Here is a 57671-nt window from a genome sequence, read left to right as displayed (position 1 = left end):
GGGCCGCCGATGCCTCGAAATTCGAGCGCGCGCCTTAAGAGGAAATTGACTCTGCTGAAAAGCATCACGCCACGATCGAGTTTCCGTGATCAGGTTAACCGTACCGCAACGGCTGGGCTCTCATCCTCACAACGCTTGAGAATTGCGCCGAACGAGGCCACCCCACACCCACATGGAGTTTTGCTCATGAAGAACCTGATTGCGCGTTTCGTGAAGGATGAATCCGGCGCCACCGCCATCGAGTACGGCCTGATCGCCGCCGGCATCGCGCTCGCGATCATCACCGTCGTCAACAACCTCGGCACCTCGCTGAACGCCAAGTTCGGCTCGATCAGCAGCTCGCTGAAATAAGCGTCCGACCTGCAGCAGAAGCCCCGGATACGTCCGGGGCTTTGTCTTTCCGAAAAGTCTCGAGTTCCAGTGGCGTTGCGTAAGACCAGAACCGAAGCCGTGTTGGAGACGGCAGCTTCCGCGCACAGCGAGGCGCCGACCTATTGGGTCTGCCTTGCGCTGTTGCTCGCTCTGGTTACGCTCGCGGCCCGGATCGCCAGCATCTGGTGATCTCCGCCGCACGCGCGGCGCCGCATCCCGTTTCAGGTTTGTTTAACACTGGCGGCTAGAATCCCGCGAGCTCCGATCCCGCGCCGGCCAGCGCTCCCTCAAGAAGCAGATCATGATCCTCGACCTCGCGCGCCTTCTGCTCTTCCCGGCCCTGATGGCCTTCGCCGCCGCGAGCGACCTGCTCACGATGACCATCTCGAACCGGGTGTCGCTGGCGCTGGTCGCCGGCTTCTTCATTCTTGCCCTCGCGGGGGGCATGGCGCCTTACGAGATGCTGACCCATGTCGGCGCCGGTGCCCTGATGCTGGTCGTCGCATTCGCCTGCTTTGCCATGGGCTGGATCGGCGGTGGCGACGCGAAAGTCGCAGCCTCCGTCGCACTGTGGTTCGGCTTTACCCACCTGATGAACTTCCTGCTCTACGCCTCGCTGTTCGGCGGCGCGCTGACCTTGCTGCTGCTCCAATTCCGGCAATGGCCGTTGCCTTACGGACTTGCCGGACACGCCTGGCTCGCGCGACTGCACGCCAAGGAGGGCGCCATCCCATACGGCATCGCGCTCGCGATCGGCGCGCTGATGGTCTATCCGGAGACGGAATGGGTGAAAGCGATTGATCTCGCTCACCTCGCGCTGCGCTGAACACACCGGATAAACCCGGCGTTAAGGCGATTTAGATACGCCTCATTAACCATGCTTTGACGTTTAGCTGGTCAACTTGCCATCACGGCGGCGGCAGCGTCGCGGCGTTTTGTGGAAAGTGAAGCGTAATGAATACCGCACGCATTGTCGTCCTGACGGTCGCTATCGGTGCCGGCGGCATCGCCGCGTACCTGGCGAGCGGGTCCGACAGCCCGGCTCCGATCGCGCCGGTCGCTCAGCTTCCGAGCGTCGGCGGCTTCATCCTACCCAATGACCGCGTCGACGTGCTGCTCACCCGGCACGGCAAGAGTGCGCGGCGCAGCGTCGCCGACGTCAATGCCCTGAACGACAATAAAGACGAACCGGCGCGCAGGCGCGGCGAGACTGTTTCGGTCATTCGCTTCGGCATTCCGAGCTAAGTGACGATGGGGACTTTCGATATGAAATGCAGGGGCAATCGGGCGGCGTTGCGGACCAGCATGGTCCGCGCCCTGTCGTTTTCAGCCGCGCTCGCACTGACGCTCAATCCGGCGCTCACCCCGGTCATCGCCGCCGACTCTCGCAACGCGGCGCCGATCGCGGCCGACGGCCAGATGAACGCGCGCTTCCTGTCGCTCGGCGTCGGCAAGTCGATCGTGATCGACCTGCCGCGCGAGATCAAGGACGTGCTGGTGGCCGATCCCAAGATCGCCAACGCGGTGGTCCGCTCGGCGCAGCGCGCCTATATCATCGGCGCCGCCGTCGGCCAGACCAACATCGTGTTCTTCGATGCCGCCGGCCAGCAGATCGCGGCCTATGACATCGCGGTCAAGCGCGACCTCAACGGCATCCGCGCCGCGCTGAAGCAGGTCTCGCCCAATTCCGACCTCCAGATCGACGGCCTCGGCGAGGGTGTCATCCTGACCGGCACCGCGGCCAATCCGATCGAGGCCCAGCAGGCCAACGACCTCGCCGCGCGTCTTGCCGGCGGCGCCGACAAGGTTGTGAACTCCATCGTGGTCCGCGGCCGCGACCAGGTCATGCTGAAGGTGACGGTCGCCGAAGTCGCGCGCAACATCATCAAGCAGCTTGGCATCGACCTCTCCGCCAATCTCGCTTACGGCACCGCGGTGGTGAACTTCACCAACTCCAACCCGTTCACGGCCCTGGGCCGCAACCTGGTGTCCGGCAACAACCTGACCTCGACGTTCGGCTCGACCCCCTCCGTGCAGGCGACGCTGCGCGCGATGGAAACCGCGGGCGTGATCCGCACGCTCGCCGAGCCGAACCTGACCGCGATCTCGGGCGAGTCGGCGACCTTCATCGCCGGTGGCGAATTCCCGGTGCCGGCGGGCTATGCCTGCGATCCGACCACGCATGTCTGTACCACCCAGATCAGCTTCAAGAAGTTCGGCATCTCGCTCAACTTCACGCCGGTCGTTCTGACCGAAGGCAAGATCAGCCTGCGCGTCATGACCGAAGTCTCGGAGCTGTCCAACGACAATTCGATCACGCTGTCGCAGGCCGTCACCTCGACCTCGGTGAACTCGCTGACGGTCCCCTCGATCAAGACCCGGCGCGCGGAAACCACGCTGGAAATTCCCTCCGGCGGCGCGATGGCAATGGCGGGGCTGATCCAGGAGCAGACCAAGCAGGCGGTCAGCGGCTTGCCCGGGCTGATGCAGCTTCCGGTGCTCGGCACGCTGTTCCGCAGCCGCGACTACGTCAATAACCAGACCGAGCTGATGGTTCTGGTGACGCCCTATATCGTGCGCGCCGTCGCGCAGAAGGACCTGTCGCGTCCGGATGACGGCTTTGCCGCGCCTGCCGATCCGCAGGCCGAGCTGCTCGGTAACATCAACCGCATCTATGGCGTGCCGGGCCGGGTCGATCCCGCGCGGAATTACCGCGGCACCTACGGCTTCATCACGGACTGAAGCGAAACGGGGACTTTAGGAATGACCACCAGATCACCCCAGAATCGCAACAGCGCCCTTCGCGTCGGCGGCGTGCTCATCGGCATTGCGATCGCGCTCGGCGCCTGCACTCACACCGATGAGGCCGTCACCGCCTCCATTCCCGAGGATTACAAGCAGCGCCACCCGATCGCGATCGAGGAGCAGAACCGCTCCATCGTCGTCTTCGTCGGTCATGCGCGCGGTGGCCTGACCGCAGCCCAGCGCGCCGACGTCGCGGGTCTGGCGTCGACCTGGATGCACGAGGGCACCGGCGCGATCCATATCGACGTACCGACCGACACGCCCAATGCACGCGCGGCTGCAGAATCGCTGCGCGAAATCCAGGCGCTGCTGGCTGCGGCCGGCCTGCCGCCGCGCGGCGTCATCGTGCGCCGCTACCGCCCCGAGGACCAGCGCTTCCTGCCGCCGATCCGCCTGACCTATTCCAGGATCGCCGCCGTCGCGGGGCCCTGCGGGCTCTGGCCGGAAGATCTCGGTCCCTCGATGAAGAACCCGCGATGGTTCGAGAACAAGTCCTATTACAATTTCGGCTGCAGCTATCAGCGCAATATGGCTGCAATGATCGACAATCCGTCGGACCTCGAGCAGCCGCGGCCCGAAACGCCGGCCTACACGATGCGCCGCAATGTCGCCTTCGAGAAATACCGCAAGGGTCAGCCGACTTCGACCATCTATCCCGAGGCCGACAAGGCCAAACTCAGCGACACCGGCAAATGATCAGCTACGCTCGCCAGACTCAAGAAGAGCAGCCGCAGGGCGCGCCGCCGGCAGAGGAGCATATTGCACCTGCCCCGCGCGTCTCGGTCCAGGCGTTCTGCGAGACCGTGGAGACTGCCGCCGCCGTGCAGTCGGCCGGCGAGGACCGCCGCCTCGGCAAGGCTCATCTGAAGATCCAGATGGGCGGCATCGCGGCTGCGGCCGAAGCCTATCGCTCCGCACCCACACCGAACGTGATCGTCCTGGAGAGCGACGGGCGGGCTGACCTGCTCGGCGGGCTCGACCAGCTCGCGACCGTCTGCGATGCCGGCACCCGCGTCGTCGTGATCGGCCGCATCAACGACGTCATGCTCTATCGCGAACTCGTGCGCCGCGGCGTCAGCGACTACGTGCTGGCACCGGTTGGCCCGATCGACGTGGTGCGATCGATCTGCAATCTGTTCTCTGCGCCGGAAGCCAAGGCGGTCGGCCGCATCATTGCAGTCGTCGGCGCCAAGGGCGGCGTCGGCGCCTCCACCATCAGCCACAACGTCGCCTGGGCGATCGCGCGCGACCTGGCCATGGACGCGGTGGTCGCCGATCTCGACCTCGCCTTCGGCACCGCCGGGCTCGACTACAACCAGGATCCGCCGCAAGGCATCGCCGACGCCGTGTTCTCGCCGGATCGCGTCGATACGGCCTTCGTCGACCGTCTTCTATCCAAATGCACCGACCATCTGAGCCTGTTGGCCGCGCCGGCCACGCTCGACCGGGTCTATGATTTCGGCACCGACGCCTTTGACGCCGTGTTCGACACGCTGCGCTCGACCATGCCCTGCATCGTGCTCGACATCCCGCACCAATGGACGGGCTGGACCAAGCGCGCCCTGATCGGGGCGGATGACATCCTGATCGTGGCCGCGCCCGACCTTGCCAACCTGCGCAACACCAAGAACCTGTTCGACCTCTTGAAAGCGGCCCGGCCGAACGACCGGCCGCCGCTGTACTGCCTGAACCAGGTCGGCGTCCCCAAACGGCCCGAAATCGCCGCCACCGAGTTCGCCAAGGCGATCGAGAGTCAGCCGATCGCCTCGATCCCGTTCGAGCCCCAGACTTTCGGCTCCGCCGCCAATAATGGCCAGATGATCGCGGAAATCTCGGCCAACCATAAGTCGATCGACATGTTCCTCCAGATCGCCCAGCGCCTGACCGGCCGCAGCGAGACAAAGAAGCAAAAGTCGTCGTTCCTTTCACCCCTGATTGAGAAGTTGCGCGGAAAATAGCCGCCGCATGGAGTTGTTAAGTGTTCGGTAAGCGTAGCGGAACAGACACCGACCTTCGGGCCCCCAAGCCCGGCGCCGTGTCGCCAGAGCCTGCCCAGGCTCCGGCGCCGAGTGTCTCGCGCGCGCCGGCGCCCCCGGCCGTCGTCTCGCCCCCGCTGGCACCGATCAAGGCCCCACCGCCTCCGCCGATGGAGAGCCGCCGCTCGGACAATTACTACGAGGTCAAGGCGACGATCTTCGGCGCCCTGATCGAGGCAATCGACCTCGCCCAGCTCGCCAAGCTCGACTCGGAGTCCGCGCGCGAGGAAATCCGCGACATCGTCAACGAGATCATCGCGATCAAGAACATCGTGATGTCGATCGCCGAGCAGGAAGAGCTGCTCGACGACATCTGCAATGACGTGCTCGGCTATGGCCCGCTCGAGCCGTTGCTGTCGCGCGATGACATCGCCGACATCATGGTCAACGGCGCCAACACGGTGTTCATCGAAGTGGGCGGCAAGATCCAGCGCACCGGCATCCGCTTCCGCGACAACCAGCAGCTCCTCAATATCTGCCAGCGCATCGTCAGCCAGGTCGGCCGGCGCGTCGACGAATCCTCGCCGATCTGCGACGCCCGTCTCGCCGACGGCTCCCGCGTCAACGCCATCGTGCCGCCGCTGTCGATCGACGGCCCCGCGCTCACCATCCGAAAGTTCAGGAAGGACAAGCTGACGCTGGATCAGCTCGTCAAGTTCGGCGCGATCACCCCTGAAGGCGCCGAGATCCTCCAGATCATCGGCCGCTGCCGCTGCAACGTGCTGATCTCTGGCGGTACCGGTTCGGGCAAGACCACGCTGCTCAACTGCATGACCAACTACATCGAGCACGACGAGCGCGTCATCACCTGCGAGGACGCGGCCGAATTGCAGCTCCAGCAGCCTCACGTGGTGCGGCTGGAAACCCGCCCGCCCAACATCGAGGGTGAAGGCCAGGTCACGATGCGCGAATTGGTGCGCAACTGCCTGCGTATGCGCCCCGAACGCATCATCGTCGGCGAGGTCCGCGGACCCGAAGCCTTCGACCTGTTGCAGGCCATGAACACCGGCCATGACGGCTCGATGGGCACGCTGCACGCTAACAATCCGCGCGAGGCGCTGTCGCGCTGCGAATCCATGATTACGATGGGCGGCTTCTCCCTGCCCTCGCGGACGATCCGCGAAATGATCTGCGCCTCCATCGACGTCATCATCCAGGCCGCCCGCCTGCGCGACGGTTCGCGCCGCATCACCCACATCACCGAGGTGATGGGCATGGAAGGCGACACCATCATCACCCAGGACATCTTCCTCTATGACCTCGTGGGCGAAGACGCCAACGGCAAGATCATCGGACGGCATCGCTCGACCGGCATCGGCCGCCCCCGCTTCTGGGAGCGCGCCCGCTATTACGGCGAGGAGAAGCGCCTTGCCGCCGCGCTCGATGCGGCGGAAGTGGCGGCGACGACGTGAGCGGTAACGCACCATGAAGATACAGGTTCTCGCCCTCGCCTTTCTCGCCACCGCTGCCGTCGGCGGCGTCGCCTGGGTTTTCCTCTATCCGCTGTTGTCCGGCGAGCGAAAGGCGGAGAACCGCCGTGCCTCCGTCGCGCGCACCGAGCCGGTCGCGGCACGGCAGGCCGAGAAAAGCCAGCGCTCGCGCCGCGAGCAGGTCGAAAGCACGCTCAAGGATCTCGAGCAGCGTCGCCTCAAGGAAAAGAGCGTTCCGCTCCACGTGCGGCTGTCGCAGGCCGGGCTCGACTGGACGCCGCAGAAATTCTGGATCGTCTCCGCCGCGCTCGGAGGCGCGTTCTTCTTCCTCGCGATGTTCGTCGGCGGCGGACTGGTGGGGGCCGCGGGCCTTGCCTTCGCCGGCGGCTTCGGCCTGCCGCGCTGGATGCTGAGCTTCCTGAAGAAGCGCCGCGAGAACAAGTTCCTGGCAGCGCTCCCGGACGCCGTCGACGTCATCGTCCGCGGCATCAAGGCCGGCCTGCCGCTGTTCGAATCGATCAAGGTCGTCGCCGCCGATTCGCCGGAGCCGCTGCGCAGCGAATTTCTGGCGATTATCGAGACCCAGGCGATCGGCATGCCGCTGGGTGAGGCCTGCTCGCGGCTCTATGAGCGCATGCCGCTGCCGGAAGCGAACTTCTTCGGCATCGTGGTCTCGATCCAGCAGAAGTCCGGCGGCAACCTCTCCGAAGCACTCGGCAACCTCTCAAAGGTGCTGCGCGATCGCAAGAAGATGAAGGAAAAGATCCAGGCGATGTCGATGGAGGCCAAGGCCTCCGCCGGCATCATCGGCTCGCTACCGCCGATCGTGATGTTCCTGGTCTATCTCACGACCCCGCAATACATCTCGCTGTTGTGGACCCACCCCACCGGCCAGCTCATGCTGGTCGGCTGCGTCGTCTGGATGTCGATGGGCATCCTGGTGATGAAGAAAATGATCAACTTCGACTTCTGACGGTGCGCGTATGGTCGATCTCCTCGTCACGAAACTGCACGACGTTCATTTCATGACGATGCTGCTGGCGGCAATTGCCGCCAGCGCGACCGTCTACACGCTGGTGATGCCGCTGTTCGCCGGCGAGGGCCTTGCCAAGCGCATGAAGGCGGTGGCAAGCGAGCGCGAGCGGATCCGGCAGCGCGAGCGCGACCGGCTCGCCAAGACCGAGAAGGTTTCGCTGCGACAGACGCCGAAGCAGCTCGTCTCCAAGGTGGTCGAGGACTTCAACCTCACCAAATGGCTGGCGCAGGAGGCCGCGCGCGAGAAGCTCGTGATGGCTGGCTATCGCGGCCAGGCGCCCTACATCACCTTCCTGTTCGCCCGCATGGTGACGCCGCTCGTGCTGTTCGTCGGCGCCGCGCTCTACGTCTTCCTGATCGCGCGTATGCAGCAGTCGCTGCCGATCAAGATCGGCATTTGCGTCGGCGCCGCCTATCTCGGCCTCCAGGCGCCGATGCTGTTCCTGAAGAACGCGATCTCCAAGCGCCAGCTCTCGATCAAGCGCGCTTTCCCCGACGCGCTCGACCTGCTGCTGATCTGCATCGAATCCGGCATGTCGGTCGAGATGGCGTTCCGGAAAGTCGCGACCGAGATCGTCGGCCAGTCGATTGCGTTGTCGGAGGAATTCACGCTGACCACGGCCGAGCTGTCCTATTTGCAGGACCGCAAGGTGGCCTACGAGAACCTTGCGCGCCGCACCGGTCTCGAAGGCGTCAAATCGGTCTGTCTCGCGCTCCAGCAGGCGGAGCGCTACGGCACCCCGCTCGGCCACTCCTTGCGCGTGATGGCGCAGGAAAACCGCGACATGCGCATGAACGAGGCCGAGAAGAAGGCCGCCGCGCTGCCGCCGAAGCTGACCGTGCCGATGATCCTGTTCTTCCTGCCGGTGCTGTTCGTCGTCATTCTCGGACCGACGGGCATCAAGGTCTCGGAGCTGCATTGACGGCTCGCGCGGGCCGCGCGGCGGCCCGCGACCGTCGAACAGGGCCAGCTGATTACTCGGATTGACTGAGGGAAGCGACCGGCACCGACATGCGCTTGGCCGGGCTGCGCGGCGCATCGTTGCGGTTCAGCATTTCCTTGAGGTAGGCGACGTTGGCCGCGGCTTCGTCCGGCGGCAGGTCCGCCTTGACGATGGTCTCGGCCTCCGTGAAGCGTCCCTGCAAGCCGACCACTAGCGCGAGATTCTGCCGCACCCGCGCGCCGGCGCGCGGCGAGGCATAGGCCTGCCGGAGCGTCTCTTCCGCCCGCGGCAGCTCCTTGGTGAGCATGTAGGAAAGGCCGAGATTGGACAGGACGCCGGGATCGCCAGGCGCGATCTTCAGCGCGCTGACATAGTAGCGGCGCGCCTCCTCGTGCTTGCCCATCTGATCGAGGCAGGTGCCCTGCACGGAGAGCAGGCGCCAGTCCGGATTGTCGGGCGAGTGCGCCTTCGACAGCACGTCGAAGGCCTGCTGGAAATTACCGTTGTCGGCGAGCGCGCGGCCATAGAGCGCCAGGAGCGGCTTGTTGCCGGGATGGGCGATGGTTGCCTGCTCCAGCACGGCGGCGGCCTGCGCTCGCTGGCCGTTGGCGCGCAGCGCCTGGCCATAGGCGAGCGCGGCGTCGGGATCCTTGGGATTGGCGCGGTAGCGCTCGCCATAGACGTCGGCGGCGCGGGCAGGATCTGCGGGCGCTGCGGCTTCCGCCCGGGGGCCGATCGAGCCGGTGACATCGGAGAGCTTCGACATGGCCGTGCAACCGCCAAGGCCGGCCGCCAGTACCGCGAGCAGCGAGCTGGACGCAAGAAGCCGGGCAACACAGGACCGCTGACGCATGACGCTTTGACTCTCGAGCCGATTGATCGAGCTGAACGGGCCAGCAATAGACTGTTAACCCTAACGGCCGGTTAACGCGCCTAACGCGGGCCACGCGATCAGATCGCCGAGGGCGTCACGAGGCGCGGCTCAATATTCCATGGCCAGCCGCTTCCGGACCTCGTCGATGCGTTTGTCGAGCGCGTCGAAGCGTGCATGGACCGCGCGATCGTGGAGATAGAAAACGTAGCCGCCGGCGAGGAACGCGAAGATCCAGTGATGATGCTCGACATAGGCGAAGACCGCCTCGATGGCATGGCCGAGAAACGCGACCACGCTCCACAGAAATTCCATTGCATTCCCTCCCGGCACGGCTTGTCTTGGATCCGCCCTTGGACCCGCGGCACTGACGCCGCGGACGCGTTTTGGCGGAACCTAGCATGGTGAGGCCAAGGCGAGTAGCGGCTCGCGGGCGCGCCGGGTGGCGGCGAAGCCGATTGCAGGTGCCGCGAAACTCTGCGAAGTCTCATGTCATCATGTGAACCAGCCTGGGCCGGCCCCGCCAATGCCTTCCGTATTCGAGACGTCGTCTGCCGCCATCCCCATCACCTTCGTGACCAAATCGAGCTGGGACCAGATCGCCGAGACGCTGGCGCCTCCGCAACGACAGTTCGCAAAGGCCAACGGCTTTGCGGGAAAGCCGGGCGCATATCTCGCACTGCCGGCGCCGGACGGAGCGGTCGCGGGGGTGCTGTTCGGCCTCGAGGACGAGGCCGCAAGATCACGCGACCTGTTCCGGGCGGGCAGCCTGCCCGGGCTGCTGCCGCCGGGCACCTATCGCTTCGCCAATGCACCGCACGATGCGCGCCTCGCCGCCCTCGCCTTCGCGCTCGGCAGCTATCGCTTTGCCCGCTACCGCAAGGCGGACGCGCCCGAGGTCAGGCTGGTGCCACCCGAAGGGGTCGACGCCGCTGAAGTTGCGCGGATCGCGGATGCCGCGTGTCTGGCGCGTGATCTCGTCAACACGCCCGCCAACGACATGGGGCCGGAGGAACTCGCCGCGGCCGCGCAGGCGCTCGCCACCGAATTCGGCGCGACCTTCGGCTGCATCGTCGGCGACGACTTGAAGGCGCAGAACTTTCCGCTGATCCACGCCGTCGGCATGGCCTCGACCCGCGTGCCGCGCCTGATCGACATCACCTGGGGCAACCCTGCGCATCCCAAGGTCACGCTGGTCGGCAAGGGCGTCTGCTTCGACACCGGCGGGCTCGACCTGAAGCCGTCGAGCGGCATGCTGATCATGAAGAAGGACATGGGCGGTGCAGCCAACGTGCTGGCGCTCGCGCGCATGGTGATGGGCGCCAGGCTCAAGGTGCGGCTGCGCGTGCTGATCCCCGCCGTCGAGAACGCGGTCGCCGGTAACGCCTTCCGGCCGCTCGACATCTTCCCCTCGCGCAAGGGGATCACGGTCGAGATCGGCAACACCGACGCCGAAGGCCGGCTGGTGCTGGCCGATGCGCTGGCGCTGGCGGACGAGGAAAAGCCCGATCTGCTGATCGATCTGGGCACGCTGACGGGTGCCGCGCGCGTCGCGCTGGGCCCGGATTTACCGCCCTTTTACACCAATGATGAGACGCTGGCCGCCGACGTCGCGCGCTGCGCCGTCAGGGAGAACGATCCGTTGTGGCGCATGCCGCTATGGCCGGCTTACGATTCCTGGCTGGACTCCAAGACGGCCAATATCACCAACGCGCCATCAGGCACCTTTGCCGGATCGATCACCTGCGCGCTGTTTTTGCAGCGTTTCGTCGAGCATGCCAAGAGCTGGCTGCATGTCGACATCTACGCCTGGACGCCATCGGCGAAACCGGCCCGACCCGAGGGCGGCGAATGCCAGGCCGCACGCGCACTCTACCTACTGCTGAGCGAACGCTATGCATGACAAGCGGCTGACGCCGTCGCGCGGCGACATCGCCGCGAAATATCTCGAAGGCAAGGTGCAGGCCGACCGCTTCGTCACCGGCGAAGAGTTCGAGGTGATCGAGGCGATCGCGCCGCTGCGTGAACAGCCGTCGTCGAACGCAATGCTGATGACCGAAGCGATGCGCGGCGAACGCGTCACGATCTACGATCGCAACGGCGAAGGCTGGGCCTGGGGCCAGCTCGTGAGCGACGGCTATGTCGGCTGGCTGCCTGATGCAGCGCTAGCAAAGTCCTCTGCCGCACCGACGCACAAGGTCAGCGCGCTCCGGACCCTTGCCTTTCCGGGCCCGTCGATCAAGCTGCCGCCATCCGACGCGCTCGTGATGGGATCGAAGGTTGCCGTGACGCGCGACGATGGCCCCTTCGCGGTCACCCGCGAGGGACAATATCTGCCGAAGACGCACCTCGTCGCCCTCGATCATCGCGAGCCGGACTTCGTGGGGGTCGCCGAGCGCTTCGTCGGCACGCCCTATCTCTGGGGCGGCAAGAGCTCACTCGGCATCGATTGCTCCGGGCTGGTCCAGGTTTCACTGACTGCCGCCGGCATCGGCTGCCCGCGCGACAGCGACATGCAACTGGCGGGTCTCGGGCGAACCTTGGAGCCGCATGAGAGGACCGAGCTGCAACGCGGCGATCTGATCTTCTGGAAGGGCCATGTCGCGATCGTGCGCGACGGTGGCACCATGGTCCACGCCAATGCGCATCACATGGCGACGGTGATCGAGCCGATCGCGCCGGCGATTGCGCGGATCAAGACGGCTGGCAGCGGCGTCGTCGCGATCAAGCGGCTGTAGAACGCGTCGTCTCAAAGATGAACGCGCCGGTAGAGATGGTCAGATGATTGCCACACCGAGTACTGCTCATAAACTCATTGCGAGTTTTGTTACAGCGCTCATGCTTCTCGCGCGGCCGTGTCTTGGGAACGAACCTACTACCATAGATACGAGAGGGTTTTCCGTCACGTTTGGTGAGATGTGGCACGTATCAACGGACCACATCGGCACCATATTAGGAAGCATCAGGGCTGAAGAACCGCCATTCATTATAATGTATTACGCCGACCAATTCGTCGATACGGATCGCGCAAAGGGAAATGCGCTTGAACGCATGAAGCAGAGTTCGATTGCGGACATCATTGGGGATGGCGGACGCAGGATGGTCGATGAAGGCAAGTGGCACCGCCATGATACCGTTCACAGGCCGGATGGAATTACTGAGGAGCAACTGGATTCCGATGCCTTCAACCGGGACAATGACGGTAAGGCCGTCGAAGTATGTTCATTCATAAGGTTTTACCATGGTGCCCCACACGCGGAACTTTATCTCGCATTCATTGTGAACAAGCCGTGCGATGAAGCTCGTGCGGAATTTGACAGCTTTGAGAGATCTATAATCTGGAAATGAATGGCTTGCGGACGGCCGGAGGTCCGCTTCGGATCAAAAATCCCGTTCATCTGCGAAAAGCGACCTTTCAGGATTCCGGGTGCGCTACCGCCTACGCTCTTCGGCGGACAAGTCGCACGCATAACCGGCAAAGCTACGTCGCCACCGCCCCGTTCCCCGCCGTCTCCAGCCGGAACGCCGCCGCGAACAGCGCGCGCGTGTAGTCGGTCTTCGGGTTCTTGAAGAGCTCCGCCGCCTGCCCTTCCTCGACCACCTTGCCGCCGCGCATCACGATCAGATGGCTGGCGAGCGAGGCCACGACACGCAGATCGTGCGAGATGAACACGTAGGTCAGGTCGCGCTTGCGCTGCAATTCGCGCAGGAGGTCGACCATCTGCGCCTGGAACAGCATGTCGAGCGCGCTGGTCGGCTCGTCCAGCACGACGAAATCGGGCTCGAGCACGATCGCGCGCGCAATGCTGATGCGCTGGCGCTGGCCGCCGGAAAACTCATGCGGATAGCGGAAGCGCGTCTCCGGATTGAGACCGACATCCTCCAGCGCCTTGATGACGCGCGCCTCGCGGTCCTCGCGCGACAGGTTTGGCTGATGCACCGAGAGGCCCTCGCCGACGATGTCGGCGACCGACATGCGCGGGCTGAGCGAGCCGAACGGATCCTGGAACACGATCTGCATGTCGCGGCGGAACGGGCGCATCTCCTTGAAGCGCAGGCCCTGGATGTCCTTCCCCAGGAAGACGATGCGGCCGTTCGACGAGATCAGCCGCAACAGCGCGAGCCCGAGCGTGGTCTTGCCGGACCCGGACTCGCCGACGACACCGAGCGTCTCGCCCTTGCGCACGGCGACGCTGACGCCGTCGACCGCCTTGATGTGGCCGACGGTCTTGCGCAGGAAACCACGCTTGATCGGAAACCAGACTTTTAGCGCGTCCGCCGACATCACGACCGGCGCATTCGGCTGCGGCGGCGCGGGATCCGGCTTCGGCTCGGCCGCGAGCAGGTCGCGGGTATAGGGATGCTTGGGACTGTTGAAGACCTGCTCGACCGGCCCCTGCTCGACGATCTTGCCGCCGTTCATCACGCAGACGGTGTCGGCGATGCGGCGCACGATGCCGAGGTCATGGGTGATGAACAAGAGGCTCATGCCGAGGCGCGAGCGGATCTCGGCGAGCAGCGCCAGGATCTGCGCCTGCACGGTGACGTCGAGCGCCGTGGTCGGCTCGTCCGCAATCAACAGGTCGGGCTCGTTGGCGAGCGCCATCGCGATCATCACGCGCTGGCGCTGGCCGCCCGAGAGCTGATGCGGATAGCTCGCGAGCCGCGTCTCGGGATCGGGGATGCCGACCTGGGCGAGCAGCTCCAGCGTCCGCTTGCGCGCCAGCGCATTGCTGGTCGGATTGTGAAGCTGGATGATCTCGCCGATCTGCGCCTCGATCGTGTGCAGCGGATTCAGCGAGGTCATCGGCTCCTGGAAGATGATGGAGATGTCGCTGCCGCGGATCCCGCGCATCTCCTGTTCCGAGAGGTTCAGGATCTCGCGCCCCTTGAAGCGGATGCTTCCCGAGGGATGCGAGGCGTTCGGATAAGGCAGCAGCTTCATGACCGAAAGCGCGCTGACCGACTTGCCGGAGCCGGACTCGCCGACCAGCGCCACGCATTCGCCGCGCTTGATCTGGAACGATACCTTGTCGACGGCGAGCGTCGTGCCCGCGCCCTGGTGGAAGGCCACCGAGAGGTCGCGCACGCTGAGCAGGGGCTGGTTGATCGCGTCCATCGCCTACCTGAACGTCTTGCGCGGATCGAAGGCGTCGCGCACCGCTTCGCCGGTGAAGATCAAGAGCGACAGCATGATCGCAACGGCGAAGAAGCCGGAGAAACCAAGCCACGGCGCCTGCACGTTGGCCTTGGCCTGCGCCAACATTTCGCCGAGCGACGGCGAGCCGGGCGGCAGGCCGAAGCCCAGGAAGTCGAGGGCCGTCAGCGTCATCACCGACGAGGAGACGATGAACGGCAGGAACGTCATCGTCGCGACCATGGCATTCGGCAGCAGGTGGCGGAACATGATCACGGCATTGGAGACTCCGAGCGCCCGCGCAGCCTGGATGTATTCGAAATTACGCCCGCGCAAAAATTCCGCGCGCACGAGGCCGACCAGCGCCACCCAGTGGAACAGCACCATGATGCCAAGCAGGATGAAGAAGCCCGGAGGGAGCACCGCCGATATGATGAGCAGCAGATAGAGATAGGGAATCGCATTCCAGATCTCGATGAAGCGCTGGAACGACAGATCGATCCAGCCGCCGAAATAGCCCTGCACGCCGCCGGCGATGATGCCGATGACGGACGACACGATGGTCAGGATCAGGCCGAACAGCACCGAGATGCGGAAGCCGTAGATCAGCCGCGCGACCACGTCGCGGCCCTGGTCGTCGGTGCCGAGCCAGTTGTATTCGAGATCGCGGCAGCTCTTCAGGCCCTTCTTCTCCACCACCGGCTTGCATTGCGCCTCCGTCAGCATCCAGGTCGGCGGCGACGGCGCGGGCGTCGGCAGGTCGAGATTGTGAGTGTCGTAGGAATAGCGGATCAGCGGCCAGACGATCAGGCCGCCCTTGTCCTTGATCAGCTTCTGCAAGTAGGGATCGCGATAGTCGGCCGCGGTTTCGAAATCGCCGCCGAAGGTGGTCTCCGAATAGGTGACGAAGGCGGGCCAGTAGAGACGGCCGTCGAACTTGATCATGAACGGCCGGTCGTTGGCGATCAGTTCCGCGAACAGCGAGACCACGAACAGGACCATGAAGATCCAGAACGACCAGTAGCCGCGTCTGTTGGCCTTGAAGTTCTGCCAGCGCCGGCGATTGAGCGGCGAAGGTTCGAAGGCCTTGCGTGTGATCGGCACGGCCTCGCCGAGCGGCGATCTGGTCGTGGTCTCGATCGGGGTGGGTGCGGTGACCGTCATCAGACCTCCCGCGCCTCGAAATCGATCCGGGGATCGATCCACATATAGGTCAGATCGGAGATCAGATTGACCACGAGACCCATCAGCGAAAAGATGTACAGCGTGCCGAACACGACGGGATAATCACGGTTGAGAACGCTCTCGAAACCGAGCAGCCCAAGCCCGTCCAGCGAGAAGATGGTCTCGATCAGGAGCGAGCCGGAGAAGAAGGCGCTGATGAAGGCGCCGGGGAAACCCGCGATCACGATCAGCATGGCGTTGCGGAAGATGTGGCCGTAGAGCACCTGGCGCTCGGTACAGCCCTTGGCCCGGGCGGTCATGACGTATTGCTTGCGGATCTCGTCCAGGAACGAGTTCTTGGTGAGAAACGTCATGGTCGCGAACGCACCGAGCGCCATCGAGATCAGCGGCAAGGTCAGGTGCCAGAAATAGTCGAGGATCTTCCAGTACCAGGGGAATTGCGACCAGCCGTCCGACGTCAGCCCGCGCAGCGGGAACCAGTTGAAGAACGAGCCGCCGGCGAACAGGATGATCAGGAGGATCGCGAACAGGAAGCCCGGGATCGCGTAGCCGAGCACGATCACCGCCGACGTCCAGGTGTCGAACCGCGCGCCGTCCTTGACCGCCTTGCGAATGCCCAGCGGTATCGAGATCAGATACGTCATCAGCGTCAGCCAGATGCCGAGCGAGATCGAGACCGGCAGCTTCTCCTTGATGAGCTGAATGACGCTGACGGTGCGGAAGTAGCTGGTGCCGAAATCGAACCGCGCGAAATTCCAGACCATCAGCGCGAACCGCTCGGGCGCCGGCTTGTCGAAGCCGAACTGCTTTTCCAGCTTCTTGATGAATTCTGGATCGAGCCCCTGCGCGCCGCGGTATTTCGAGTTGACGGCGTCGCCGCCGGCGCCGACCTGTCCCGGCGCACGCTGCGCGAAGTCGCCGCCGCCCGAGATGCGCGAGGTGCCGCCGGTGTCGGCGCCGGAGAGCTGCGCGATCACGCGCTCCACAGGGCCGCCCGGCGCGAATTGCACCACCACGAAGGAAATGAAGAGGATCCCGAGCAGCGTCGGGATCATCAGGAGAATGCGGCGGGCGATATAGGCGCTCATGAGCTACTTCGCCTGATCGAGCTTAGCGGCCTTGGCAGCGTCGAACCACCAGAGGGTCCGCTCGCCGACGTCGCTGGAATAGTCGCTGAGCTGGTAGCGCGGCAACTCCTTCGGATGGCCGAATATGTCCCAATAGGCCAGCCGATGGCTGGTATTGTTCCATTGCGGCACCCAATAGCGCCCGGCGCGAAACACGCGATCGATCGCGCGGCAGGCGACGGTCAACTCCTCGCGCGTATTGGCCGCCATCGCCTTCTCGACCAGCGCATCGATCGCGGGGCTGGCGACGCCGGCGAGATTATAGGATCCCTTCGTCGCCGCGGCCTGTGCGGTGAAATAGGTGCGCAGGCTGTCACCGGGCGTCGGCGTCATGCTGATGCGCTCAATCGCGACGTCGAAGTCGAACGCTTCGACCCGCGCGCGATGCTGGACGGCGTCGACCACGCGCAGACTGGCCTCGATCCCCAGCGTGTTCAGGTTCTTGATGAAGGACGCGTGATGCGGCTGGAACGACGGCTCGTCGATCAGGAACTCGACGGTAAAGACATCGCCGTTCGGCAGCAGCCGCTTGCCGTCCTTGACCGGAAGCTTTGCCTCCTGGAGCAACTGCTGCGCCTTGCGCAGCAGCGTGCGGTCCTGGCCTGAGCCGTCCGTCACCGGCGGCAGATAGGGCTCGCCAAAGACTTCGTCGGGGACCTGGCCACGATAGGGCTCGAGCAGTTTTAGCTCCTCCGCCGAGGGCATGCCCTGGGCGACGAGGTCCGAGTTCTGAAACGGCGAGATTGTGCGCGCATAGGCGCCGTACATGATGGTCTTGTTGGTCCACTCGAAGTCAAACGCGCAATTGATGGCGTCGCGGACTTTCACATCCTTGAATTTGTCGCGGCGGGTGTTCATGAACCAGCCCTGACCGCCCGATGGCGTTCGGTCCGGCACCTGTTCGCGCTTGACGCGACCGTCCTTGACGGCCGGAAAATCGTATCGCGTCGCCCAGATGCGCGAGGTGAATTCCTCACGGTAGAGATAGTTCTTGCCGGTAAAGCCCTCGAAGGCGACGTCGCGATCGCGGTAGAACTCGTAGCGCACGATGTCGAAATTATTCATGCCGCGGCAGACGGGAAGATCGGCCGCCCACCAATCCTTCACCCGCTCGAACTCGATGTAGCGGTTGATCTCGAATTTCGCGACCTTGTACGGACCTGACCCCAGCGGAATATCGGTCGACGATTCCTCGAACGGCCGTGTCGCGTAATAGGCCTTTGAGAAGATCGGCAGGCCCGCCGCGTAAAGCGGCACGTCGCGCGCGCGCCTCTCGGCAAAATTGACCACGACGGTCGCATCATCGAGCGCTGCGGCGCCTTTGACGTCGCGCATCTGCAACTGGATCAGCGGATGGCCTTTCTCCTTCAGCGTGTTGATGGAGAAAGCGACGTCATGCGCGGTCAGCTTCGTGCCGTCGTGAAACCGCGCCTCGGGCCGGATCGTGTAGCGGTAGGCGAGCTTGTCGGGGGAGATCTGCACCGATTTGGCGGCATAGCCGTACATTGCATCGGGCTCGTCGCCGGCGTGCGCCATCAGCGAGACGAAAGTCAGGTCCATGCCCTGCGCGCCCTCGCCTTTGAGGATGAAGGCGTTGAGCGAGCTGAAGGTGAAGTAGGACTGGTTGTAGGCGCGGATAGCCGGGATCAGCGAGAACGTACCGCCCTTAGGCGCATCGACATTGACGTAGTCGAAATGGTGAAAGTCGGCAGCGTATTTGAGATCGCCGAACGCCGAGATGCCGTGCATCTCGGCCGGCATCTCCGATGCGGCCGCAGCGTCACGTGCGAAGCGGCCGAGAGATGCACTCACGGCGCCGCCGACACCGAGGCCAAGCACGTGCCGGCGTGAAAGCTGCGCCATGCGCGAAAGCTTCCTCAAGAGCGTTTTCCGATTCGGGCAGCCTTTTCCGCGTCATACCACCACAACGTCGGCAAGCCGGACCGTCCATACTTCGGCAGCGGCTCGGCGTGACTAAAGCGATCCCACCTTGCGTAGCGCGAAAAGCCGTAGGTGAACTGCGGCACGACGTAGAAATTCCACAGCAGCACGCGATCGAGCGCGTGCGTGGCAGCGACGAGACCGGCGCGATCCTTGGCGAAGATCACCTTCTCGATCAAGGCATCCACGGCCGGATTCCTGATACCGATGGTGTTGCGCGCACCCGGCACGTCGGCCGTCTGCGATCCCCAGAATTCGCGCTGCTCGTTGCCCGGAGAGAGCGACTCGCCCCACTGGTCGATGATCATATCGAAATCGAAGCTGCGCAGCCGATTCTGGTACTGCGCGTCGTCGACGGTGCGGACGGATGCATTGACGCCGATCCTCTCCAGCGAGGGCTTGTAGAACAGCGCGATGCGTTCCGACGAGGGATCCTGCACCAGGATTTCAACCGTTAGAGCCTTGCCCGACGCGTCGACCAGCTTGTGGTCGCGGACCTCGAAGCCCGCCTCTTTCAGAAGCTTTGCCGCTTCGCGCAAGTTGGCGCGCACCGCTTCCGGATTGCCGCCGACGGGATTCTGGTACGGCGTGGTGAAGACTTCCGGGGGCACCTTGTCCTTCAGTGCCTCGAGGAGTTGTAACTCCTCGCCCTGCGGCAATCCGGAACAGGCGAGTTCCGTGCCCTCGAAGTAGCTGTTGATCCGCTTGTACTGGCCGAAGAACAGCTGCTTGTTCATCTCCTCGAAGTCGAAAGCGTAGTTGAAGGCGCGCCGCACGCGCGGGTCCTTGAACTGGTCGCGCCGGGTGTTGACCACGAAGGCCTGCATGCGACCGGAGTCGTTGACCGGAAATTCTTCCTTGACCACCCGCTTGTCCGCAACGGCCGGAAAATCGTAGGCGGTCGCCCATTGCTTGGCGGAGTTCTCCGCGATCCAGTCGGCCTGGTCGGCCTTGAAGGCTTCAAGGGCCACGATGTTGTCGCGGAAGAATTCGAAGCGCAGCTCGTCGAAATTGTTCTGCCCGATCTGGCTCGGCAGGTTCGCGCCCCAATGGTCCTTGACCCGCTCGAGCTTGATCGAGCGTCCCGCCACGAATTCCTTGATCCGGTATGGGCCTGAGCCAAGCGGAATCTCGAGTGTCGTGGCGCCGACGTCGCGCTTGCGCCCCTGGGCGTCAGTGCCTTCCCACCAGTGCTTTGGCAGCACCGTGAGCTCGCCGACGATGGTCGGCAGTTCGCGGTTACCGGGACCATCGAAGGTGAACTTCACGTCGTGCTCGCCGGCCTTCTCGGCTTTCACCACGTGCCGGTAGTAAGACCCGTACATCGGACTATGCTTCTTCAGCGTCTCCAGCGAGAAGATCACGTCCTCGGGCGTCACCGGCTTGCCGTCGTGCCAGCGCGCGTCCTTGCGCAGGCGATAGATCACCCAGGAGAAATCGTCCGGATGCTGGGCGGCTTCGGCCAGCTCGCCATACTGGGTCGCTACCTCGTCCTGCGCGCGCGTCATCAGCGTTTCGTGGATCAGGCCGGCAGCCGGCGCGATCACGCCTTTGATGCCGGCGACCGCAATGTTGAAATTGTCGAAGGTGCCGATCGAGATCATGCGCGCGACGCCGCCCTTGGGCGCGTCCGGATTGACATAATCGAAGCGCTTGAAATCGGCGGGATATTTGATGTCGCCAAACAGGGAGAGACCGTGGCGCCAGGGGAGCTCGCCGGCCGATTGCGCCTCAGCAGCACTGACAATCGGAACACCTGCGGCGGAACCGAGGGCGGGGAGCGCAGCAGTCGCAGCGCCGGCTAGCAGAAGATCGCGTCGGGTAATGGCCAAATGAACGTCCCTGTCTCGAAGGAGGTTACCCCTTTAAGGCCCCAATATACGGCAAGGTTTCGACCGATTATGTTGCTTTTTCCTCATCTTGGAAGCCCAAGGGGGCGGTTCGCTGCGGCGAAACGCCCCGATAACAACGCTGCGAGGCGGCCAAGGGGTAGACAAGCGGTAGATAAGGAAACGGCCAGGCTTTTCGAGCCTGGCCGCCGTGTCAGCGCGATCTATTTGACGATCTTACTTCGCCGCGGTCGGCAGCGGCTTCGGGCTGTCGGCCAGGCTGTTCAGATAGGCGATGACGTCGGCGCGCTCGCTATCCTTCGGGATGCCGGCAAAACCCATCGCGGTGCCCGAGACGAAGCCCTTCGGGTTGGTGATGAACTTGTTGAGATCGTCGATGCTCCACTCGCCGCCCTTGGCCTTCATGGCGGCGGAATAGTTGAAGCCGGCCTCGGACGCACGGGCGCGGCCGACGACGCCGTAGAGGTTCGGACCGACGCGATTCGGGCCGCCCTTCTCGAAGGTGTGGCAGGCGCCGCACTTCTTGGCGGCGGAGGCGCCCTTCTCGACGGAGGCGGTCTGGAGCAGCTTCTCGATCGGCTCGGATGGCGCCGCGGCAGCGCCACCTTCGGCGCCATGGCCGGCAGCTTCCTTCACGGCGATCTCGAAACCGGGCTTCTCCGGCGGTTTCGCAGCAAACAGCGCCTGGGCAGTGAAGCTCGTCACCAGGACGACGAGGCAGGTACCGAGGATGGCACCGAGGATTTTATTGAGTTCGAAGGAGTCCATGTCGGATCAGGCCCCACGCCGCATGAAGGAAAGCGACCCGAGCGGCCGCCAGGACGAGCCTCGGGAGAATCGAACGTTCCTATCATCCCCCCGAGTTTTGACATTGAGATATCGGTTTGCCCGGGGTCTGGCAACCCGTATAAACGGCCCGGCTTTCACCCCGTCCCCACCCATTTCTTGGCGCGGAATCCGCGCCGTCCAGGCCTTCGAACAGGATGACCGATCCCCGTATTTTAGTGCTGATCCCGGCCCGCATGGCGGCCACCCGCCTACCCGGCAAGCCGCTGAAGGACATCGCCGGGCTGCCGATGATCGTGCACGTGTTGCGGCGGGCCGAAGAGGCGGCCATCGGGCGGGTTGCGGTCGCGACCGACACGCCGGAGATCGCAGACGTCGTCACCGCGCATGGCGGCGTCGCCGTGATGACCCGCCCCGAGCATCCGTCGGGCTCCGACCGCATCCATGAGGCCATGCAGAAGCTCGATCCCGAGGGCAAGGCGGAGATCGTGGTCAATCTCCAGGGCGATTTCCCGACGATCTCGATCAAGAACATCCGCGACGTGCTGCCTCCGCTGGCCGACCCCGCCGTCGACATCGCCACGCTGGCCTCGCAAATCCATACCGAGGAGGAGAACCTCGCCCCCAGCGTGGTGAAGGCGGTGGGAACCTCGCTCGGCGGCCGGCGCATGCGCGCGCTGTATTTTACCCGCGCGACCGCCCCTACCGGGGACGGACCGCGTTACCACCATATCGGCCTCTACGCCTACCGCCGCGCGGCGCTGGAGCGGTTCGTGTCGCTGCCGCCCTCGCCGCTGGAATTGCAGGAGAAGCTGGAGCAGCTCCGGGCGCTGGAGGCCGGCATGCGCATCGACTTTACCATTGTCGATACCGTGCCCCGCGGCGTCGACACCGCGGCGGACCTAGAGACCGCGCGCAGCATCCTTTCCAAATCCTGAGCCGCTGTTACAAGGCCCGACATGAGCAAGATGAAAATCGCATTCCAGGGCGAGCCTGGCGCCAATTCCCACATCGCCATCGACGAGGCCTATCCCGACGCCGAGCCCATGCCGTGCGCGACCTTCGAGGACGCGCTGTCGGTGATCTCCTCGGGCGAGGCCGATCTCGGCATGATCCCGATCGAGAATTCGGTCGCGGGACGCGTCGCCGACATCCATCATTTGCTGCCGGCCTCCGGCCTCTTCATCATCGGCGAGTGGTTTCTGCCGGTCCGCCATCAATTGATGGCGGTGAAGGGCACCAAGCTCGAAGACATCAAGAGTGTCGAGAGCCACGTGCATGCGCTCGGCCAGTGCCGGCGCGTGATCCGCAAGCTCGGCGTCAAGCCGATCGTGGCGGCCGACACCGCCGGCAGCGCGCGCGACATTTCCGAGCGCAAGGACAAGAGCGTTGCCGCGATCGCCTCGCGGCTGGCCGCAAAGATCTACGGCCTCGACATTCTCGCCGAGGACATCGAGGACGAGGCCCACAACACCACGCGTTTCGTGGTGCTGGCCCGCGAGGCGAAGTGGGCCGCGCAGGGCTCGGGCCCGCTGGTCACCTCTTTTGTATTCCGGGTGCGCAACCTACCCGCCGCGCTCTACAAGGCCCTGGGCGGCTTTGCCACCAACGGCGTCAACATGACCAAGCTCGAAAGCTACATGGTCGACGGCAATTTCTTCGCGACGCAGTTTTACGCCGATGTCGACGGCCATCCCGACGACAAGGGGCTCGCCTTCGCGCTCGAGGAGCTGAAATTCTTCTCGCGGGAATTCCGCATCGTCGGCGTCTATCCCGGCCATCCCTTCCGCGCGACGTTCAGCGAGAAACTGGACTAGCCGTCGCCCCGGCGAAGGCCGGGGCCCATAAGCCCACGGAGAGGTTGTGACGCGAGATGATGGTTATCAGTCTTCGCCAAACAGCTTCCTGTGGCTATCGCGACGAGCGCAAGCGCTCGCGCGTGGGTCCCGGATCTGCGCTCCGCTTCGCTGCGCTTGTCCGGGACGACGATCTAAGCGGCCTGCTTCACCAGCCCGAACGCATCCGCCAGCAGTGAATACGACTTCTTCCGCGCCTCGTGGTCGTAGACCGCGGTGATCACCATCAGCTCGTCCGGCTTGCTCGCGTCCATCAGCGGCTTGAGCTTTTGCTGCACGGTCGCTGGGCTACCGACGAACAGGCGCGAACGGTTGCGGGCGATCGAGGCGCGCTCGGCGTCCGTGTAGGGATAGGCGAGCGCCTCTTCCGCGCTCGGCAGCGGCAGATATTGGCCACGGTCGCGGCGCAGGCGATTGAGGTCGAAGGACGAGGCGAGCTTTTCCGCCTCCTCGTCGGTATCCGCGGTGACAACGGCCACCGCGAGAATTGCGTGCGGCGTCGCGCGCCAGGCGGACGGCTGGAAACGGTTGCGGTAATGCACCATCGCGTCGATCGCATCATGGCTCGCAAAATGATGCGCGAACGCGAAGCCCATGCCGACCTGGGCTGCCAATTCCGACGAATAGTCGCTGGAGCCAAGCAGCCAGATCGGCGGCAGCGGCGTGTCGTCGGGCATCGCCACGACGTTGTTATAGGGGTGGCCTGAGGGGAATTCGCGCGTCTCCCACAGGATCAGTTCGTGCAGCCGCTCCAGGAAATCGTCGCCCTCGCGGCGGTCGAGCCGGCTCCTGAGCGCGTACGCTGTGGCACCGTCGGTGCCGGGCGCGCGGCCGAGGCCGAGATCGATGCGGCCGGGAAACAGCGCCTCCAGCATCTTGAAGCGCTCGGCGACCACCAGAGGTGCGTGGTTGGGCAGCATCACGCCGCCGGAGCCGACGCGGATGTGCTTCGTCACCGCCGCGATCTGCCCGATCATGACATCGGGCGCCGGGCTCGCGACGGAAGCGAGGTTGTGGTGCTCGGCAAGCCAGTAACGGACATAGCCGAGTTGATCGACATGGCGCGCAAGGTCGATGCTGTTGCGCAGCGCCGCCGCGGGCTTTGTGCCTGACGTGACGACGGAGAGATCGAGGACGGAGAGCGGGATCATGGCCGGTTCAAGGTAGTGCGCCGCGTCGAGGCGGCAATGGCCCGATGGAGCAGAGCTGACGTGTGCTGGGGGCGAGACGGCCCCGGAGTTGATTGGATAGTGGTGGGATTCTGCGAACGCCAATCACTCGGTCTTCATACTGCCCACCCGATATGCTCAAGACGATCGGAACCCAAAGATCACATAATTAATTGATAATACGTATATTTTATCGTTTTACCTACTTCCCACCAAAATCACAGATATCGAAAAATGGCCAATATTGTCGACGATAGTGGGCCATTTCCCATCGGCAATGGGCTGTCGAGAACGCCGCGTTTGGCCTATCTTAGCGCTTCCCAAGCTAAACCTGCCGCAGTTGCGAAGAGACCTGGAGTGAGTGGCGCCATGACCGAGCCGACGATGCCTGCCCCATATCACGGGCAAGACAATGGGCAAGACGGGCACCTCGCCAAGCGTCCGGCGATCTCCTTCGAGTTCTTTCCGCCCAAGACCGAGGAGATGGAGAAGAACCTGTGGGAGACCATCAATCGCCTCGCCCCGCTGGAGCCGAAATTCGTCTCGGTAACCTATGGCGCGGGCGGCTCGACCCGTGAGCGCACCCACGCCACCATCGCGCGCATCCTGAAGGAGACCTCGCTGCTGCCGGCCGCGCATCTCACCTGCGTCGGCGCATCGCGCGGCGAGATCGACGAGATCGTCGACCGCTACCACGAGGTCGGCGTCCGCCACATCGTCGGCCTGCGCGGCGACCCGCCCGGCGGCATCGGCACGCCCTACGCCACCCATCCCGACGGCTACCAGACGTCCGCCGAGCTCGTCGCCGGCATCAAGAAGCGGCACGCCGATATCGAAGTGTCGGTATCCGCCTATCCGGAGAAGCACCCCGAAGCCCGCGACTTCGACGCCGACATCGACACGCTGAAGGCCAAGGTCGATGCAGGCGCGACGCGCGCGATCACCCAGGTCTTCTTCGACAACGACCTCTACTTCCGCTACCTCGATCGCGTCCGCGCCCGCGGCATCGAGATTCCGGTCGTGCCGGGCATCATGCCCATGCACAATTTCAAGCAGGCCCGCAATTTCGTCACCCGCGCCGGCACGAGCGTGCCGAACTGGCTCGCGGAGAAGTTCGATGGGCTCGACGACGATCCGGAGACGCGCAAGCTCGTCGCGGCGACCGTTGCCGCCGGTCAGGTGCACAAGCTCGCCAAGCACGGCGTCGACACCTTCCATTTCTACACCATGAACCGCGCCGATCTCGTGTTCGCGATCAGCCATCTGCTCGGCATTCGCGCCAAGAGCGCGCAGAAGGCGGCGTAAGCTATGACCGTGACCGTATCCCCCAAGCGCACTGCCCTGCTCGCCGCCGCGCGCGACCGCATCCTGGTGCTCGACGGCGCCATGGGCACGATGATCCAGGGCCTCCAGTTCGACGAGGCCGCCTTCCGCGGCGAGCGCTTCAAGAATTTCCACCGCGACCTCAGGGGCAACAACGACCTGTTGATCCTGACCCAGCCACAGGCGATCGAGGACATCCACGCCGCGTATTTGCGTGCCGGCGCCGACATCGTCGCGACCAACACCTTCTCGACGACCTCGATCGCGCAGGCCGATTACGATCTTGCCGAGGTGGTCTACGAGATGGCGCGCGAAGGCGCCCGCCTCGCCGGCAACGCCGCCAAGCGTGTCGCGGCCGAGGACGGCAAGCCGCGCTTTGTCGCCGGCGCGATCGGCCCCACCAACCGCACCGCCTCGATCTCGCCTGATGTTGCGAATCCCGGCTACCGTGCCGTGACCTTCGACGATCTGCGCGAGTCCTACGGCGAGCAGATCCGCGGCCTGCTCGACGGCGGCGTCGACCTGCTGCTGGTCGAGACCATCTTCGACACGCTGAACGCCAAGGCCGCGCTCTATGCGATCGCCGAGATCACGGAAGAACGCGGCATTGACGTGCCGGTGATGGTATCAGGCACCATCACCGACAAATCCGGCCGCCTGCTGTCGGGCCAGATGCCGGAAGCGTTCTGGAATTCGGTACGGCACGCAAAGCCCGTCACCATCGGCTTCAACTGCGCGCTCGGCGCGGAAGATCTGCGCGCACATATCGCCGACATTGGCCGCGTCGCCGACACTCTTGTTTGTGCCTATCCCAATGCCGGCCTGCCCAACGAATTCGGCCAGTATGACGAGACGCCGGAATATATGGCGCGCCTGGTCGGCGAGTTCGCGCGCGATGGTCTGGTCAACATCGTCGGCGGCTGCTGCGGCACCACGCCGGAGCACATCGCGGCGATTGCCGCGGCCGTGGCCCCGCACAAGCCGCGCGTCGTGCCCGCGATCGAGCCTCGCTTGAGGCTCTCCGGCCTCGAGCCGTTCGTGCTGACGGATGCGATCCCCTTCGTCAATGTCGGCGAGCGCACCAACGTCACGGGCTCGGCCCGCTTCCGCAAATTGATCACGGCCGGCGACTACACGGCCGCGCTCCAGGTCGCGCGCGACCAGGTCGAGAACGGCGCGCAGATCATCGACGTCAACATGGACGAAGGTCTCTTGGACTCGGAAGCCGCGATGCGGACCTTCCTCAACCTCGTCGCCGCCGAGCCCGACATCGCCCGCGTGCCCGTGATGGTCGATTCCTCAAAATTCTCGGTGGTCGAGGCCGGCCTGAAATGCGTGCAGGGCAAGCCGGTCGTCAACTCGATCTCGATGAAGGAAGGCGAGGAGAAATTCATCCTTGAGGCCAGGATCGCGCGGCGTCATGGCGCGGCGGTCGTGGTGATGGCATTCGACGAAGTCGGCCAGGCCGATACGTTCGCGCGCAAGACCGAGATCTGCAAGCGCGCCTACGACATCCTGGTGAATCGCGTCGGGCTCCCGCCGGAAGACATCATCTTCGATCCCAACATCTTCGCGATCGCGACGGGTATCGAGGAGCACAACAATTACGGCGTCGACTTCATCGAGGCGACGCGCTGGATCCGCAAAAACCTGCCCGGCGCGCATGTCTCAGGCGGCGTCTCCAACCTGTCCTTCTCGTTCCGCGGCAACGAGCCGGTGCGCGAGGCCATGCACTCGGTGTTCCTGTATCATGCCATCAAGGCCGGCATGGACATGGGCATCGTGAATGCCGGGCAGATGATCGTCTATGACGACATCGACCCCGAATTGCGCCAGGTGTGCGAGGACGTCGTGCTGAACCGCGACGCCGGTGCCTCCGAGCGGCTGCTTGCGCTCGCCGAAAAATTCCGCGGCAGCAAGACGCAGACCAAGGAAGCCGATCTCGCCTGGCGCGAATGGCCGGTCGAGAAACGCCTCAGCCACGCGCTGGTGCATGGCATCACCGAGTTCATCGAAACTGACACGGAAGAGGCCCGCAAGGTGTCCTCGCGCCCGCTCGACGTGATCGAAGGCCCGCTGATGGCCGGCATGAACGTGGTCGGCGATCTCTTCGGCGACGGCAAGATGTTCTTGCCGCAGGTCGTCAAATCCGCGCGCGTCATGAAGCAGGCGGTCGCCTGGCTGATGCCGTTCATGGAGGAGGAGAAGGCGCGCAATCTCGCGAACGGCATCGGCGGCGACGCCAATTCGTCCGCCGGCAAGATCGTGCTTGCGACCGTCAAGGGCGACGTCCACGACATCGGCAAGAACATCGTCGGCATCGTGCTCCAGTGCAACAATTTCGAGGTCATCGACCTCGGCGTGATGGTGCCGGCCGCAAAAATCGTCGAGACCGTGAAGGCGGAGAAGGCCGACATCGTCGGCCTGTCCGGCCTGATCACGCCCTCGCTCGACGAGATGGCATTCTTCGCCGGCGAATTGCAGCGCGAAGGCTTGAAACTGCCGCTGCTGATCGGCGGCGCCACCACCAGCCGCGTGCACACCGCCGTCAAGATCGACCCGAACTACAGGGCTGGCCCGGTGGTTCACGTCAACGATGCGAGCCGCGCCGTCGGCGTCGCCTCGTCCCTGCTGTCGCCCGAGAAGCGCGAGGCTTATGCCGCGGACGTGCGTGCCGAATACGCAAGGATCTCCGACGCGCATCTGCGTGCGCAGGCCGACAAGAAGCGCTTGAAGTTGGCTGACGCCCGCGCCAACCGCGTGCCGGTCGATTTCGCCGCGACAAGGCCGGTGAAGCCGGCCTTCCTGGGTACCAAGACGTTCGACGACTACGATCTCGCCGAGCTCGTCGACTGCATCGACTGGACGCCGTTCTTCCAGACCTGGGAGCTCGCGGGACGTTTCCCTGCGATCCTCAGTGATCCCAAGGTCGGCGAGGTCGCACGCTCGCTCTATGACGACGCGCGCAAGATGCTCGACCTCATCGTCAAGGAAAAATGGTTCCGGGCCCGCGCCACCATCGGCTTCTGGCCGGCGAACGCGGAAGGCGACGATATCGTGCTCTACGCCGACGAGAATCGAACCAAGAAAGTTGCGACGCTGTACACGCTGCGCCAGCAGCTGGAGAAGCGCGAGGGCCGCTTCAACGCGGCGCTGTCCGACTTCATCGCGCCTGCCGGCGTGCCGGACTACATCGGCGGCTTCGTGGTCACCGCCGGCATTGGCGAGGATGCGGTCGCCGACCGCTTCAAGAAGGCCAACGACGATTACTCCTCGATCCTGTGCAAGGCGCTGGCCGATCGCCTGGCCGAAGCCTTCGCCGAGCGGATGCACGCCCGCGTCCGCCGCGAGTTCTGGGCCTATGCGCCGGACGAGCAGCTCTCCAACGAGGATCTGATCCTCGAAAGATATCAGGGCATCCGCCCCGCGCCCGGCTATCCCGCGCAGCCCGATCACACCGAGAAGAAGACGCTGTTCGCCCTGCTCGATGCGGAGAACACCGCCGGCGTGAAGCTGACCGAGAGCTTTGCGATGTGGCCGGGCTCGTCCGTGTCGGGGCTTTATTTCAGCCATCCCGAAAGCTTCTATTTCGGCGTCGGCAAGATCGAGCGCGACCAGGTCGAGGACTATGCCGCGCGCAAGAGCATGACGGTGGCCGAGGTCGAGCGCTGGCTGGCGCCGATCCTCAACTACATCCCGGCGCAGCAGGCTTCGGCGGCAGCGCCTGCGAAGGGAGACGCGACGTTCGCGGCCACACCGGCGAACGACGTCGCGTCCAGCGACCTCGTCTCGCATCCCCCCGGCTGCACCTGCGCCGTGCATCTGGCCTGGCAGAAAAAGCGCGTGGGGGCGGGCTGAACTCGGCGCCCCACCAAAATCTGAAAAACAACCCCATGCAAAGGCGATCGGCTGCCGGATGACGAATTGCGGATTTAGCGAAATTAGTTTGACCCGTCGGGCAAATCAGGGGTAATATACCATCATCGCGGGACATGCGATCGGCCTGCCGAACTGGATCGCCGCTTTCGCGGGCGATGACACCGAGTGTGTGGGACGCGCTTCCCACAAGCTCGTCATTGCGAGCGCAGCGAAGCAATCCAGTATCTTTCCGCGGAGACAGTATGGATTGCTTCGCTGCGCTCGCAATGACTGAGCAAGGGGCGAAGCCGCGGCAGACCAACTCGCCTCCTCCGGGAAGAAGGAAGGCCTATCCCTTCGGCGGCGCCAAGGGCTGGACGATCTCCTTGAACGGCGCCAGTGCCTCGCAGCGGTCCGCATGTGCCGTGAGGGCCGGGTAGCGCGCGGCATCGAAGAGCTGCGGATGCGCTTCGCGGGTAAAGCGGACGACGCAGGCGACTACGACGTCGGCGTGGCCGATGCGCGTCCCGAGCCAGTACGGCGTCGTCACCTTGGCGCGCTCGGCTTCCAGCACCTTCAACACGTCGGCGATCTGTGCCTGGCAGCGTTCGACCCACAGCGCGAGCTGTTCTTTCCGCAGCACGCGCTCATAGAGCAGGCTGACTGCCTTGTCGCCGAGGCCACTCGCCAGCGCGCAGATGCGCAAGTGCCGCCGCCGCTCCGCGCCCGCGCGCGGCAGCATCGCTTTCTCGGGTCCGACGAGATCGTCGAGATAGTCGAGGATGATCGTGCTCTCGATCAATCCCTCGCCGTCGTCCAGCACCAGCGTCGGCACGCGGCGCAAGGGATTATACGGGGCGATCTTGTCGGCATCGCCGAAGGTCGACCACGGCCTGCGCTCGAAGGCGATGCCATAAAGCTTCAGCGCAATCGCGACACGACGGACGAAGGGAGAATCATACTGGCCGATCAAAAACATGGTTTGCGCTCTTTCTCGTAGATCCGGCAGGGCCGGCCAGTTCATCGCCAATACGCGCGCCTGACAAGAAAAATCTTGGAAAGGGAGCATTGCACCGGCTGCAACAAGCGACAACGGACAAGCCGTGCTCCGCTGCGACCTCATGGAGATGGAGACGCGCCCGCACCGCCCCGCCGATTGCGAGCTCGACTGGGGCCATGCCTTCGAGATGACGCAAAGGGCAGCGCGGGGCACATCTGTGCCGGCGACACGGTGATGGACGCGACGCTGCCGGTGACCCATGGCGAAATCTGGCAGCGCGCGGGATTCACGTGCCGGTCGGAGCAGACGGGGTTGACCTGCTTCAACGCCATGCAGCACGGGTTTTCGCTGGGAAGCAGGAGGTGTTTTGAGCGCGTCGCAGCGCCGTAGCCCGCTTGAGCGTAGCGACATGCGGGAAAGTCTTGCTCAGAATGATCCCGGATATCGCTGCGCTCATCCGGGCCACGGATCGCCGATTATCACTCGATGATCGGCACATGCTTCGCCGCTGTCCGTGGCACCGTGCCGTCGAGGCGCGGGTCGTCGGCGATCTCGATCTGGCGGCGGAACGGGCGGAAGCCGGAGCGCTGGTAGAACGCAACTGCGGACGGGTGATCGAAGGTGCAGGTGTGCACCCAGACGCGCCCGAGGTCGCGTGACCACGCAAGATCCAACGCGCAGTTCATCAGGAAGCGAGCGGCGCCGCTTCCGATGAGGCTTGCGCTGACGCCAAAATAAACCAGCTCGCACTGACCGGCCTCGCGGAAATCCAATTCGAGCAGGCCTTCATCGCGGCCGTTCAGGACCAGGGCGTAAACCTCGATTCCCGGTGCGTGGATGACCGCGGCGAGACCTTCGTCGTTCATGCGCGCCCGCGAAGACCATAACCACTCCTCGCCGACGCGGCGATAAAGGTCGCGATACCAGTCGAGCGTAGGATGATCGACCTTGCGCAGGCGCCAGTCGCCGGGAGGATCGTCACGGCGCGGTGGACGCACGGTCATTTCGAGATGAGTGACGATGGCGGCGATCTTGCCGGCGGGGATTTCGGAATGGCCGTCGGGCAGGATTATGGCGGTTTCCTATGGAGCCGAGCGCGAGCCACTATTCCACGTCGTCCCGGCCTAAAGCGCGATGAGATTAGGATGAATCGTCATCGCGCTTTAGGTTATTGTTTGCGCATGATCTTTTCGGAAAACCGCTTCACACTTTTCCGGATCATGCTTTAGTGCGCAATTGCGCACTAGGCCGGGACGACTCGGTGAGAGAGGCTTGCTACCCCTCTCCCTCGTCGCTCGCGAGCACGCCCTTCACGGCCCTCGCCCACCCCGCGAGTTTCCGCTCGCGCGTCGCCTGGCTCATGTTGGGCTTGAAGCGGTGCTCGAGGCGCCAGTTGTCGGCGAATTTTGTCGGCTCGGGATAGACGCCCGCGTTGAGGCCGGCGAGATAGGCAGCGCCGAGCGCCGTGGTCTCCTGGATCACGGGGCGGTCGACCGGTGCGTCCAAGAGATCGGCGAGGCGCTGCATGGTCCAGTCGGAGGCAGTCATGCCGCCGTCGACGCGCAGCACGACGCTCGCCGTCTCCGAGCTCGGCCAGTCCGCGCGCATCGCGGCCCAGAGATCGAAGGTCTGGTAGCAGACGCTTTCCAGCGCAGCATGCGCGAACTCGGCCGGGCCGGTGTTGCGGGTGAGGCCGAACAGCGCGCCGCGCACGCGCGGATTCCAGTACGGCGCGCCCATGCCGACGAAGGCCGGCACGAGATAGACGCTCTGCATGGAATCGGACTGGTCCGCGAGCGGGCCGGTTTCGGCGGCGTGCTTGATGAGCCTGATACCGTCGCGCAGCCACTGCACCGCGCTTCCGGCGACGAAGATCGAGCCTTCGAGCGCGTAGGTGCGTTTTCCCCCGAGCTGATAGGCGATGGTGGTCAGCAGCTTGTTCTTCGAGGCTACCGGCGTGGTGCCGGTGTTGAGCAGCGCAAAGCAGCCGGTGCCGTAAGTCGACTTCATCATGCCCGGACGGAAGCAGGCCTGGCCGATGGTCGCGGCCTGCTGGTCGCCGGCGATGCCGCAGATCGGTATAGCGCCGCCGAGCAGGTCGGCCGTCGTCTCGCCGAAGCGGGCGGAGGAATCCTTCACCTCGGGGAGCATCGAACGCGGCACGCCGATCAGCTCGAGCAGCTCGTCGTCCCACTCCCCGGTGTGGATGTTGAACAGCAGCGTGCGCGAGGCGTTGGTGGCATCGGTGGCGTGCACCTTGCCGCCGGTCAGCCGCCATAGCAGGTAGCAATCAACCGTGCCGAACATGAGTTCGCCCCGCGCGGCCCGCGCACGGGCGCCGGGGACGTTGTCGAGGATCCAGGCGACCTTGGTGCCGGAGAAATAGGGGTCGATGATCAGGCCGGTCTTTTGCGAGATTCTTGGCTCATGGCCTTCGGCCTTCAGCCTCGAGCAGACATCGGCGGTGCGGCGGTCCTGCCAGACGATGGCGCGGTGCACGGCCTGGCCGGTGGCGCGGTCCCACACCACGGTGGTCTCGCGCTGGTTGGTGATGCCGATCGCGGCAATGTCCTTGGCCGTGACGCCGGCGCGCTGGACCGCGTCGCGGCAGACCATCACGGTCGAGGTCCAGATGTCCTCCGGCTCATGCTCGACCCAGCCCGAGGCCGGGAAATGCTGCGGAAACTCCTGCTGCGCGGTCGCCGCGATGGAAATATCGCTGCGAAACACGATGGCGCGCGAGGAGGTGGTGCCCTGATCGATGGCGAGGACGAAAGACATGGATGTTGACCTTGGCGATTCCGGTATCCCGGGGAGGGTTATTGTGTCGCGGCTAAGGGAGCGGATTGAGGCGGGAAGGTCAAGCTGGTCCTCGTGCCCCGGACGCAGCGCAGCGTGAAACGGTGCGCTGCTGAGCCCGGGCCCAACATTGGTCGCGGAGGCATGGGTCCCGGCTCTGCGTCGCGTCCATAACGCGTCGAAGACGCGCGTGAACGCGCTTTTGACGTGCCGCGCCGCGTCCGGGACACCACAGTGATTACACCGCCGCTGCCTTGCAAGACTAGGACGGCGCCAGCGAAGGTGATACATGCCGGACCAGGCAAAACGGGACGGCATGACCTTCACTTCTCTTCAGTTCGGCGTTTTCGTCGCGGTCGTGTTCGGCGCCTACTATTTGCCGGCCTTGCGCCATGTCCAGGTCCAGCTCCTCGTGCTGGCGAGCGTGTTCTTCTACGGCTTCGGCCAGCCGGAGCTGTTGCCGCTGCTGCTCGTCGCGGTGCTCGGCACCTGGGTCTTCCTGGTGCTGGCGTTCGACAAACGGGCGGTGTGGATGCCGGCGGGGATCGTCTTCAATCTCGGGCTGCTCGCCTTCTTCAAGTACAAGTTCCTGTTCGTCGACGCCGCCTCGGCTCATCCGATCGGGCTAGCGCCGGTGGATTTCCTGCTGCGCCTGCCGCTGCCGATCGGCATCTCGTTCTTCGTGTTCCACAACATCAGCCTGCTGGTCGACCTGACGCGCGAGAAGCGCCCGCCGCCGCTGCGCGACGTCTTCCTCTACATCATCTTCTTTCCGCAGCTCGTCTCCGGCCCGATCACGCGCGCGGGCCAGTTCATGCCGCAGATCGCGCCCAAGCTGATTGCCGACGTCGCTTTCGTGGAGGCGGCCAAATGGATCCTCGCCGGCTATTTCTTCAAGCTCTATGTGGCGAACAATCTCAACGAGATGACGTCTTACATGGACTTTCCGCTCTATGAGACGGTGCGCACACAGGACCGCTGGCTGCTGGTGTTTTTGTACAGCTACCAGATCTACGCCGACTTCTTCGGCTATTCGGCGATCGCGCTCGGCCTCGGCCTGTTGTTCGGATACCGCCTGCCTGTCAATTTCGACCTGCCTTACATCTCGGCCTCGTTCTCCGAGTTCTGGACACGCTGGCATATTTCGTTGTCCACCTGGCTGAAGACCTATCTCTACATCCCGCTGGGCGGCAACCGAAAGGGCCCGGTGCGAACCTGTCTCAACCTGATGATCGTGATGACGCTCGGCGGGCTCTGGCACGGCGCGAGCCTGGGCTATGCGCTGTGGGGCATGCTGCACGGGCTGCTTCTCGTTATTGAAAGGCCGTTCCTGAAAGTGCTGGCCGATGCCGGACCACTTGTTCGGCTGCTCCGCATGGGCGTCGTGTTCCTGTGCGTGACGATGCTCTGGATCTTCTTCAAGCTGCCGAACTTCGATCACGCGCTCGGCTATCTCAAGGGCATGTTCACGCCGACGACCAATCCCAATCCGACAAAGCTGTTCTACAACCTGGCCCTGCTCTACAGCCTTCCCGTGATTATCCAGCATTTCGGCGTCGGCGCGCTCGTCGACGGCAGGTTGCGGCGATGGGAGCCGTATCTGTATGGCGCGCTCGCAGCTCTCGCCTATCTCGAAGCCGGCCCCGATGCCGCCTTCATCTATTTCCAGTTCTGACCATGCAGCAGACCTCGCCCCTTCCATGGCTGATCAGATGCGCCGCTACCGCGGCGGCGCTGCTGCTGGCCTGCGGCCTTGCGACGGCATGGATCGGCGCGGCGCTCCAGCAGCCGGCGGTCACGACCCGCGACGGCAGCCTCATCACCCTCAATCGCTATGTGAGCGAGCCCGTGCCTGACGTCGTGCTGGTTGGCAGCTCGGTCACCTGGCGTCTCAAGGAGGAATATTTCTCACGCCCTCACCTGCGCAATCTGGCGCTGGCCGGCGGCTCCCCGGTGACCGGCCTTGCGATCATCGCGAAGCAACCGCGCCTGCCGAAGATCGTCCTGATCGAGACCAACGTTCTCTCGCGCGCCGTCGACGAGCCCCTGGTCGAACGGTTCTCCGGCGGCGAACGAACGGGCGCCGTGTTTCTCCGTCCGGTGCGAACGGCGATCGCGGCCCTCGAGACCTGGAGTCACACGCCGCCGGATGCCGCGAAGGCGCGCGCCGAGCGCGAGGATCTGCTGCGCCAGCCGCCCTCCGCCTTCGACAACCACATCTATCTCGAGCGCGCCGTCGGGGAGATGAATGCGGAGGAGCCGTCTGCCCAGGCACGGGCGAATACCACCCTCATCAAACAGCTCATCGGCGAGATCGAGCGGCGCGGCGGGCGCGCTTATCTGATCGCCGTTCCGTTCTCGCCCGAGATCGAAAAGACCAGCTCCGTCACCGCGACCAGGACCATCGCGCAGGAGGCCTTCCCGGACCATACCGCATGGCTCACATTCGATGAGCCGCTCCCGGAGCTGCGCTGGGCCGACGGCGTCCACCTCGACGAGCGCTCCGCCCTGATCGTCGCCCGCGCGATCGAAAAGGCGCTGGCCGGACGTTAGCTACACCGCCGCCTTGACGGCGACCTTGCCGGTGGGATCGAACGGGGCGTTCTTCATTGTCGCTGGGCTCCCTGCTTCCACGCCGTCATTGCGAGGAGCGAAGCGACGAAGCAATCCAGACTGTCTCCGCGGATAGATCCTGGATTGCTTCGCGGAGCCTGTCATCGGGCCGCGCTTCGCGCGGACCCGTTGGCTCGCAATGACGATGGGGCGACAGCCTAAATCAACCCGCCCGCGTCCGCTACGCGGCGCTGGTGATACTCGGTGTCGCCGAACGTGTTCTCGATCATGGTGAGGCGCTTGAAGTAGTGGCCGATCTTCGCCTCCATGGTCATGCCGATGCCGCCGTGGAGCTGGATCGACTGCTGGCCGACGAATTTGAGCGACTTGCCGATCTGCACCTTGGCGGCCGCGATCGCGTTGGAGCGCTCGTGTGCATCCTCGAAATCACTCGCCATGGTCGCGAACATCGACATCGAGCGAGCCTGCTCGGCGGCGACGAACATGTCGGAGGCGCGGTGCTGGAGGCTCTGGAACGTGCCGATCGCGACGCCGAACTGCTTGCGCGTCTTGATGTACTCGACGGTGGTCTTGAGCGACTCGTCCATCAGGCCGACCGCCTCCGCGCAGAGCGCGACGCGGGCCTCATCGACGACACGCTCGATCAGCGCAAGCGAATCCTCGGGATTGCCGATCGCCGCATCGGCGCCGACCTCGACACCGGTCAGGGTGATGTCGGCAGCGTGCAGGCCGTCCTGCGTCGGGTACGACTTCTTGGTGACGCCCTTGGCGCCCGCGGGAACCAGGAAGGCGCCGATGCCGGTCTTGTCGCGGCGGTCGCCCTTCGTGCGCGCGGTGACGACAAGCGTGTCGGCGTTCTCGCCGTTCAGCACGACGAATTTTTCACCGTCGATGACCCAGCCGGAGCCCTTCTTCTTCGCCGACGTGGCAACGTCGAACAGGTCGTAGCGCGAGTTCTTCTCGAGCTGCGCAAACGCAAGCGTCCGGCTGCCGTCGATGATGCCCGGCAGGTGCGCGGCCTTCTGCGCATCCGAGCCGCCATGGCGCAGGAAGCCGCCTCCGATCACGACGGTCGCAAGATAAGGCTCGAGCACGAGCGCCTTGCCGAGCGCTTCCATCACGATCATGGTCTCGACGCCGCCACCGCCGAAGCCGCCATCGGCTTCCGCGAAGGGCAGGCCAAGCAAGCCCTGCTCGGCGAGCTTGCCCCAGACGGCTTTGCTCCAGCCGCCCTTCTCGTTCATGTACTTCTTGCGACTCTCGAAATCGTAGGAGTCGGTCAAGAGGCCGTCGACACTGTCCTTGAGAAGCCGCTGCTCCTCGGTCAAATCAAAATCCATCTGTCTCTCCAAAAATCGACACAGGTTCTTTGTTGGCCTGCCGTCGCCTTGTTCTCAGACGTCATCCCCGCGAAGGCGGGGATCCAGTAACCGCAACCGCCTGCCGTAACCACGACCGCCGCGGCGTACTGGGTCCCCCGCCCCAGTGCGCAATTGCGCACAAGGCGGGGGACGACACCGTTGTCACGTCCCTCACAACCCCAGAACCGCCTTGGCGATGATGTTGCGCTGGATCTCGTTGGAGCCGCCGTAGATCGAGACCTTGCGGTTGTTGAAGTAGCTCGGCGCGATCTGGGCGGTCCAGTCCATGGCTTCGTTCGAGCCGTCGTCGCCGTGCACGTCGTAGGGCGCGGCGAACGGGCCGATGACCTCCATGAGCAGCTCGGTGGTGGTCTGCTGGATCTCGGAGCCCTTGATCTTGAGCACCGAGGACGCCGGATTGGGCTTGCCCTTGCCGTGCTTGCCCTCGTCGGCGACGACGCGGAGCTGGGTGAGCTCCAGCGCCTTCAGCTCGATCTCGCAGGCCGCCAGCTTCTCGCGGAAGGCGGCATCCTGGATGATCGGCTTGCCACCGGACTCGACCTTGGACGCCAGATCCTTGATGCGGCGGATGCGCTCCTTTGAGACGCCGACGCGCGCAATCCCAGTGCGCTCGTTGCCGAGCAGGAATTTCGCGTAGTCCCAGCCCTTGTTCTCTTCGCCGATCAGGTTCTCGATGGGCACCTCGACGTCGTCGAAGAACACTTCGTTGACCTCGACGCCGCCGTCGATGGTCTGGATCGGGCGCACCGTGACGCCCTTCGACTTCATGCTGAACACGATGAAGGAGATGCCCATCTGCTTCTTGGCGGACGGATCGGTGCGGCAAAGACAGAAGATCATGTCGGCGTGCTGCGCCAGCGTGGTCCAGGTCTTCTGGCCGTTGATGATCCACTTGTCGCCCTTGCGCTCGGCTTTTGTCTTGAGCGAAGCGAGGTCGGAGCCGGAGCCGGGCTCGGAAAAGCCCTGGCACCACCAGTCGTCGACATTGGCGATACGCGGCAGGTACTGCTTCTTCTGCTCCTCATTGCCGAAGGTGTAGATGACCGGGCCGACCATGCTGACGCCGAAGGCGAGCGGCTGCGGCGCCGGATAGGACTGGAGCTCCTCGTTGAAGATGTAGTGCTGCACGCTGGTCCAGCCGGTGCCGCCATACTGCTTGGGCCAGTGGCTGACGCCCCAGCCCTTCTTGTTGAGGATGCGCCACCACGTCACCATCTCGTCCTTGGAGAGGTGGCGGCCCTCGACCAGCTTGCGCCGCGTGTCCGGCGGCACGTTGTCGCGGAAGAACTGCCGCACTTCCTCGCGAAACGCCTGCTCTTCTTTCGTGAATGCGAGATCCATCGGATCCTCCTGTGAGCTTCTTCCTGTCGTCCCGGCGAAGGCCGGGACCCATAACCACCGGCCTGCGTTGGTTCGCGAAGGCCACTATTGTCTGTCCGCCAAACTCCGCTGCGGAGTATGGGTCCTGGCTTTCGCCAGGACGACAGTTGTTACTGCAGCACCTCAAAAAGTCCCGCCGCGCCCATGCCGCCGCCGACGCACATGGTGACAACAGCGTATTTGGCCTTGCGGCGGCGGCCTTCGATCAAGGCGTGGCCGGTGAGGCGCGCACCCGACATGCCGTAGGGATGGCCGACCGAGATCGCGCCGCCATCGACGTTGATCTTGTCGGGGTCGATGCCGAGCTTGTCGCGGCAGTAGAGCACCTGCACGGCAAAGGCCTCGTTCAATTCCCAGAGGCCGATGTCGTCGACCTTGAGCCCATGGCGCTTGAGCAGGCGCGGCACGGCGAAGACCGGGCCGATGCCCATCTCGTCGGGCTCGCAGCCGGCGGAGACGAAGCCGCGGAAGATGCCGAGCGGCGTCAAGCCGCGCTTGGCCGCCTCCTTGTCGCTCATGATCACCGACGCGCTGGCGCCGTCGGAGAGCTGGCTGGCGTTGCCGGCGGTGATGGTAAAGCCTTCGCCGCGCACGGGCTTGAGGCCCGCGAGGCCTTCGGCGGTGGTCTCGGGACGCGGCCCCTCATCCTGCGACAGCGTCACGTCCTTGAAGGAGACTTCGCCGGTCGCCTTGTCGGTCACGGCCATCTTGGTCGTGATCGGCGCGAGCTCATCCCTGAACTTGCCGCCCTGCTGCGCGGCCGCTGTACGGCGCTGGCTCTCCAGCGAATATTCGTCCTGGCGTTCGCGCGAGATGCCATAGCGCTTCGCCACGACCTCAGCCGTGTCGATCATGGGCATGTAGACCTCACCCTTGATCTTGAGCAGCGCCGGATCCTGGGCGTGGAAGGCGTTCATCTTGTCGTTCTGTACCAGCGAAATCGACTCGCCGCCGCCGCCGACCGCGATCTCGACGCCGTCAAAGATCACCGAGCGCGCGGCAAGCGCGATCGCCTGCAGACCCGAGGCGCATTGCCGGTCGATCGTGGTGCCGGCGACGGTGACGGGCAGGCCGGCCCGCAGCAGCGCCTTGCGCGCGATATTGCCACCGGTCGAGCCCTGCTGGAGGGCCGCGCCCATTACGACGTCCTCGATCTCCTTCGGATCGACCTTCGCACGCGCGACGGCCTCGCCGATGGCGTGGCCGAGCAGCGTCGCGCCCTCGGTGTTGTTGAGCGCGCCGCGATAGGCCTTGCCGATCGGCGTGCGGGCGGTGGAAACGATGACGGCGTCGGTCACGAGCGGACTCCTGTAGCGCTTTGTTGACTGGATTGAGATGGTTTCTGCTGCTGGCGCAATTCGTGGCGCGACAGCTTGCCGACCGGCGTGCGCGGCAGCTCGTCGACGAACTCGACCGCCGCCGGCAATTCATGCTTGCCGACCTTGCCGGCAAGGAAGCTGCGCAGATCGTCGATCGAGAACGGCTTTGCATCCGCCTTGAGCTTAATGAAAGCCTTGGCCGCCTCGCCGCGATACTGGTCGGAAATGCCGATGACGATGACCTCGTGCACACCGGGATGGGTATAGATCGCCTGCTCGATCATCTGCGGATAGACGTTGAAGCCGCCGGAGATGATCATGTCCTTCTTGCGGTCGACCAGGAAGAAATAGCCGTCCGCGTCGCGATAGCCGATGTCGCCGGTGAGGAAGCGGCCGTCGGCAAAGGACTCCGCGCTCTCTTTCGGCTTGTTCCAGTAGCCCTTGGTGACGTTCGGTCCCTTGATGCGGATCTCGCCGACTTCGCCCGGCGGCAGCACCTTCGTGGGATCGTCGAGCGACACCACGTCGAGCTCGATGCCGGGCAGCATCAACCCGATCGAGCCCGGCTTGTCCGGACCGACGGGCGGATGGCCGGTGCCTGGTGAACAGGTCTCGGTCATGCCCCAGCCGCTCCTGAGCTTCTTGCCGACCTTGCGCTCGAAGAAATTTGCGATCTCGACCGGCAATGGCGCTCCGCCGGAGCCAATCGTGACGAGCGAGGAGAAGTCGCGCTTGTCGAGATCGGGCAGCGCCGCGATCGCGATCCACATCGTCGGCACGCCCGGGAAGTAGGTCGCGCGCTTGACCTCGATGTCGCGCATCACCGCCTCGACGTCGAAGCGCTGGTGCAGCGAGATCAGATTGCCGCGGCGGAGCGAGGACAAGAGAACGACGGTGAGCGCGTAGATGTGGAACAGCGGCAATACGCAAATCACGCGCTCGACGATGTTGCCGCGCGCGGCGCGGGCCGGCTTGCCCCAGACGTCGTAGATCGACACCGCCGAGGTGAGGTTGCCATGCGTGAGCATCGCGCCTTTCGGCAGGCCGGTGGTGCCGCCGGTATATTGCAGCAGCGCGACGTCGTCGGCCGTGACGACAGGCCACTGCGCCGGTTTGACCGCGCCGTCGATGAAGGCCTTGAAGGTGACGATCCTGGGATCGGCGGGGATCGCGGCCTGCGGCGTGCCGACCTTGCCCCAATGATCGTCCTCGCAGACGATCAGCCTGTCGATCAGACCTTTTTCCAAAAACTTCAGCGCGGTCGGCAGCAGCGCCGCGAGGTTCGAGGTGACGAGCACCCGCGCGCCGGAATCGCTGACCTTGTGGGACAGCGCGATCTCGCCGTCGAGCGGCGACAGATGCGCAACGCGGCTACCTGCCTTCAGCGCGCCGAAAAAATTGACGGGATGGTCCGGCGTGTTGCCGAGGAACAGCGCGACGGAAGAGCCCTTGCCACAGCCGGCGCGCAGGAAGGCAGCGGCGGCGGATTCCGCCATCGCTTCCAGCTCGCCGTAGCTGATCGGACGATCGCGGAATTCGATCGCGGCGCGCGCGCCGAAGTCGGCGGCGGCCTTCGACAGCAGATCAGGCAGCGTGCCCTGGACGATGGCGTCGTCCCAACGCACGCCTTCGGGATAAAACTGTTCGCCGGGATGGGTCATAGACGGTCGATACTCTGCAAAGCGGTCGCAACAGATTGGCGTAAGGTGAGCACGAGCAGACGGGCTCCCTTCCCCCTTGTGGGGAAGGGTTGGGGAAGGAGGTGCCACGAACGCCGGCGTCGTCTGGGGCTACCCCCCTCCCTGCCCCTCCCCCACAAGGGGGGAGGGAACGGAGAGAGCGTGCCAGCGGCCATCACGCCGCTTTCGACTCGGCTGCGAGCGAGGCGAAGGTCTTGCCTTCGGCTGCGAGCTTCTTCAGCAGCGGCGCGGGCTCGAGGCTCGGGTCGTTGGTCTCCTTGGCGTAGACCGACAGGCGGTCGGCGATGTGCTTGAGGCCGACCGTGTCGGCCCAGTACATCGGGCCGCCGCGATAGATCGGCCAGCCATAGCCATAGAGCCAGACCACATCGATATCCGACGGACGCGCCGCAATCCCCTCTTCCAGGATCTTCGCGCCCTCGTTGATCATCGGGTACATCATGCGCTCGAGGATCTCCTCGTCGCTGACGACGCGCTTCTTGCGACCGAGGCGCAGCAGCGTCTCGTCGATCAGCTTCTCGACCTCCGGATCGGGCAGCGGCGCGCGGGAGCCGGCTTCATACTTGTAGTAGCCCTTGCCGGTCTTCTGGCCGAAGCGGCCGGCTTCACACAGCGCGTCCGCGATCTCCGACTTGATGCCGCGATCTTTCCGCGAGCGCCAGCCGATGTCGAGGCCGGCGAGATCGCCCATCGCGAACGGGCCCATCGGCATGCCGAACTTGGTCACGACGGCGTCGACCTGCTGCGGCAGCGCGCCTTCGAACAGCAGCTTTTCCGCCTGCTTGCCGCGTTGCGCCAGCATGCGGTTACCGACAAAGCCGTCGCAGACACCGACCACGGCCGGCACCTTCGCGATCTTGCGCGCGATGGTGACGGCGGTCACCAGCGCATCCGGCGCGGTCTTGTCGGCGCGCACGATCTCGCACAGCTTCATGACGTTGGCCGGCGAGAAGAAGTGCATGCCCAATACGTCCTGCGGACGCTTGGTCGACTTCGCGATCTCGTCGATGTTGAGATACGAGGTGTTGGAGGCGAGCACGGCGCCCGGCTTGACGTACTGGTCGAGCTTGCCGAACACCTCTTTCTTCACCGCCATGGTCTCGAACACGGCCTCGATGACGAGGTCGGCATTGCCGACATTCTCGATGCCGACGACGCCGTTGATCAGCGCCATGCGCTTGGCGGGCGCATCCGCCGGGATGCCGCCACGCGCCGCGGTCGCTTCCCAGTTCTTCTGCATGATGCCCATGCCGCGCTTGAGCTGCTCCTCGCCGGTCTCGATCAGGGTGACGGGGATGCCGGCATTGGCAAAGGACATCGCAATGCCGCCGCCCATGGTGCCGGCGCCGAGAATGGCGACGCGCTCGACGGGGCGCGACTTGGTACCCTCCGGCACGCCCGCGATCTTGTTGGCCTCGCGCTCTGCGAAGAAGGCGTAGCGCTGCGCCTTGGACTGCTCACTGGTGAGGAGCTTCAGGAAGGTCTCGCGCTCCTTCTTCAGACCCTCTTCGAACGGCAGATCGATGGCGTAGCCAACGGCGTCGGCCGCCGCGAACGGCGCTTCCAGGCCGCGCGACTTCTTGGTCATGGCGGCGACCGCGTTGGTGAAGATCGAGCGGTCGGCCTTCGCGGCGGCAATCTTGCTGTCGTCATCGCGCAGGCGGCGCAGCGGACGCTTCTCGGCGAGCAGCTTGCGGACGAAGGCTTCGGCGCCGAGCGTCGGACCTTCGACGATCTCCTCGATCAGGCCGTTCTTAAGTGCTTCCGCGGCGCCGATCGGATCACCGCCGACGATCATCTTGACCGCGAGCTCCGGGCCCACCGCGCGCGGCAGACGCTGGGTGCCACCGGCACCGGGCAAGAGGCCGAGCTTCACTTCGGGTAGGCCGAGCTTTGCCTCTTTCACCGCCACGCGGAAATGACAGGCGAGTGCCACTTCGAGGCCGCCGCCGAGCGCGTTGCCGTGGATCGCGGCGACCACAGGCTTCGGTGAGTTCTCGATCTCGGAAAGCACTTCATTGAGGCCCGGCGGCTTCGGCGGCTTGCCGAACTCGGTGATGTCAGCGCCGGCAATGAAGGTGCGGCCCGCACAGGTCAGCACGATGCCCTTGATGGCGGGATCGGCGACCGCCTGCTTGACGCATTCCAGGATTCCGCCGCGGACGGCCGCACTGAGCGCGTTCACCGGAGGGCTATTGACCGTGACGACCCCGATCTCGTCATGACGCTCAAGCTTGACCACTTCGCTCACGGCATACCCTCCACTTTGGGATTTACTTTTGTTTCCATTTCGCAGTGCGGAATTTAATTCCGCATCTTGACGGCAGGGTTATTTTGAAGCACGTGGCTTGTCAACGACTCCGCGCAAGAAGCAGATCAGGGATGAAGCGTACAGGAAAGAAACCAGCGACCGATCGGAACTTCGTCGTCGCGCTTTCCCGCGGGCTCGATGTATTGCGCGCATTCCAACCCAACGACGGACTTCTCGGCAATCAGGAGATTGCGGCCCGCACGAATTTGCCCAAGCCAACCGTCTCGCGGCTGACCTATACGTTGACGAAGCTCGGTTATCTTACACCGGTTCCCCGCTTCGAAAAGTACCAGCTCACCCCGGCCGCGATGGCGCTCGGCTACACGGCGCTGGCCAATCTCGGCATTCGACATCTGTCCGAGCCGTTTCGCGAGGAAGTGATGCGCGCCACGGGGGGCGCGGTTGCGGTCGGCGGTCGCGACCGCCAGAGCATGATCTATTTCGGGCAGAGCCGGGGCAGCGAGACAGTCGGCGTTCAACTTGATGTCGGCTCCCGCGTGCCGATTGCAACCAGCGCCATGGGTCGCGCCTATTTCTGGGCGCTCGAGGAAGAGGAACGCAGTTCGCTCCTGCGCGACCTGCGCGAACATTACGGCAGCCGCTGGCCGAAATTGCGCGACGGGCTCGAGCGTTCCGGCGAAACCGTCGCGAAATACGGTTTCGCGATTTCGGTCGGCGACTGGCACGACGACATCGGCGCTGCGGGCGTCGCACTCAGGTTGAACGACGGAACCGGTCCCTACGCTTTCAATTGCGGCGCGCCCGCATTCCGCTTCACGGAAGAGCGTTTGATTACCGACATTGGACCACGTCTCTTGGCGATGGTAAGGAACATCGAAGCGACGCTCGGCGGAATGGCGCCGCAATTTAAAAAAGAAGCCGGCAAGAAGCTGAAATCAGGAGGAAAAGTTGCACGTGTGGCCGAGGGGATCAGATAGCCATTGTCGTTGCAGAGGGCGCTTCGCGTCGCCCTCCGGCCCACTCAACGGTATGGGCGAGACGAGATGACGCAGGCACAGCTCGCGCAGGGGAATTCTCCTCTGCTCGCGGTTCGCGACGTCAGCGTCGTGTTCGGCGGCATCGTCGCGCTCAACGGCGTGTCCTTCGACATGCACAAGGGCCAGATCCTCGGGCTCATCGGCCCCAACGGCGCCGGCAAGACCACGCTGTTCAATTGCCTCTCCCGACTCTACCAGCCGTCGTCCGGCGACATCCTGATGGAAGGCGCGAGCATTTTGACGCGCCCGCCGCACCGGATCGCCGAGATCGGCATCGGCCGCACCTTCCAGAACGTGGCGCTGTTCCCCAACCTCTCGGTGATGGACAATGTGCGCGTCGGTACGCATGCGCGCACCTCCAGCGACATCATCAGCGACTCACTTCGCCTTGCGTGGATTCGCCGCAGCGAGGCCGACGTCAACAAGAAGGTGCACGAGATCCTCGCCTATCTCGACCTTGAGGACGTCGCCCACAACACCGTCTCCGGCCTGCCTTTCGGCACGCAGAAGCGCGTCGAGCTGGCGCGCGCGCTGGCGGCGGACCCAAAGATCCTGCTGCTCGACGAGCCGGCCGGCGGCCTCAACCATGAAGAGGTCTACGTGCTCGGCGACCTCATCCGCCGCATCCGCGACGACCGTCACATGACCGTGCTGCTGGTCGAGCATCACATGGGCCTCGTGATGTCGATCGCCGATCATGTCGTCGCGCTGAATTTCGGCAAGAAGCTCGCGGAAGGCACGCCCGCCCAGGTGCAGGCGGATCCCGACGTCATCAAGGCCTATCTCGGGAGCAAGGACCAATGACGATGCTGCTCAACGTCAAGGACCTGCGCGCCTATTACGGCCAGGTGCAGGCCCTTCACGGCCTGTCCTTTTCGCTCAACGAGGGCTCGCTGACGACGCTGCTCGGGGCCAACGGCGCCGGCAAGACCACCACCCTGCGCGCGATCTGCAACATGGTGCGATCCACCGGCGCGATCGAGTTCGACGGCAAGCCGCTCGGCACCCGCTCGACCGAGAACATCGTGCGCTTCGGCATCGCGCATGTGCCGCAGGGCCGCGGCACCTTCACCAACATGACGGTGGAGGAAAATCTTCAGCTCGGGGCCATCACCCGCAAGGACAATGGCGGCATCGTCTCCGACATCGAGCGCATGTATGCGCATTTCCCGGTGCTGAAGCAGCGGCATACCCAGCAGGCCGGCACGCTGTCGGGCGGCGAGCAGCAGATGCTCGCAGTTGCCCGCGCGCTGATGCTGAGGCCCCGCCTGATGCTGCTGGACGAGCCGTCCTTCGGACTTGCGCCCCTCGTGGTGCGCGACCTCTTCAAGATCCTCGGCAAGATCAACCGCGAGGACAAGGTCACGATCCTGGTGGTCGAGCAGAACGCGCAGCTCGCGCTCGAGCTCGCCGACCAGGCCTATGTGATCGAGACCGGCCGCATCGTGATGTCGGGCAATGCCAAGGACATCGCGAACAACGAAGAAATCCGCAAATCCTATCTGGGTTACTGAGGGAGCCGGGACGATGGAGCTGTTCACCAACCAGGTCCTGGCCGGCATTGCCACCGGCGCGATCTATGCCTGCATGGCGCTCGCGGTGGTCATGATCTACCAGGCGATCGACCATCTCAACTTCGCGCAGGGCGAGATGGCGATGTTCTCGACCTTCATCTCCTGGCAATTGATGCAATGGGGCGTGCCCTATTGGGGGGCCTTCGTGATTACGCTGGCGCTCTCCTTCGTCGGCGGCATCGCGATCGAACGCATCCTGTTCAAGCCGCTCGCCAAGGCACCGATCCTGACCAACGTCGCCGGCTTCATCGCGCTGTTTGCGATCATCAACTCCTCCGCCGGACTGATCTGGGACTTCACCATCAAGCAATACCCCACCCCGTTCGGCTCCTCGCCGTTCCTCGGCAGCCAGCTCATCTCGACCCACCAGGCCGGCATGATCGGCGTCACCCTGCTGCTGCTGATCGGTCTGTTTTTCTTCTTCCAGTACACGCGGATCGGCCTTGCGATGCGGGCGGCGGCCTCGCTGCCTGAATCGGCGCGGCTGGTCGGCATCAACACGAGCTGGATGATCGCACTCGGCTGGGGCATGGCGGCGGCGATCGGCTCGATCGCCGGCATGCTGATCGCGCCAGTCGTGTTCCTCGAGCCCAACATGATGGGCGGCGTCCTGATCTACGGCTTTGCCGCGGCCGTGCTCGGAGGCCTGTCGAGCCCGTTCGGCGCGGTGGTCGGCGGCTTCCTGGTCGGCATCTTCGAGAACCTCGCCGGCACCTACATCCCCGGCGTCGGCAATGAGCTGAAACTTCCGATCGCGCTCGCGCTGATCATCTCCGTCCTGGTCGTCAAACCCGCTGGTCTGTTCGGCCGGCACATCGTCAAGCGAGTTTGATCATGAGCGCAGCAGAAGAAGTCGTCGCGGAAGGCCACCAGGCCGTCGAAGCCGTTCCGAAGCGAGCCATGACGCTGGGCACGACCACCTCGCTGGTGGTGCTCGCAGCGCTCCTGATCGTCCCGCTGTTTGCCAAGAACTTCATCATCTTCCAGTTGACGATGCTCCTGATCTACGGGCTCGCAGTGCTGGCGCTGAACATCCTGACCGGCGGCTCGGGCCAGTTCTCGCTCGGCCAGAGCGCGTTCTATGCCGTCGGCGCCTACATCACAGCGGTGCTGATGGAGCAGTTCAACATCAACTATGCGCTCACGCTGCCGGTTGCAGGCGTGATCTGCTTCGGCTTCGGCTTCCTGTTCGGCCAGCCGGCGCTGCGGCTCTCCGGCGTCTATCTGGCGCTGGCGACCTTCGCGCTCGCGACCGCCATGCCGCAGCTCCTGAAGCTGAACTTCCTCGAACACTGGACCGGCGGCGTGCAGGGCCTCGTCGTCACCAAGCCGGACGCCCCGTTCGGCCTGCCGATGGGCCAGGACATGTGGCTCTACTACTTCACGCTCGTCGTCGTGCTCGCGATCTACATCTTTTCGGTGAACCTGTTGCGCTCCCGCTCGGGCCGCGCCTTCATGGCGATCCGCGACAACGAGATCGCGGCCTCGTCGATGGGCGTCAACGTCGCCTTGTACAAGACGCTGGCCTTCGGCGTCTCCGCCGGCATCACCGGCGTCGCCGGCGGCCTCAGCGCGATCGCCGTGCAGTTCGTCGCGCCCGACAGCTACAACATCACGCTCGCGATCTCGCTGTTCCTCGGCATGGTCGTCGGCGGCGTCGGCTGGCTGCCCGGCTCGTTCGTCGGCGCTGCCTTCATCATTTTCGTGCCGAACATCGCGGAGGGCATCTCCAAGGGTCTCTCGGGCGCGGTATTCGGCGTGCTGCTGTTCCTCGTCATCTACCTCGTGCCGCACGGCGCAAGGCAGGTCGCGATCGTCAGCCAACAGTTGATTGGCAAATTCAAGAAGAACTGAAACGCTCAAAAGGAGACTGAATTGCTGTTTGGAAGAATACTGGGAACTGCCGCGGTTGTAACGGCGGTCGCAACGATCACCTCCGGCGCAGCACTCGCCCAAAAGAAATACGATACCGGCGCGACCGACACCGAGATCAAGATCGGCAACATCATGCCGTATAGTGGTCCGGCTTCCGCCTATGGCGTCATCGGCAAGACCGAAGAAGCCTATTTCAGGATGATCAACGAGAAGGGCGGCATCAACGGCCGCAAGATCAACTTCGTCACCTATGACGATGCCTATTCGCCGCCAAAGGCGGTCGAGCAGGTCCGCAAGCTCGTCGAAAGCGACGAGGTGCTGGCCGTGTTCAATCCGCTCGGCACGCCCTCGAACAGCGCGATCCAGAAATATCTGAACGCCAAGAAGATTCCGCAGCTCTTCGTCGCGACCGGCGCCACCAAGTGGAACGATCCGAAGAACTTCCCCTGGACCATCGGCTGGCAGCCGTCCTACCAGAGCGAAGCGCAGATTTACGCCAAGTGGCTGATGAAGGAGAAGCCCGACGCCAAGGTCGCGGTGCTCTACCAGAACGACGATTTCGGCAAGGATTATTTGAAGGGCACCAAAGACGGGTTCGGCGCCAAGGCCGCTTCCGCGATCATCGTGGAGGAAAGCTATGAGGTGTCCGAACCGTCGATCGACGGGCACATCGTCAAGATCAAGGCCGCCAATCCGGACGTGTTCGTGATCTACGCAACGCCGAAATTCGCCGCCCAGGCCATCAAGAAGGCGGCGGAACTTTCCTGGAAGCCCCTGCAGATCGTCACCAATGTCTCGAGCTCGGTCGGCGGCGTGATGAAACCGGCCGGACTCGAAAACTCGCAGGGCGTGTTGTCGGCGACCTATGGCAAGGACGCCGGCGACCCGCAGTGGAACGATGATCCCGGCATGAAGAAGTGGTCGGAGTTCGTCGACAAGTACATGCCGGGCACCGACAAGAACGACAGCTACGTCGTTTATGGCTACGGCGCGGCGCAGACGCTCGCGAAGGTGCTGGAAATGTGCGGCGACGATCTCACCCGCGCAAACGTCATGAAGCAGGCGGCGAGCCTGAAGGACTTCGCTCCGGACACGCTGCTGCCCGGCGTGAAGATCAACACCAGCGCGACCGACTTTGCCCCGATCAGCCAGTTGCAGATGCAGCGTTTCAAGGGTGACAAATGGGAACTGTTCGGCGACATCATCAACGGCGACGTCCCGCCGGAATAATGAGCTGACGCCCAGGGCTTGATCTGCAACCATGGGCTAAGGGCCTCCGCGCGAAATCGCGGGGGCTTTTTGTTGACGGCAGGCGCCAATCTTGTTCAATGCGACGCCGATCCAACCCACGGTGGGGGAGCAATGACTGCCGTCCGTCTTCAGTTCGCGGCGCTGTCCGCCGTATTCGTCTTGTGCGCCGCAACGAACGGAACCGCTCTGGCGCAAAAGAAATATGACACCGGCGCCTCCGACACCGAGATCAGGATCGGCAACATCATGCCCTATAGCGGTCCGGCCTCCGCCTATGGCGTGATCGGCAAGACCGAAGCGGCCTATTTCGACAAGATCAATGCGGAAGGCGGCATCAACGGCCGCAAGATCAAGTTCATCTCCTACGACGACGCCTACTCGCCGCCGAAGACGCTCGAACAGGCCCGCAAGCTCGTCGAAAGCGATGAGGTGCTCCTGATCTTCGGATCGCTCGGCACCTCCACCAACGGCGCCATCCGCAAGTACATGAACGAGAAGAAGGTGCCGCAATTGTTCGTGGCGAGCGGCGCCTCCAAATGGAACGATCCGAAAAACTACCCGTGGACCATGGGCTGGCAGCCGAGCTACGCCAGCGAAGCGCGCATCTACGCCAAATACATCGTCAAGGAGAAGCCGGAAGCCAAGATCGCCGTGCTCTACCAGAACGACGATTTCGGCAAGGACTATCTGCGGGGGCTGAAGGACGGCCTCGGGCCGAAAGGCTCGATGATCGTGCTCGAGGACGGCTACGACACCTCCGAGCCCGCGATCGACGAGCGCGTCGTAAGGCTGAAGGCCTCGGGCGCCGACGTCTTCATCAGCATCACCACGCCGAAATTCGCGGCCCAGGCGATCAAGAAGTCGGCCGAGATCAACTGGCATCCGATGCACATCATCTCCAACGTCTCGGCATCGGTCGGCGGCGTGATCGAGCCGGCCGGCTTCGAGGTGTCGCAGGGCATCCTCTCGGCGACCTACGTCAAGGACGGCTCCGACCCGCAGTGGAACGCCGACGACGGGATGAAGAGGTTCTACAATTTCCTCGCACAGTTTGATCCGAAGGCGAACAGACTCGATGCCGCCGTCGCGTTCGGCTACGGCGCGGCGCAGACGATGGTGCAGGTTCTTCAGATGTGCGGCGACGATCTCACGCGCGAGAACGTCATGAGGCAGGCGGCGGGGTTGAACGATTTCGCGCCGGATACGCTGCTTCCCGGCATCAAGATCAACACCTCGCCGGACAATTTCGCGCCGATCGCGCAGCTCCAGATGATGCGCTTCAAGGGCAAGTCGTGGGAGCTGTTCGGCGACGTCATCTCCAGCGAGCTGAGCCACTAGCCGGGCGGCCGGAAGACGCGCAACCAAAAATGGGGTGTGATCTACGACACAACCGACCACGGTTTGGTTAGCCCGTCCTCCACCTCGCAACTGCAACCGGACGGTCGGGCACGCCAGGCGTCATTTCGCGGCGTGCCAAGCGGACGCCGATGACTACTAAAGAAGCAGCCTCCGTGACTTCGTCGCAGGGGCTTTTTCTTGAAGCCGTGTGACAAATCGTATTCAATTGCCGCCGCGTCAGCAGAAAACCCGAACACAAGAAAAGGACGCACAGACACCAAGAAAATAGGGAGACTGGAATGCCCGCTGTCACTGGCAAACTTGCTGCCGCGTCAATCGTGCTTGCGCTTTTCGCGGCCTCGACCTCCACTGCATCTGCCCAGAAGAAATACGACACCGGTGCCACCGACACCGAGATCAAGGTCGGCAACATCATGCCTTATAGCGGACCGGCGTCCGCCTACGGCGTCATCGGCCGCACCGAGGCCGCCTATTTCAAGAAGATCAACGAGGAGGGCGGCATCAACGGCCGCAAGATCAACTTCATCTCCTATGACGACGCCTATTCGCCGCCGAAGACGGTGGAGCAGGCGCGCAAGCTGGTCGAGAGCGATGAGGTGCTGTTCATCTTCAACTCGCTCGGCACGCCGCCGAACTCGGCGATCCAGAAATACATGAACTCCAAGAAGGTGCCGCAGCTCTTCGTCGCCACCGGTGCCACCAAGTGGAACGATCCGCAGAACTTCCCCTGGACCATGGGCTGGCAGCCCAACTACCAGAGCGAGACGCAGATCTATGCGAAGTGGCTGCTCAAGAACAAGCCGGAGGCCAAGATCGCCGTGCTGTTCCAGAACGACGACTACGGCAAGGACTATCTCAAGGGCCTGAAGGACGGCCTCGGCGCGAAAGCCGCGAGCATGATCGTCGCGGAGGAGAGCTATGAGACCTCAGAGCCGACGATCGACAGCCACATCGTCAAGCTGAAGGCGACCGGCGCCGACGTGTTCATGAACATCACGACGCCGAAATTTGCGGCTCAAGCGATCAAGAAGAACGCCGAGATTGGCTGGAAGCCGCTGCACTTCCTCAACAACGTGTCGTCCTCCGTGGGCAGCGTGCTCAAGCCTGCGGGCTTTGAAAACGCGCAAGACATCGTTTCCGCCGCATACCTCAAGGACACCACCGACAAGCAGTGGGACAACGATCCGGGCATGAAGGAGTACCTTGCGTTCATGACAAAGTACTTCCCCGAAGGTGACAAGATGGATAGCTATACGGTCACCGGCTATGGCGTAGCTCAGACGTTGGTTCAGGTGCTGAAGCAGTGCGGAGACGATCTCACGCGAGAAAACGTCATGAAGCAGGCGGCCAACCTCAAGGACTTCCGCACCGAGGTCCTGCTGCCCGGCATCAAGATCAACACCTCTCCCACCGATTTCGCCCCGATAAGCTCACTCCAACTGCAACGTTTCAAGGGTGAGCAATGGGAGCTGTTCGGCGACGTGATCAGCGCCGACGTCGGCGGCTAGCCGCCCGGCAGATTCGAGCTGCAGGAAGCCCCTCGCGAGACGATCGCGGGGGGTCTTTTGTTGCGCCCCGATTATCATCACGCGATTGCATAATCGAATGATGGGCAAGGCGGCTTACGCTTTGCGTGGCGATGCGCTACGCAAGGGGCGGGCCTACTCCGGCGAGGCCGCCGGCAACCGCCTCTCCTTGACGAAAGCAGCGCCATGACCGACCGACGCCCCCTGCTCTGCGCCCTCTATGACGCCGCCGTCGCCGCCGCCCACCCGGACGTCGTGCTGGCGCCGCATCTGCGTCCCGCGCCAAAGGGCCGCGTGATCTGCCTCGCCGCCGGCAAGGGCGCAGGCGCGATGGCCGCGGCCGCCGAGCGGCATTATCTCGATACGCTCAAGCTCGATCCGGAGCGGCTGGTCGGCATCGCCACCACCCGCCATGGCCACGGCGTGCCAACGCGGCGCATCCGGGTGGTCGAGGCCGGCCATCCCGTGCCTGACGAAGCAGGCCTCAAGGGCGCCGCCGACACGCTGGAACTCGCGCAACAGGCCGGGCCCGACGATCTCTTGCTGGTGCTGCTCACCGGCGGCGGCTCGGCGAACTGGATCGCCCCCGTCGAAGGCATCAGCTTCGCGCAGAAGCAGGCGGTCAATCGCGCGCTGCTCCGCTCGGGCGCGCCGATCGGCGAAATGAACATCGTGCGCAAGCACCTGTCGCGCATCAAGGGCGGGCGGCTCGCGCGCGCTGGAAAGCATGCCGCCGAGATCGTGACGCTCGCGATCTCCGACGTGCCGCATGACGAGCCCTCCGCGATCGCCTCCGGCCCCACGGTGCCGGATCCGACCACGCTGGCCGATGCCCGCGCCATCGTCGCCAAATACGAGCTCGCGCTCGACGACTCCGTGCGCCGCGCGCTGGATGATCCGGGCAACGAGAGCTGCAAGCCCGGCGACGCCGCGTTTGCGCGCGCGCATTTCGAACTGATCGCGCGTCCCAAGCAATCGCTCGACGCCGCGGTCAAGCTCGCGAAGGACGCGGGCTATGAGGTGATCGATCTCGGCGCCGATCTCGAAGGCGAGGCGCGCGAGGTCGCCGCCGCGCATGCGAAGCTGGCCTTGAAGGCACGCGCCGCCGGCAAGCGCACCGCCATCCTCTCCGGCGGCGAGCTCACGGTGACCGTGCGCGGCAATGGCCGCGGCGGCCCCAACCAGGAATACGCGCTGGCGCTCGCCGGCCTGCTCAAGGACACGCCCGACATCGCCGCGCTCGCCGGTGACACCGACGGCGCCGACGGCGGCGCCGGCAAGCCCACCGACCCCGCCGGCGCGCTGATCGACGCGGCGACGTTCGCGAAGATGAAGACGCTGGCGCTGGAGCCGCAGGCCTATCTCGACAACAACGACGCGACGGCATTCTTTGCCGCGACGGGCGATTTGCTGGTACCGGGCCCGACGCTGACCAACGTGAACGACATCCGGGTGATTTTGGTGGATTAGGACTCTCGGCTCTGTCCGGCGTCATCACCGGACTTGACGAGGTTGGCTGCGACCATGGTTGTCTCGAGCAGTCCAACCTCAACACAGCTGTCATCCCCCGCGAAAGCGGGGGGTCCAGTACGCCGCGGCTTCTCCGTATCCCCTCACCGCCTCTGGAATACTGGATCACCTGCTTTCGCGGGTGATGACACCGAGAGTATGGGACGCGCTCGCCACAAGCCCGTCATGGCCACAATGACGGAATGTGTGGAGGCGCCTCACCCCTTCCCGCCGACATGCTCCAGCAGCGCAAGCAGGCCTTTCAGAAGATCGATCGGCGACGGCGGACAGCCGTTGATGTGCAGATCCACCGGAACCACCTCGGACACGCCGCCGACGCAGGCGTAGCTGCCTGCAAAAATGCCGCCATCGAGCGCGCAGCGGCCAACGGCGACGACCCATTTCGGATCGGGCGTGGCGTTGTAGGTCCGCTCCAGCGCCTGCCGCATGTTCCTGGTCACGGGCCCGGTGACGAGCAGCACGTCGGCATGACGCGGCGAGGCGACGAAGCGCAGGCCGAAACGTTCGATGTCGTAGAAGGCGTTGGAGAGCGCGTGGATCTCGAGCTCGCAGCCATTGCAGGAGCCGGCATCGATTTGGCGGATCGCGAGCGAACGGCCAAGCTTTGCCTGCGCGACGCGGTCGACTTTGCTCGCAAGCTCGGCAAGCCCCGCCTCATCCGGCGCGGGCGCGGGCTCGGTCAGCGAACCGTGCGTGAGACTTTCGAGCAGGGTCTTGCGCATGGCTCAGAGGTCCGCGCCCGAATAGGAACAGTTGAACGACTTGTTGCAAAGCGGGAAGTCCGCGATGATGTTGCCCTCGATCGCGGTCTCCAGCAGCGGCCATTGGAACCACGAGGCATCGCGCAGGTGACAGCGCTGCACGCGCAACTCCCGGTCAAGCCTGAGCCAGACCAGCACGTCACCGCGAAACGCCTCCGTCACCGCCAGGCCTTCGCATTCACCGCGCCCAATCGGCAGCGCGCTTTTGATCTCGCCCGGCGCCATCAGGTCCAGACTCTGCGCGATCAACGCGACGCTCTGCTCGACCTCGCGAATGCGAATCCAGACCCGTGCATTGACATCGCCGGCGTCCAGCACCGGCACCTCGAACGCCAGGCGATCATAGGGCGCGTAAGCAAGCGCGCGCCGCGCATCGAAATCGCGGCCCGACGCGCGGCCGACATAGCCGCCGGCGCCGAACTGCCGCGCATACTCGCTCTTCACGATGCCCGTGGTGACGGTGCGGTCCTGGAGCGACGCCGTATTGTCGTAGAGCTCGATCAGGCGCGGAAACACCTTCTTGATCTCGGCAAGCAGCGTCCGCAGCGCCGCGACGCCCTCAGGCGCAATGTCGCGCGTCACGCCACCGGGCACGATGACGTCCATCATCAGGCGATGGCCGAACGCAATATTCGCGGCGCGCAAGCAGCGCTCACGCAAGATGCCGGTCTGCGCATGCATCAGCGCAAAGGAGGCATCGTTGCAGATCGCGCCGATGTCGCCGAAATGATTGGCAAGCCGCTCCAGTTCCGCCATCAGAGCGCGCAAATACGTCGCGCGCGGCGGCGCCTCGATGTCGAGCGCGGCCTCCACGGCGCGCGCAAAGGCGAAGGCATAGGCGACCGCACTGTCGCCGGAGGTGCGGTTGGCAAGCTTTGCAGCGGCCTCAAGGCTTGCGCCCTGCATCAACGACTCGACGCCCTTGTGCGTATAGCCGAGCCATTGCTCGAGCCGCACCACGTGCTCGCCATTGGCCGTGAAGCGGAAATGGCCGGGCTCGATGATGCCGGCATGCACGGGCCCCACCGCAACCTGATGCAGCGCCTCGCCTTCGGCCGGCAGAAACTGATACGGGACGGCCTCACGCGGCGCGTTGCGGCTCCCAAGCGGGAACGATTTTCCCCAGACGTGGTGATCAAGCCATGGCCGCGTATCGTTGGCGCCGGTTGGCATCAGCCCGAACAGGTCGTGGATGGTCCGCTCCAGCCGCAGCGCGGGCGGATGATGCCGGGCGACGCTCGGAAAGCTACCTGCCGCACATTCGTAGGTGACGACCGCGATCTCGGCGGCGGCTTCATCGAGCAGCGCCATATGCACCGCGGTCGGCTCACCCCAGAAGCCGAACAGCGTCAGGCGGCCGCCGGCTAGTTCCTCGATCGCCGCCTGCCAGCCCTCATCCGCCACGACGACACGCGGCAAGGGCCGGTGCGACGGGACCGCGTGAACATGGGGGATGCCGTCGAGGATGCCCATCGCCTATCCCAGCAGCTTTGCGACGTTGGTAAAGCCGGTTACCAGGACCGGCGGCAGATAGATGCCGGCCATCGCGACCAGCGCCAGGTGCGTGAACATCGGCACATAGGAGGCCTCCGCCGGCGCGGTCTTGCCCTTGGGCTCGCCGAACATCACCGCGCCTATCCGCAAGAAAAGCCCGCCGAGCGCGATGATGATGCCGAGCACCAGGATTGCGGTCAGCCACGGCGCGCGGGAGAAGGTCGAGCTGACGACCAGGAACTCGCTCATGAAGATGCCGAGCGGCGGCAAGCCGACGATGGCGATGACGCCGAGCATCAGGCCCCAGCCGAGCACCGGATTGGTCACCGTGAGCCCGCCGATGTCGGCGATCTTCTGGGTGCCCTTGACCTGCGCGATATGGCCGACCGCGAAGAAGATCGCGGATTTGGTCAGCGAGTGCATGGTCATGTGCAACAGGCCGGCGAAATTCGCAAGCGGCCCGCCCATGCCGAAGGCGAAGACGATGATGCCCATGTGCTCGATCGAGGAATAAGCGAACATGCGCTTGATGTCGCGGCGGCGGTACAGCATCAGCGCCGCGAAGATCACGGAGATCAGGCCCATCGTCACCATCAGCGGCCCCGGCGCAATCGCCGCGGAATTGACTGCGAGCATCATCTTGAAGCGCAAGAGCGCATAGAGCGCGACGTTGAGCAGCAGGCCCGACAGCACCGCCGAGATCGGCGTCGGACCTTCGGCATGCGCGTCGGGCAGCCAGGCATGCAACGGCGCGAGGCCGACCTTGGTGCCGTAGCCGAGCAGCAGGAAGACGAAGGCGACGTTGAGCAGCGCCGGATCGAATGCCGCGGCGTGCTGCACCAGCACGGTCCACACCATGCCGTCGGGCCCCTCGCCCACCGCAGGACGCGCCGCCATGTAGACCAGGATCGTGCCGAACAGCGCCAGCGCGATGCCGACGCTGCCGAGGATGAAATATTTCCAGGCCGCTTCCAGCGCCTCATGGGTACGGTAGATGCCGACCATCAGCACGGTCGTCAGCGTCGCGACCTCGACCGCGACCCACATCAGGCCGATATTGTTGGCGACGAGCGCAAGGTTCATCGCGAACATCAGCGTCTGGTACATCGCGTG

General features: G+C 64.3%; 48 protein-coding genes and 1 pseudogene (1 of these 49 running past the window's edge). 29 read left to right on the top strand and 20 right to left on the bottom strand.

All coding sequences use genetic code 11. The features are described from left to right. Positions 1-186 precede the first annotated feature (186 nt). From QQL28_RS20175 to QQL28_RS20130, 10 genes and pseudogenes are all read left to right on the top strand, one after another. Positions 187-351: a Flp family type IVb pilin gene (locus tag QQL28_RS20175; protein WP_284268043.1), complete on the top strand. Its 165-nt coding sequence runs from the start codon at positions 187-189 to the stop codon at positions 349-351. Between the two features lie 75 nt (positions 352-426). Continuing rightward, positions 427-561, top strand: coding sequence for a hypothetical protein (locus tag QQL28_RS20170; RefSeq protein WP_284268102.1), 135 nt, complete (start codon positions 427-429; stop codon positions 559-561). Positions 562-673: 112 nt separating this feature from the next. Continuing rightward, positions 674-1198, top strand: a complete 525-nt coding sequence (locus QQL28_RS20165; RefSeq protein ID WP_284268042.1) for an A24 family peptidase — start codon at positions 674-676, stop codon at positions 1196-1198. A 128-nt stretch (positions 1199-1326) separates the two neighbouring features. Next, positions 1327-1473 (top strand): annotated as a pseudogene (locus QQL28_RS45920) (Flp pilus assembly protein CpaB); the annotation flags it as partial. Between the two features lie 165 nt (positions 1474-1638). Further along, positions 1639-3114: a type II and III secretion system protein family protein gene (locus QQL28_RS20155; protein WP_284268037.1), complete on the top strand. Its 1476-nt coding sequence runs from the start codon at positions 1639-1641 to the stop codon at positions 3112-3114. 21 nt (positions 3115-3135) lie between these two features. Beyond that, on the top strand, positions 3136-3873 hold the full coding sequence (locus QQL28_RS20150) for a CpaD family pilus assembly protein (protein WP_284268035.1): 738 nt from the start codon (positions 3136-3138) through the stop codon (positions 3871-3873). After that, a complete protein-coding gene (locus tag QQL28_RS20145; RefSeq protein ID WP_284268033.1) occupies positions 3870-5135 on the top strand; it encodes a CpaE/TadZ family protein in 1266 nt (421 codons plus the stop codon). The genes QQL28_RS20150 and QQL28_RS20145 overlap by 4 nt, the downstream gene beginning before the upstream one ends. Positions 5136-5155: 20 nt before the next feature. Continuing rightward, positions 5156-6625: a TadA family conjugal transfer-associated ATPase gene (locus tag QQL28_RS20140; RefSeq protein WP_284268031.1), complete on the top strand. Its 1470-nt coding sequence runs from the start codon at positions 5156-5158 to the stop codon at positions 6623-6625. 13 nt (positions 6626-6638) lie between these two features. Further along, entirely contained in the window at positions 6639-7616 is a 978-nt protein-coding gene (locus tag QQL28_RS20135; RefSeq protein WP_284268029.1) for a type II secretion system F family protein, read from the top strand. 10 nt (positions 7617-7626) lie between these two features. After that, complete coding sequence (locus QQL28_RS20130; protein WP_284268027.1) at positions 7627-8601, top strand: type II secretion system F family protein; 975 nt, start codon at positions 7627-7629, stop codon at positions 8599-8601. 52 nt (positions 8602-8653) lie between these two features. On the opposite strand, the gene QQL28_RS20125 is transcribed toward QQL28_RS20130, so the two are convergent. Together QQL28_RS20125 and QQL28_RS20120 are read right to left on the bottom strand one after the other, a co-directional pair. Beyond that, the gene (locus tag QQL28_RS20125; protein ID WP_284268025.1) at positions 8654-9475 is read right to left on the bottom strand and encodes a tetratricopeptide repeat protein; all 822 of its coding nucleotides are present in this window, start codon (positions 9473-9475) and stop codon (positions 8654-8656) included. 129 nt (positions 9476-9604) lie between these two features. Further along, positions 9605-9808 carry a hypothetical protein gene (locus QQL28_RS20120; RefSeq protein WP_284268024.1) on the bottom strand — a complete coding sequence of 68 codons (204 nt, stop codon included), beginning with the start codon at positions 9806-9808 and terminating at the stop codon, positions 9605-9607. Between the two features lie 211 nt (positions 9809-10019). Between QQL28_RS20120 and QQL28_RS20115 the strand changes: the two genes are divergently transcribed. The 3 genes from QQL28_RS20115 to QQL28_RS20105 are packed head-to-tail and all read left to right on the top strand — an operon-like array spanning position 10020 to position 12841. After that, complete coding sequence (locus QQL28_RS20115) at positions 10020-11396, top strand: leucyl aminopeptidase family protein (RefSeq protein WP_284268022.1); 1377 nt, start codon at positions 10020-10022, stop codon at positions 11394-11396. Continuing rightward, positions 11389-12231 carry a C40 family peptidase gene (locus tag QQL28_RS20110; protein ID WP_284268020.1) on the top strand — a complete coding sequence of 281 codons (843 nt, stop codon included), beginning with the start codon at positions 11389-11391 and terminating at the stop codon, positions 12229-12231. Before QQL28_RS20115 ends, QQL28_RS20110 begins: the two co-directional genes overlap by 8 nt. 43 nt (positions 12232-12274) lie before the next feature. Further along, positions 12275-12841 carry a hypothetical protein gene (locus QQL28_RS20105; RefSeq protein ID WP_284268018.1) on the top strand — a complete coding sequence of 189 codons (567 nt, stop codon included), beginning with the start codon at positions 12275-12277 and terminating at the stop codon, positions 12839-12841. A 133-nt stretch (positions 12842-12974) separates the two neighbouring features. Here QQL28_RS20105 and QQL28_RS20100 read toward each other — a convergent pair whose 3' ends face one another. The 6 genes from QQL28_RS20100 to QQL28_RS20075 form a co-directional block, all read right to left on the bottom strand. Beyond that, a complete protein-coding gene (locus QQL28_RS20100) occupies positions 12975-14612 on the bottom strand; it encodes an ABC transporter ATP-binding protein (RefSeq protein WP_284268016.1) in 1638 nt (545 codons plus the stop codon). 3 nt (positions 14613-14615) lie between these two features. After that, entirely contained in the window at positions 14616-15794 is a 1179-nt protein-coding gene (locus QQL28_RS20095) for an ABC transporter permease (protein ID WP_284268013.1), read from the bottom strand. Then, positions 15794-16903, bottom strand: coding sequence for a microcin C ABC transporter permease YejB (locus QQL28_RS20090; protein ID WP_284268011.1), 1110 nt, complete (start codon positions 16901-16903; stop codon positions 15794-15796). The genes QQL28_RS20095 and QQL28_RS20090 overlap by 1 nt, the downstream gene beginning before the upstream one ends. 3 nt (positions 16904-16906) lie before the next feature. Next, positions 16907-18805 (bottom strand): extracellular solute-binding protein, encoded by a 1899-nt coding sequence (locus QQL28_RS20085; protein WP_284268009.1) that lies wholly within the window; start codon positions 18803-18805, stop codon positions 16907-16909. 14 nt (positions 18806-18819) lie between these two features. Next, entirely contained in the window at positions 18820-20715 is a 1896-nt protein-coding gene (locus QQL28_RS20080; protein ID WP_284268007.1) for an extracellular solute-binding protein, read from the bottom strand. A gap of 234 nt (positions 20716-20949) precedes the next feature. Next, positions 20950-21501: a c-type cytochrome gene (locus QQL28_RS20075; RefSeq protein ID WP_284268005.1), complete on the bottom strand. Its 552-nt coding sequence runs from the start codon at positions 21499-21501 to the stop codon at positions 20950-20952. 215 nt (positions 21502-21716) lie between these two features. Between QQL28_RS20075 and QQL28_RS20070 the strand changes: the two genes are divergently transcribed. Further along, positions 21717-22457: a 3-deoxy-manno-octulosonate cytidylyltransferase gene (locus tag QQL28_RS20070; RefSeq protein ID WP_284268003.1), complete on the top strand. Its 741-nt coding sequence runs from the start codon at positions 21717-21719 to the stop codon at positions 22455-22457. 21 nt (positions 22458-22478) lie between these two features. Beyond that, positions 22479-23336: a prephenate dehydratase gene (locus tag QQL28_RS20065; RefSeq protein WP_284268001.1), complete on the top strand. Its 858-nt coding sequence runs from the start codon at positions 22479-22481 to the stop codon at positions 23334-23336. 173 nt (positions 23337-23509) lie between these two features. Here QQL28_RS20065 and QQL28_RS20060 read toward each other — a convergent pair whose 3' ends face one another. Then, entirely contained in the window at positions 23510-24526 is a 1017-nt protein-coding gene (locus QQL28_RS20060) for an LLM class flavin-dependent oxidoreductase (RefSeq protein ID WP_284268000.1), read from the bottom strand. Positions 24527-24913: 387 nt separating this feature from the next. On the opposite strand from QQL28_RS20060, the gene metF reads away from it, so the two are divergent. Then, positions 24914-25849, top strand: a complete 936-nt coding sequence (gene metF, locus QQL28_RS20055) for a methylenetetrahydrofolate reductase [NAD(P)H] (protein WP_284267999.1) — start codon at positions 24914-24916, stop codon at positions 25847-25849. Between the two features lie 3 nt (positions 25850-25852). Beyond that, positions 25853-29725 (top strand): methionine synthase, encoded by a 3873-nt coding sequence (gene metH / locus QQL28_RS20050; RefSeq protein WP_284267998.1) that lies wholly within the window; start codon positions 25853-25855, stop codon positions 29723-29725. 349 nt (positions 29726-30074) lie between these two features. On the opposite strand, the gene QQL28_RS20045 is transcribed toward metH, so the two are convergent. Further along, the gene (locus QQL28_RS20045; protein WP_284267997.1) at positions 30075-30704 is read right to left on the bottom strand and encodes a glutathione S-transferase family protein; all 630 of its coding nucleotides are present in this window, start codon (positions 30702-30704) and stop codon (positions 30075-30077) included. A gap of 255 nt (positions 30705-30959) precedes the next feature. Between QQL28_RS20045 and QQL28_RS20040 the strand changes: the two genes are divergently transcribed. Further along, positions 30960-31115, top strand: a complete 156-nt coding sequence (locus QQL28_RS20040) for a hypothetical protein (RefSeq protein WP_284267996.1) — start codon at positions 30960-30962, stop codon at positions 31113-31115. Between the two features lie 89 nt (positions 31116-31204). On the opposite strand, the gene QQL28_RS20035 is transcribed toward QQL28_RS20040, so the two are convergent. Both QQL28_RS20035 and glpK read right to left on the bottom strand, forming a co-directional pair. Beyond that, positions 31205-31798: a GNAT family N-acetyltransferase gene (locus tag QQL28_RS20035; RefSeq protein ID WP_284268099.1), complete on the bottom strand. Its 594-nt coding sequence runs from the start codon at positions 31796-31798 to the stop codon at positions 31205-31207. 202 nt (positions 31799-32000) lie between these two features. Beyond that, positions 32001-33506, bottom strand: coding sequence for a glycerol kinase GlpK (glpK, locus tag QQL28_RS20030; RefSeq protein WP_284267995.1), 1506 nt, complete (start codon positions 33504-33506; stop codon positions 32001-32003). 307 nt (positions 33507-33813) lie between these two features. Here glpK and QQL28_RS20025 point away from each other — a divergent pair, with 307 nt between their 5' ends. Continuing rightward, on the top strand, positions 33814-35199 hold the full coding sequence (locus QQL28_RS20025) for an MBOAT family O-acyltransferase (RefSeq protein ID WP_284267994.1): 1386 nt from the start codon (positions 33814-33816) through the stop codon (positions 35197-35199). A gap of 2 nt (positions 35200-35201) precedes the next feature. After that, positions 35202-36077 carry a hypothetical protein gene (locus QQL28_RS20020; RefSeq protein WP_284267991.1) on the top strand — a complete coding sequence of 292 codons (876 nt, stop codon included), beginning with the start codon at positions 35202-35204 and terminating at the stop codon, positions 36075-36077. A gap of 218 nt (positions 36078-36295) precedes the next feature. On the opposite strand, the gene pimD is transcribed toward QQL28_RS20020, so the two are convergent. The 5 genes from pimD to QQL28_RS19995 all read right to left on the bottom strand — a co-directional run bounded on the left by pimD (position 36296) and on the right by QQL28_RS19995 (position 44130). Beyond that, the gene (gene pimD, locus QQL28_RS20015; protein WP_284267989.1) at positions 36296-37438 is read right to left on the bottom strand and encodes a pimeloyl-CoA dehydrogenase small subunit; all 1143 of its coding nucleotides are present in this window, start codon (positions 37436-37438) and stop codon (positions 36296-36298) included. 192 nt (positions 37439-37630) lie between these two features. Continuing rightward, positions 37631-38821 (bottom strand): pimeloyl-CoA dehydrogenase large subunit, encoded by a 1191-nt coding sequence (gene pimC, locus QQL28_RS20010; RefSeq protein ID WP_284267988.1) that lies wholly within the window; start codon positions 38819-38821, stop codon positions 37631-37633. 149 nt (positions 38822-38970) lie between these two features. After that, positions 38971-40158, bottom strand: coding sequence for an acetyl-CoA C-acyltransferase (locus QQL28_RS20005; RefSeq protein WP_284267987.1), 1188 nt, complete (start codon positions 40156-40158; stop codon positions 38971-38973). Continuing rightward, a complete protein-coding gene (gene pimA / locus QQL28_RS20000; protein ID WP_284267986.1) occupies positions 40155-41840 on the bottom strand; it encodes a dicarboxylate--CoA ligase PimA in 1686 nt (561 codons plus the stop codon). The genes QQL28_RS20005 and pimA overlap by 4 nt, the downstream gene beginning before the upstream one ends. Positions 41841-42033: 193 nt before the next feature. Next, positions 42034-44130, bottom strand: coding sequence for a 3-hydroxyacyl-CoA dehydrogenase NAD-binding domain-containing protein (locus tag QQL28_RS19995; protein WP_284267985.1), 2097 nt, complete (start codon positions 44128-44130; stop codon positions 42034-42036). 131 nt (positions 44131-44261) lie between these two features. On the opposite strand from QQL28_RS19995, the gene QQL28_RS19990 reads away from it, so the two are divergent. The 9 genes from QQL28_RS19990 to QQL28_RS19950 all read left to right on the top strand — a co-directional run bounded on the left by QQL28_RS19990 (position 44262) and on the right by QQL28_RS19950 (position 54243). Further along, positions 44262-45128 (top strand): IclR family transcriptional regulator, encoded by an 867-nt coding sequence (locus QQL28_RS19990; protein ID WP_284268097.1) that lies wholly within the window; start codon positions 44262-44264, stop codon positions 45126-45128. A gap of 66 nt (positions 45129-45194) precedes the next feature. Beyond that, the gene (locus QQL28_RS19985; protein ID WP_284267984.1) at positions 45195-45992 is read left to right on the top strand and encodes an ABC transporter ATP-binding protein; all 798 of its coding nucleotides are present in this window, start codon (positions 45195-45197) and stop codon (positions 45990-45992) included. Further along, on the top strand, positions 45989-46702 hold the full coding sequence (locus QQL28_RS19980; protein ID WP_284267982.1) for an ABC transporter ATP-binding protein: 714 nt from the start codon (positions 45989-45991) through the stop codon (positions 46700-46702). Before QQL28_RS19985 ends, QQL28_RS19980 begins: the two co-directional genes overlap by 4 nt. Positions 46703-46715: 13 nt before the next feature. Continuing rightward, on the top strand, positions 46716-47594 hold the full coding sequence (locus QQL28_RS19975) for a branched-chain amino acid ABC transporter permease (protein ID WP_284267981.1): 879 nt from the start codon (positions 46716-46718) through the stop codon (positions 47592-47594). A 2-nt stretch (positions 47595-47596) separates the two neighbouring features. Next, entirely contained in the window at positions 47597-48616 is a 1020-nt protein-coding gene (locus tag QQL28_RS19970; RefSeq protein ID WP_284267980.1) for a branched-chain amino acid ABC transporter permease, read from the top strand. Between the two features lie 21 nt (positions 48617-48637). After that, the gene (locus QQL28_RS19965) at positions 48638-49867 is read left to right on the top strand and encodes an ABC transporter substrate-binding protein (protein ID WP_284267979.1); all 1230 of its coding nucleotides are present in this window, start codon (positions 48638-48640) and stop codon (positions 49865-49867) included. 132 nt (positions 49868-49999) lie between these two features. Beyond that, the gene (locus tag QQL28_RS19960; RefSeq protein ID WP_284267978.1) at positions 50000-51226 is read left to right on the top strand and encodes an ABC transporter substrate-binding protein; all 1227 of its coding nucleotides are present in this window, start codon (positions 50000-50002) and stop codon (positions 51224-51226) included. Positions 51227-51525: 299 nt separating this feature from the next. Further along, positions 51526-52755, top strand: coding sequence for an ABC transporter substrate-binding protein (locus tag QQL28_RS19955; RefSeq protein WP_284267977.1), 1230 nt, complete (start codon positions 51526-51528; stop codon positions 52753-52755). Positions 52756-52959: 204 nt separating this feature from the next. Next, positions 52960-54243 carry a glycerate kinase type-2 family protein gene (locus QQL28_RS19950; RefSeq protein ID WP_284267976.1) on the top strand — a complete coding sequence of 428 codons (1284 nt, stop codon included), beginning with the start codon at positions 52960-52962 and terminating at the stop codon, positions 54241-54243. Positions 54244-54500: 257 nt separating this feature from the next. Here the strand turns inward: QQL28_RS19950 and QQL28_RS19945 are convergent, their stop codons facing one another. The 3 genes in view from QQL28_RS19945 to QQL28_RS19935 are tightly spaced (at most 3 nt apart) and all read right to left on the bottom strand, a layout consistent with a single transcriptional unit that may run on beyond the window. Then, a complete protein-coding gene (locus QQL28_RS19945; protein WP_284267975.1) occupies positions 54501-55025 on the bottom strand; it encodes an NADH-quinone oxidoreductase subunit B family protein in 525 nt (174 codons plus the stop codon). Positions 55026-55028: 3 nt separating this feature from the next. Continuing rightward, positions 55029-56537: a hydrogenase large subunit gene (locus QQL28_RS19940; RefSeq protein ID WP_284267974.1), complete on the bottom strand. Its 1509-nt coding sequence runs from the start codon at positions 56535-56537 to the stop codon at positions 55029-55031. 3 nt (positions 56538-56540) lie between these two features. Then, positions 56541-57671: the 3' portion of a hydrogenase 4 subunit F gene (locus tag QQL28_RS19935; protein ID WP_284267973.1), read on the bottom strand. Its footprint extends 309 nt past the window's final position; 1131 of the gene's 1440 nt are visible here — the last part of the coding sequence; its start codon lies beyond the right edge, outside the window; the stop codon is at positions 56541-56543.

Origin of the sequence: Bradyrhizobium iriomotense (assembly GCF_030160715.1) — a bacterium.
Taxonomy (GTDB): domain Bacteria; phylum Pseudomonadota; class Alphaproteobacteria; order Rhizobiales; family Xanthobacteraceae; genus Bradyrhizobium; species Bradyrhizobium iriomotense.
This window is presented reverse-complemented; position numbering and strand designations above follow the sequence as displayed.

Coding starts and splice junctions, on each gene's coding strand:
- QQL28_RS19955 (WP_284267977.1), top strand. CDS start 51,526: ATGCCCGCTGTCACTGGCAAACTTGCTGCCGCGTCAATCGTGCTTGCG.
- QQL28_RS20165 (WP_284268042.1), top strand. CDS start 674: ATGATCCTCGACCTCGCGCGCCTTCTGCTCTTCCCGGCCCTGATGGCC.
- QQL28_RS20040 (WP_284267996.1), top strand. CDS start 30,960: ATGGACGCGACGCTGCCGGTGACCCATGGCGAAATCTGGCAGCGCGCG.
- QQL28_RS20120 (WP_284268024.1), bottom strand. CDS start 9,808: ATGGAATTTCTGTGGAGCGTGGTCGCGTTTCTCGGCCATGCCATCGAG.
- QQL28_RS19975 (WP_284267981.1), top strand. CDS start 46,716: ATGGAGCTGTTCACCAACCAGGTCCTGGCCGGCATTGCCACCGGCGCG.
- QQL28_RS20115 (WP_284268022.1), top strand. CDS start 10,020: ATGCCTTCCGTATTCGAGACGTCGTCTGCCGCCATCCCCATCACCTTC.
- metF (WP_284267999.1), top strand. CDS start 24,914: ATGACCGAGCCGACGATGCCTGCCCCATATCACGGGCAAGACAATGGG.
- QQL28_RS19940 (WP_284267974.1), bottom strand. CDS start 56,537: ATGGGCATCCTCGACGGCATCCCCCATGTTCACGCGGTCCCGTCGCAC.
- QQL28_RS20175 (WP_284268043.1), top strand. CDS start 187: ATGAAGAACCTGATTGCGCGTTTCGTGAAGGATGAATCCGGCGCCACC.
- pimA (WP_284267986.1), bottom strand. CDS start 41,840: ATGACCCATCCCGGCGAACAGTTTTATCCCGAAGGCGTGCGTTGGGAC.
- QQL28_RS20125 (WP_284268025.1), bottom strand. CDS start 9,475: ATGCGTCAGCGGTCCTGTGTTGCCCGGCTTCTTGCGTCCAGCTCGCTG.
- QQL28_RS20135 (WP_284268029.1), top strand. CDS start 6,639: ATGAAGATACAGGTTCTCGCCCTCGCCTTTCTCGCCACCGCTGCCGTC.
- QQL28_RS19945 (WP_284267975.1), bottom strand. CDS start 55,025: ATGCGCAAGACCCTGCTCGAAAGTCTCACGCACGGTTCGCTGACCGAG.
- QQL28_RS20100 (WP_284268016.1), bottom strand. CDS start 14,612: ATGGACGCGATCAACCAGCCCCTGCTCAGCGTGCGCGACCTCTCGGTG.
- QQL28_RS20075 (WP_284268005.1), bottom strand. CDS start 21,501: ATGGACTCCTTCGAACTCAATAAAATCCTCGGTGCCATCCTCGGTACC.
- QQL28_RS20155 (WP_284268037.1), top strand. CDS start 1,639: ATGAAATGCAGGGGCAATCGGGCGGCGTTGCGGACCAGCATGGTCCGC.
- QQL28_RS20105 (WP_284268018.1), top strand. CDS start 12,275: ATGATTGCCACACCGAGTACTGCTCATAAACTCATTGCGAGTTTTGTT.
- QQL28_RS20130 (WP_284268027.1), top strand. CDS start 7,627: ATGGTCGATCTCCTCGTCACGAAACTGCACGACGTTCATTTCATGACG.
- pimC (WP_284267988.1), bottom strand. CDS start 38,821: ATGGATCTCGCATTCACGAAAGAAGAGCAGGCGTTTCGCGAGGAAGTG.
- QQL28_RS19950 (WP_284267976.1), top strand. CDS start 52,960: ATGACCGACCGACGCCCCCTGCTCTGCGCCCTCTATGACGCCGCCGTC.
- QQL28_RS19960 (WP_284267978.1), top strand. CDS start 50,000: ATGACTGCCGTCCGTCTTCAGTTCGCGGCGCTGTCCGCCGTATTCGTC.
- QQL28_RS20145 (WP_284268033.1), top strand. CDS start 3,870: ATGATCAGCTACGCTCGCCAGACTCAAGAAGAGCAGCCGCAGGGCGCG.
- QQL28_RS20045 (WP_284267997.1), bottom strand. CDS start 30,704: ATGTTTTTGATCGGCCAGTATGATTCTCCCTTCGTCCGTCGTGTCGCG.
- pimD (WP_284267989.1), bottom strand. CDS start 37,438: ATGGATTTTGATTTGACCGAGGAGCAGCGGCTTCTCAAGGACAGTGTC.
- QQL28_RS19990 (WP_284268097.1), top strand. CDS start 44,262: ATGAAGCGTACAGGAAAGAAACCAGCGACCGATCGGAACTTCGTCGTC.
- QQL28_RS19980 (WP_284267982.1), top strand. CDS start 45,989: ATGACGATGCTGCTCAACGTCAAGGACCTGCGCGCCTATTACGGCCAG.
- QQL28_RS19985 (WP_284267984.1), top strand. CDS start 45,195: ATGACGCAGGCACAGCTCGCGCAGGGGAATTCTCCTCTGCTCGCGGTT.
- QQL28_RS20025 (WP_284267994.1), top strand. CDS start 33,814: ATGCCGGACCAGGCAAAACGGGACGGCATGACCTTCACTTCTCTTCAG.
- QQL28_RS20085 (WP_284268009.1), bottom strand. CDS start 18,805: ATGGCGCAGCTTTCACGCCGGCACGTGCTTGGCCTCGGTGTCGGCGGC.
- QQL28_RS19970 (WP_284267980.1), top strand. CDS start 47,597: ATGAGCGCAGCAGAAGAAGTCGTCGCGGAAGGCCACCAGGCCGTCGAA.
- metH (WP_284267998.1), top strand. CDS start 25,853: ATGACCGTGACCGTATCCCCCAAGCGCACTGCCCTGCTCGCCGCCGCG.
- QQL28_RS20020 (WP_284267991.1), top strand. CDS start 35,202: ATGCAGCAGACCTCGCCCCTTCCATGGCTGATCAGATGCGCCGCTACC.
- glpK (WP_284267995.1), bottom strand. CDS start 33,506: ATGTCTTTCGTCCTCGCCATCGATCAGGGCACCACCTCCTCGCGCGCC.
- QQL28_RS20070 (WP_284268003.1), top strand. CDS start 21,717: ATGACCGATCCCCGTATTTTAGTGCTGATCCCGGCCCGCATGGCGGCC.
- QQL28_RS20090 (WP_284268011.1), bottom strand. CDS start 16,903: ATGAGCGCCTATATCGCCCGCCGCATTCTCCTGATGATCCCGACGCTG.
- QQL28_RS20095 (WP_284268013.1), bottom strand. CDS start 15,794: ATGACGGTCACCGCACCCACCCCGATCGAGACCACGACCAGATCGCCG.
- QQL28_RS20110 (WP_284268020.1), top strand. CDS start 11,389: ATGCATGACAAGCGGCTGACGCCGTCGCGCGGCGACATCGCCGCGAAA.
- QQL28_RS20060 (WP_284268000.1), bottom strand. CDS start 24,526: ATGATCCCGCTCTCCGTCCTCGATCTCTCCGTCGTCACGTCAGGCACA.
- QQL28_RS20150 (WP_284268035.1), top strand. CDS start 3,136: ATGACCACCAGATCACCCCAGAATCGCAACAGCGCCCTTCGCGTCGGC.
- QQL28_RS20065 (WP_284268001.1), top strand. CDS start 22,479: ATGAGCAAGATGAAAATCGCATTCCAGGGCGAGCCTGGCGCCAATTCC.